Genomic DNA, 57671 nt, shown 5'->3' on the forward strand with positions numbered 1-57671 from the left:
GGCCACGAGATCGCCGAGGTCTCGCGATCGTCGATGCAGTGACGCGACGTATCGGGGTCGAGGTTGTGCGTGTGGAAGTGATGCGCCGCCCCGACGCCGCCGAGCGTGCAGATGGAGCAACCGAGGTCCATGTGATCGCGCGTCACCAGCATCGCGCCGCCGTTGCGGCGGAACTGCGAGATGCCGTCGCAGTCGGCGGCCGTCAGGCCGTTGCCGACATCCACCGCGAATAACCACAGCTGGTCGAAGTCGGTCTCGTGCAGGTGCGACAGGATCTCGTCGTCCGCCGTCACCGCCCCGCGGTTGCGCGCGGTGACGCGATAGGCGGGATCGCCGTTCTCGTCGCGGATGCCTTCCAGCAGCGCCTTGAGATGACCGAAGCGACCGATGTGCCAGTCGTCTTCGTCGTGTTCGATGGTGGTCTGAAGCAGTAGGTTCTTCATGTCGTCCGTCTCGCCTGTGTCATGATGCTAACGCCGGAACCGTGGCTGTATTGGTGCATCCTGCGAAACACGGTGGCGTGCGTGGGTCACGCGGCGGTGGTTCCCGCGCGCCGGCTGAGATCGATGAATGCCTTCAGCGCACTCGACATCCACGCGTCTTCGCGATGGACGATCAGGGTCTCGACCGGTGTGATATCCGCGGGCAGCGCGTGCGTCCGTACATCCCACCGTCCCGACGCGTCCGCGACGACGGCCGCGGGCAGCATGGTCACGCCGACGCCCGCGGCGACGCAGCTGAGGATGGCGTCGAGGGATCCGAATTCGAGTGGCCGGGCGACCACGATACCGAGCCGAGCGAGGTACGCGTCCAGTCGCTGGCGATAGGAGCAGCCCGCCCGGAAGACGATGGTGCGCAGTTCCGGAATCTGCGCGAGGTCATCCGGCGAGGCGACGTCGCGGGAGGTCACCAGCACCATCTGCTCCGTGAAAACGTGATGCTGCGCAAGCTCAGGATGATCGAGCGGGCCGGCCACGAATGCCGCGTCGACACGCCCGTCGAGCACCTCGTCGACCAGTGCGGCCGTGGTGCCGGCCGTCAGCGTGAGCCGCACGGCGGGCCACGTGCGGGCGTATTCCGTGAGCAACGGCGACAGGCGTACCGCCGTCGTGGTTTCCAGTCCCCCCACCGCCAGATGACCCGACGGAGCCCCTTCATCGCGGGCGGCGACGGTGGCATCGGCGATCAGGCGGAGCATGCGTCCGGCGTACGGCAGGAACCGCTCGCCCGCGGGTGTCAGGGCGACGCCGCGCGCGTGGCGTCGCAACAGGGGCACACCCAGTTCCTCTTCCAGCAGGCGCATGCGCGCGGTCACGTTGGATTGCACGGTATGCAGCTCGACGGCGGCGCGGCTCATGCTGCCGAGGCGTGCGACGGCGTCGAAGACGCGTAACTCGTTGATGTTCATGCCTCGCAAGGTATCATGATAAATGATGCGATGCATCCATAACGATCAGTATCGAGGATGACTACAGCAGGGTAGCCTCCGGCTATCGCGCGTTCTCAGTCTTCCAAGCCATGGCGGTCCCGCGCCGTGTCAAATGGATTCCCGGCCTCGGGTGGACATCATCGAGGCGTAGTTGCCATCGGCGCCGCGGCGCCATTCGTCCGAGAGGTCGAGTGTCATGTCATGGTCTTCCCTGCTCGCATTGGCGATGGTGGCCAGCCCGGTCGCGCCGACGTCCGCCGGCTCCGCCGCGCTTCCGTCGACCACCACCACCACCACGTATCACCGCGTGGACGTCGACGGCACGGGCGTGTTCTATCGCGAAGCCGGACCGGCCGATGCGCCGACGATCGTGCTCCTGCACGGTTACCCGTCGTCGTCGCGCATGTACGACACGCTGATCCCGTTGCTCGCGACGCGCTATCACGTGGTGGCGCCCGATTACGTGGGCTTCGGCAACAGCGATGCGCCTGCGCCGACCACGTACACCTACACCTTCGATCACCTGGCCGGGACGACCAATGCCCTGCTGGAAAAGATCAAGGTGGATCGCTACGTGCTCTACATGCAGGATTACGGTGGCCCCGTGGGCTTTCGCATCATGGTGAAGCACCCCGAGCGCATCCGCGGCATCGTCGTGCAGAACGCCAATGCGTACAAGGAAGGGCTCGGCGCGAAATGGACGAACATCGCGAAGTACTGGGCCGACCGCGACGCGCATCCGGAACAGCTCGATGCGTTCGTGGGTTTCGAGGGCACGCGCCTCCGGCACATCGCCAACAGCCCGCATCCCGAACGTTACAACCCCGACACATGGGTCGACGAGTTCGCATTCCTCTCACGCCCCGGTCAGCGTGAGATCCAGGCGGAACTGCTCTACGACTACCGTACCAACGTCGCGTCGTATGCGGCCTGGCAGCAGTGGATGCGCGAGCACAAGCCGAAGGCGCTGATCCTCTGGGGACGTTACGACCCATCGTTCATCGCGCCGGGCGGCGAAGCCTATCGGCGCGACCTGCCCGAGGCCGAGATCCACATGCTGGACGCGGGCCACTTCGCGCTCGACGAGGCGAACGACGAGATCGCGAAGCGGGTCCTCGATTTCATGCAGCGGCTGACGCCGTGAGCGACGTCAGTCCAGCGACGCCGCCGGGCCGAAGAACTCGTACTTCGCGCGCGCGTCCGGCACGCCGAGTTCGCGCAGCACGTTGCGCACCGTCTTCATGAACGGCTTCGGCCCGAGGAAGTACGCATCCATGTCGTGTGCCGCGGGGAGCCACGACGCCAGCGTATCCCGGTCGAGGAAGCCGGTCGCGTCCGGTGCGACATCGCCGTCGCGCGGGTGCTCGTAGCAATAGCGGCGCGTGAGCTGCGGGTGTTTTTCGGCCAGTGCGTCGATGGTGTCGCGGAAGGCGTGCACGCCACCGTGGCGCGCGGCGTGGATGAAGACGATCGGCCGGCCGCTCGGCAGCGCGCGTTCGAGCATCGCCAGGGTGGGCGTGATGCCGACACCGCCGCTGATCAGCACGAGCGGCCGCTCGCTCTCTTCGAGCACGAACTGACCCGATGGCGGGAACAGCTCCACCACGTCGCCCACATGCACCGCATCATGCAGATGGTTCGACACCGCGCCGCCGGGCAGGCGCTTCACGCTGATGCGATAGCCCTTGCCGTCCGCGGCCGCGGAAAGTGAATAGTTGCGCCGCGCATCCACGCCGTCGACGATCAGGCGGATGCCGATGTACTGGCCCGCCGCATGGGCGTATACGGGACCGCCATCGACCGGTTCGAAGTGGAACGACGTGATCTCGTCGCTCTCGCGCACCTTGTCCACCACGCGGAACGCCCGCCCGTCGCGCCAGCCGCCTTCGGCCCCGGCGACGGTGTCGTAGGCGGTTTTTTCCGCACCGGCGAGGATGCCGGCAAGCTGGCCATACGCCGCGCCCCAGGCGTCGATGACCTCGTCGGTGGCGATCTCGGGCCCGAGCACCTCGCGGATGGCACGCAGCAGGCAGGCGCCGACGATCGGGTAATGCTCCGCGCGGATACGCAGGGAGACGTGCTTGTTCACGATCATCTCGACCATGTTGCCCAGGGCTTCGAGGCGGTCGATGTGCTTCGCGTACATCAACACGCCATTGGCCAGCGCCCGGGGCTGGTCGCCGGTGACCTGGTTGGCCTGGTTGAAGTAGGGGCGGACTTCGGGGTGCTCGCTCAGCAGGATGCCGTAGAAGTGGGTGGTCAGGGCCTCGCCGCCGGCTTCGAGCAGCGGGACGGTGGCGCGGACGATGGCACGATGTTCGGTAGAGAGCATGGCTGGCCTTCTTTTGACGTGTGAGGAATGGCTTTCCTGATCCAAGGACCGTGCCAGCCGATGAAGTCCATGCCGATCAATCGGTTGCACCGATGCCGTGTCGATTCGACCCGCCTTGCGTCCGTGTCGTTCCGACCCGATATCGAGTCGCGATGACTACCGCGACCACGCCGCTCGATTCCCTGCTTCCCCTCGTGGACGATCTCGCGCGCGAGCTGCCCGAGAGCGAGCGCTACCGGCGCCTGCTCGGCGCCCTGCGTTCGCTGGTGCCGTGCGACGCCAGCGCATTGCTTCGCCTCGACGGGGACGAGCTCGTGCCACTGGCCGTCGACGGCCTGAGCGACGACACGCTCGGCCGGCGTTTCCGCGTGGCCGACCACCCGCGCTTCGCGGCGTTGCTGGCGCATCCGGAGCCCACGCTGTTCCCCGCCGACAGTCCGCTGCCCGATCCGTACGACGGACTGGTCGCGGCCGCGCCCCGGCTCGACGTCCACGACTGCATGGGCTGCCCGCTTCACGTGGATGGGAAGCCCTGGGGGCTGCTGACGCTGGATGCGTTGCACGCCGGCAGTTTCGAGGCTGGCGATCTCGCGACGTTGCGCGCGTTCGCCAGCCTCGCCGCGGCGACGGTCACCGCGGCGGAGCGCATGCATGGACTCGAACGCGCCGCGGAACGCGAACGCTCGCGTGCCGAGAGCTTCCGTCTGGCCGCCGGGCAGACCGCATCGCGATCGCTCGTCGGACGCAGCCCGGCGATGCGGCGGTTGCACGACGACATCGCCACGGTCGCGCACAGCGACCTCACCGTGCTGATCCGCGGCGAGACCGGCTCGGGCAAGGAGCTCGTGGCACAGGCGATCCACGCGGCGTCGGCACGAGGCGACCGTCCGTTGATCGCAGTGAACTGCGCGGCGCTTCCCGACATGCTGCTGGAGAGCGAACTCTTCGGGCACGTGCGCGGCGCGTTCTCGGGCGCCACGAGCGATCGCCGCGGCAAGTTCGAACTCGCCGACCACGGGACGCTCTTTCTCGACGAAGTCGCCGACCTTTCGCTCGCCGCGCAGGCGGCGCTGTTGCGAGTGATGCAGAGCGGCCACCTGCAACGCGTCGGCTCCGATCGCGACCATCGCGTCGACGTGCGCATCATCGCCGCGAGCAACCGCGACCTCGCCGACGAAGTGCGCGCCGGCCGCTGCCGCGCCGACTTCTACCACCGTATCAGCGTGTACCCCATCGAAGTGCCCGCCCTGCGCGATCGCGGCAATGACGTGCTGATCGTCGCCGGCACGTTCCTCGAAGAGAATCGCGCGCGCCTCGGGCTGTCCGGGCTGCGTCTGGCACCGGAAAGCCAGGCCGCGCTGCTCGCGTGGCGGTGGCCCGGCAACGTGCGCGAACTCGAGCACACGATCGGTCGCGCGGCACTGAAAGCCCTCGCGCGCAGCGGCCGGGGATCGCGTGCGCTCACCATCGAGGCGGCCGACCTCGACCTCGCCGAGGTCGCGCAGCCACAGCCCGCGACCGTCGCGCCGATGCCCGATGCGCCGGGACTGCCCCTGCGTGCCTCGGTCGATGCATACGAGCGCCGACTGATCGACGACGCGCTTCGTCGCCACCGGCAGAGTTGGGCCGCGGCGGCACGCGAGCTCGGCGTCGACCGCGCCAACCTGCGTCGCTCGGCGCTGCGACTCGGACTCATCGACGGGCCTTCGCGCGGCTGACGTCCCGCATTGGTGCGCGGGCAGCATCAATAGGGGGGTGTAAAGCCCTCGATTGGAGCGTGCCGGGCACGACCGTGCGGCATGCGGGAATCGGACTAGCAGCGCGCCCTCGCCATCGTTTAGATTGCCGTGCGGGCAGCACACACAACGCTTTGGGGGAAACATGCGAAAGGTCCTATCCACGAACGCGATGCGTCGCGTGGCACTCGTCGCCGCCGTCGCGACCGGCGCCGCGGTCTGCGCGCCGATCCACGCTCAGGCCACGGCCGGCACCATCGGCGGCCATGGTCCGGCCGGCGCGAAGGTCACGGCCGAGAGTTCCACCGGCGCGCATCGCGACGCAACGATCGACAAGAAGGGTCGTTATCGCCTCTCGGGCCTGACGATGGGCACGTACTCCGTCACGCTCGAGAAAGACGGCAAGGTCGTCGACACGCGGAAGAACATCCCGCTGCAGGTCGGCGGCAACCGCCAGGTCGACTTCGCCTGCGAAAACGACCAGTGCGAGGCGGGCGGCTGATCGCTCACGCCGCATCGATGCCCTCGGCGGCAGGATGAAATCCATCGTGTGGATGAAGGCCAGCCCATGGGCGGTAAGACGTTCGATGTCGATGTAGTCATCGTCGGTGGCGGTGCCGCTGGCGTGGGCGCCGCACGGAGCCTCTCGGGGGAGGGGCTTTCCGTGTGGTTGCTGGAAGCATCGCAACGCATCGGCGGCCGCGGATGGACGCAGTCCGTCGACGGTTTGCCGCTCGACATGGGTTGCGGTTGGTTGCACACGGCAGACCGCAACGCATGGCGCCAGATCGCCGAAGACCTGGGCTGGGACATCGATCGCCGGCCCGCGGCCTGGGACAAGCATCAGCCGCACCCATCGTTCTCCGAAGCCGAGCAGGCCGAGGCGCATGCCGCGTTCGCCGCGTGGCACGACGCGCTCATGGGTGCGCCGCCTGCATCGGATCGCGCCTCGGACGCCTTGCCGGAGGGTGGACGCTGGAACGGTTACCTGCAGGCGATGAGCGGTTACATCAGCGGCGCGCCCCTCGAACGCATCTCTGCCGCCGACTACATCGCTTACGAGCGGGCGGCGAGTCAGAACAACTGGCGGCTGCGGCGTGGCTACGGGACGCTGATCGCCGCGAACCTGCCCGTCGATACCGTCTGCCGGCTGGCGACACCCGTCGAGCGCATCGACACGGACGGGACCTCCGTAACGATCGCCACACCGTCCGGCGACCTTCGTTGTCGCGCGGCGATCGTCACCGTCTCGACCAACGTGCTCGCGAGCGACGCCATTCGCATTCCCGCCGCGCTCGACGACCACCGGCATGCGGCATCCCAGCTGCCACTCGGGTGCGACGAGAAACTCTTTTTCCGCATCGACGGCGACGTGGACCTGCCCGCGGAGCGCGCGCTGATCGCGGATCCGCACGATGCCGACAGCCCGGTGTTCTATCTGCGGCCGCTGGATCGCCCCGTCATCGAAACCTTTCTCGGTGGACGCAGTGCGTGGCGCGTCTCCGCCGAGGGCGTGGCCGTCGCGTTCGACGGATTGCTCGACGAACTGCAACGGCTCCTCGGCAGCGACGTCCGCCGACACCTGCGCCCGCTCGCCGCGTCGTCATGGAGTGCGAACACGTATGTACGTGGCTCGTACAGCCACGCGTTGCCGACGTTCGCGGCGCAACGTGGTGTGCTGGCCGCGCCGTTCGAAGAAAAGCTCTTCTTCGCCGGCGAGGCGACGCACGTCGATGCCTTCTCGACCGCGCACGGTGCGCTCGAAAGCGGGACGCGTGCCGCCGCCGAACTGCTGGCGACGTTCTCAGGGCAGCGCGGACGTCGATAAGGACGCGCTCATGGCCGAGTGCCCCGCCTGACGAGTGCCGCCGCGTTACGATAGCCGTCCGGGCCCGGCGTCATCGGCCGGGCGTGGACCTGCTTCAGACCGTCACTTCCCGATCTTGCGGTCGAGGAAGTCGCGGATCATCGGAATGACCTCGTCGCCGCGGTCCTCGAGCACGAAGTGCCCGGTCGGGATGAGGTGGAACTCCAGATCCTTCAGGTCGCGCTTGTACGGATGCGCACCATCGGCCGGGAAGATGAAGTCGCGCTCGCCCCACACGATAAGGGTCGGCGGCTGGTGTTCGCGGAAGAGGCGCTGCACTTCCGGATAGAGCGGTACGTTCTGCCGGTAGTCGTACATCACGTCCATCTGCACGTCCTCGTTGCCGGGACGATCGAGCAGCGCCTGGTCGTGGACCCAGTTGTCCGGCGAGATACGCTCCTTGTCGTCCACGCCGTCGGTGTACTGGAAGATGGTGGTCTCGAGCTTCACCAGGCCGCGGATCGCGTCGCGCTTCTCGGCGGAACCGTCGGCCCAGTAAGCCTTGATCGGATCCCAGAACGCTTTCAGCCCTTCTTCGTAGGCGTTGCCGTTCTGGATGACCAGTGCGGTCAGCTTGCCCGGGTCCTTGAGGAACAGCTGCCAGCCGACCGGCGCGCCGTAATCCATCACATACATCGCGTATGTCCGCACGTTGAGGCGTTCGAGCAGCGTGCGCACGACATTGCCGAAATTCTCGAACGTGTACGCGTATTTCGTGTGATCCGGCATATCGCTCTCGCCGTAGCCCGGATAGTCCGGTGCGATCACGTGGTAGCGATCGGCGAGCGCAGGGATCAGATGACGGAACATGTGCGACGAGGTCGGGAAACCGTGGAGCAGGAGCATGACCGGTGCATCGGCGGGGCCAGCCTCGCGGTACGCGATGCGCAGGCCGTCGATCTCCATGCTGCGGTGAAACACCGCCGGAAGGCGGGGAAGCGTGTTCTGCGAAGTCTGAGCATTCATGGCGATATCTCTCTCATACGGAAGAAGGAGGGTTGAACGGAGACGCGTCGATGTATTCCCACTCGGCTCGCCGCATCGCGTCGCGGAGGATCCATGCCTCGATGTGGAACTCCCAGTAGCGGCCCGTGCCGCCGGTTTCGATCGACGGATCGGTGCTGTCCCAGTGCACCGACACGTCGCCCGTCAGTTGCAACAACCGGCCCTGGTCGAAATCGGGGATGCACAGGCCCGCACGGGGGTCGACGATGAAATTGCCGACCGTGTTGAAAAGACTGTTGCCGTTGAAGTCGGGGATGCGCAGCGTCGATTCGTCCACCACCTGGACGAAGCCGATGTCACCGCCGCGATGAGACACGTCGGCGCCCGTGTCGGCGTTGTGGCTGGCGACGAAGATCGTGTCCGCGAGCCGGACGATGTCGCGGACGGAACCGCGCAGTGCCTTGCCGTACGCGGCTTGCGGCTGCTCGACCGGTGCATCCAGCACGTTCAGCTGGCGGCGCTGGATGTAGCGCGGGCAGTTGGGGAAGGCTTCGCGTACGGCGATCTCGAATCCACCGTCGTCGATGCGCGATACGTCGCCGTTGACGCGGTAGCGGCGACGCGCACCGAGATCGGCGAAGAGCAGGCCGACGTGCTTTCCCACCGCCAGGTTTGCCCAGAGCGGGTCGACGCGGTCGCGGGACGTGGCCGGCATGTCGATCCAGACCGTGCTGCCGTCCCCGGTGCCTGCGAACCCCGGCCTGCCGAAGAGCATCGAGGCCCAGACCCTGCCGGTGGCGTCGACACTGCCGACGACCACCATCGACTGCTTCGCGATGAAGGCCCGCATGCCACCGAACACCGAATCCGTCACGATCGCGCCATTGCGGGCGGCGATGTCGGTCTCGCCGGCGCGAACCTGCGCCATGCGTTCACCGGTATGGAATGTGCCGTGCGTGGTCATGACCGTCGTTTCGTCTGAAGTGGCGTTCAGTCTGCGGAACGGCCCCGGCATCGGGAACGGGGCGCCGGGCAATTCACCATTTCGCTGGAGAGCAATAGTCACAAGACCGGCTACCCCGGCAATCGCGGATAATCCGGACGCAACGGGCATGGCGGGGAACGGACGAGTGGACCAGCTCCATCTGATGAAGGTGTTCGTGGGGGTCGGCGAAGACGAGAGCTTCGCCGCGGCGGCGCGGCGCCTCGACCTGTCGCCGGCCGCGGTCACACGGGCGATTGCCGCCCTGGAAGAGCAGCTGGGCGTGAAGCTCCTCGCCCGCACCACGCGGAGCGTGCGCCTCACCGAGGCCGGGCGGCGTTACCTGGACGACAGCCGCCACATCCTCGCCAGCATCGTCGAAGCCAACGAGGCCGTGGCCGGCGCGAACGCCACACCCAAGGGCAATCTGGCGGTCACCGCCCCCGTGCTCTTCGGCAAGGCGTTCGTCATGCCCTGCGTGGTGCGATACCTCAAGGACTATCCGGACGTCGACGTCTCGGCGTACTTCCTCGATCGCGTGGTCAACGTGGTGGAGGAGGGCATGGACGTGGCCGTGCGCATCGGGCACCTCCCCGACTCGGGCATGCGCGCGATCCGCGTGGGCCAGTCGCGCCGGGTGCTATGCGCGTCGCCCGACTACCTCGCGCGGCGGGGCGTGCCGGAACATCCGGCCGATCTGCTGCAGCACACGATCATCGCCGCGAGCGGCATCTCGCCCCGCGTCGACTGGAAGTTCGGGGCGTCGGACGATCCGACGATGGTGCACATGAAGCCGCGGCTCATGGTGACCAGTAACGATGCCGCCATCGCCGCCGCCGTATCGGGCCTGGGTATCGCCCGCCTGCTTTCCTACCAGGTCGCCGACGAGATCGCCGAGGGGCGCCTGATGATCGTGCTCCCCGACTACGAAGAAGCACCGTGGCCGATCCACGTCCTGCATCGCGAAAGCAAGTTCGGCTCGGCGAAGGTACGCAACTTCATCGACGTGCTGACGCACTACCTGCGCAGCCATCCGCATCTGCAGTAAAGCATGGCGCAGCGCGACCGTGCGCGTCGCTCAGGTGAGCGCGACGTCGCTCACCAGCGCGTAGTTGTGCATGGGTCGCGTCGTCCCGTCGCTGGCGATGTAGGCGTCGAGATCGCCCGCCGTGTCGCGGATATTGGTGCGCGGTCCGCCATGGCGCCCGGCTACCGCGTGGGTTTCGCCGGGGTCTCCCCAGCCAAGGCTGAGTTTCTCGGCGTTGACGGGCAGGTCGGCCTTCAGGCGCAGCCGGAGGGTGTCGCTCCGGACGACGCGCACGCCCGCGATGAGGTTGTCGTCGGTCGCGTCGACCGGCACCAACGCACCTTTCGCATCGCGGATGTCGAACCCGGCGTTGCGCGTCGCGGCGACCCAGCGCGTGTCGATCGTCAGCACGCCCGCCGGTACGTTGAAGACCACGTCGATATCGCGAGGGCCGACGCGTCGCGCCGCGATCATGTCGAGCGCGGGATGCCGGAGCGGCACGCCGGCCATGCGGTCGTGGATCAGCTGAAGGATCGCGCGGGCGAAGTACCGGCCCTGCCACCGATGGCTTTCGTTGGTCAGGTGCAGCATCGGTTGACCGAGCGCCGCTTCGTCGGCGTAGTCGAAGATGTACTGCGGGTTGGCCATCCGCAGGTAGGGGCTGCCAAGGCACGCGTCGCGCTGCGCGAGTGCGATGAAGGGATTGCAGAACGCCAGGCTCGACGTGCCGTAGCTGTTGTGACTGCAGACCTGTCCCACGATCCAGAGCGGGCGCCACGACTGTTCGGGCAGCTCGACCTGGCAGATCTTCATCCAGTGGGCGCGTTCCAGCGCGACCAGCTTCGACCGGTAGCTCGACCGTGTTTCCGAGAGCCCCGTCGAATCGGTCTCCCCCTGCTGCCATGTCGTGGCGAGCCAGCCGATGCTGCCGCCGTCTCGCTGCGCTTCCTCGCGCATGAGCGCGAACATCGCGCGAAGCCGCAACTGGTTGTTCAGCCAGCCCTGGTAGCCGCCAGGATTGGCGTCGTCGAGAAAGGTGGCGAAGTACCCGATCGGTCGCCCGCCCTCCGCACCGGTGAATGCGCTGTAGCGACTGTATTGGGCGGTCCAGGGCACGCGGTCGATCGTTTCGGTATATGCCACCAGGCCGTCGGCGCAGGCATTGGTGCCCACCTCGCCGCCGGTCCCGTGACCGCCATCGGATTCCACCAGCGGCACGAGGCGCGTCATCGCCGCGGCATCGGTGCCGGGGCGGACGCCGCCGTTGAAGGTCACGTTCGCGTAGATCTGTTGCAGCGTGAGTGCAGGCCTTCCGCCGGTACCGACGGCGTTGGACTGCCCATGGAAGAGGATGAGTTCGCGCCGCGCCCGGACGATCGTCTCCGGTGGTGGCATCCCGGCCGCCCGCGCGGCAGGGCCGAAGAGCCACGGCAGTCCGAATGTTCCCGCGAGTGCCGCGCCGGCGGCGATCCGTGCGCCGTGTCGAACGAAGTCGCGGCGCGGCTCGTCGACGTCGTGTGAAGCATCGGGATGTTTTTTCATGCGCCATCAGGCCATGCCCCCGACATGACGAACGCGTGCGTTTCGACGCAACGAAAAAGATGGCCGAATTTGATTAGCGATCGTGCGGCGACCGCGTGGGAGCGGCCTTGGCTCGTGCTCGTGGCAAGCCTGCGCGAAATTGCGCTGGACCGCGCCGCAGAGCCCGCCAGCGACGACGGCACGCTGTCCGCCGCCATTCGCATGGCCAGCGCCCAGCGGTACCTCGACAGTCGCGACGCCGTGCATGCGCGCATGCGGCGCGAGGGTGTCGCCACGATGGACGTCACCTGCACCGAACTGTCGGGCGTGCTGGTCGAGCGCTACCTCGCGGTAAAGCGCGCGGGACGGCTGTAGCCGTCAGAACAGCTCGGGCTGCCGATTGAGCAGCACCGCGAGACGGGTACCGAGCGGTACGAGGATCGCATCCGCGATGGGTTCGAGCTGGCTCGACAGATAGTGCTCGTAATCGATGGCGGCGGTGAGCGCTTCGACCGGTTGCGGGCCTGCCGTCGTGATCACGTAGCGGATCCATCCACCGTTCTGATACTGCGGGGGACGACCGAGTCGCGCGTTGATCTCGTCGGCGAGGCGCGCGGCGCGCACCTGCGGCGGGCTGCTGCGCTCGTAGGAATCCAGTTTGCCGCGAAGGCGTTTGCGATAGACGAGCTGGTCGTCCAGTTCGCCCGCCTGCAACCGCCTCGCCTGCTCCACGACATAGTCGGCATATGGTTCGCGCCGGAAGACGCGTCCGTAGAGTTCGCGCTGAAAGGCCTGCGCCATGGGCGTCCAGTCGCTGCGCACGGTTTCCAGGCCGCGGAACACCAGTTCGTCGTCGCCGTCGTCGTTCACGACCAGGCCCGCGTAGCGCTTCTTGCTGCCGAGCTCGCTGCCACGGATGGTGGGCATGAAGAATCGCTTGTAATGCGTGTCGACTTCGATCTCGAGAAAGTTCTCCACGCCGGGCGACGCCGCGAGCGACGTCGTCCACCAGCCATTGATCCGCTGGAGCAACCGCTCCGCCACCGCCATGGCTTCCGCTTCGTCGTGCGGTCGGCCCAGCCAGATGAAGATGGAATCCGTATCGCCGTAGATCGCCTCGTAGCCCTCGTCTTCGACGAGCTCGCGCGTCGTGCGCATGATGTCGTGCCCGCGCAGCGTTACTGCGCCGGCGAGGCGCGGATCGAAGAAACGGCCGCCCGGTGCGCCGAGCACGCCGACGAAGGCGTTCATCAACAGCTTGAACGCCTGCGACAGCGCCTTGTTGCCGTGCTTCTTCGCCTCGTCGCGGCGCTCCCAGAGGTTCGCGATGATGCCGGGAAGACAATGCCGGGTACGGGAGAATCGCGTGCCGTTGGGACCCGGGATCGCATCGTCGCCGGCGAGCTCGCCCTCGGCCAGCCCGATCGGGTCGACGAGGAACGTGCGGATGATCGACGGATACAGGCTCTTGTAGTCGAGCACGAGCACCGAGTCGTAGATGCCCGGGCGCGACGACATCACGTACCCGCCCGGATAGGACTCGCCGCCGACCGTGCCGCCGTTTGGTGCCACGTAACCCGCGCGATGCATGCGCGGAAGGTAGTGGTGGCTGAACGCGGCGATGGAACCACCAGACTGATCCGCGGGCAGACCCGTGGCGTTCGCGCGTTCGAGCACGAAGTCCAGCAGGTCGGTCTTCGCAAAAATGCGTGTGACGAGTTCGCAGTCCACGAGGTTGTACCGTGCCAGCGCGGGTTTGTCCTCGCGGAAGCGCCGCTCGATCTCGTCCATGCGATGGTAGGGATCGTCCACGGCCTTGCCCTCGCCCAGCAGGGTCTGCGCGACCGCTTCGAGGCTGTAGGACGGGAACGACCACATCGCCGAGCGCAGGGCCTCGATGCCGTCGATCGCGAGACGACCGGGAATCGATGCGAAGACATACCCCTCGCGCCGACCGTGCATCCGCCATTCGATGGGTTTGCCGCCGCGCCCCAGCGTCAGCACCAGTCCCTGCTGGTCGGCGCACTGCTGCAGCAACCGGAGATCGAACTGCACGAGGTTCCAGCCGATGATCGCGTCAGGGTCGTGCTCGCGAAACCACGCGTTGATGGCGAGGATCATCGCCTTCCGGTCGGCGCACCAGGTCAGCACGAAATCCCGCGTCCCGGTATCGGGCGTCGCCGGTTGGCCCAGCATGAACACCTGTCGCTGGCCGCACCCCTCGAGCGCCACCGAATACAGCTCCCCCATCGCGCTCGTCTCGATGTCGAGCGACACCACGCGGAGCGTGGGCCGGTAGGCGTCGATGGGCCGGATCCTGGGATTGACCAGCACGGCATGCGCGTCGTCGCCATCGGCCTCGATCGCGACCGACGCCGTGATGAAACGCTCCATGAGGAACCGATCGGTGGGCCGCACGTCGGCTTCGAGCAGCATCACGCTCTGTTCGGCAAGGCGCTTCTCCAGCCTGAGCATGGCGCGGTAGCTTCGCGCGTATAGGCCCATCGCGGGTTCCTGCGCGAGCGTCTTCAGAGCGCGGGGCCGCAGCACGAAGGCATCGTCGTCGCGGATGACCGCCTCCACCGCGGCACGCTGCGACTCGCGAACGAAGGCGACGGCGGACTGACCGGTGACGAGCACGCTGCGCGGACCGGCGTCGGTCACGAGCCAGAACTCGAGTTCCACGCCCTCGCGTGCGTCCCGCCAGTGGCGTGTGAGGATGTAGCCACGGTGGGAGGGGGACGACATCCTCCGATTTTACCGTGCCGTGGTGAGCCTTTTCGTATGGCGATATCCGGCAAGCCACGACCGACGCACCGGGCGACTGGCCGCATCGGCAGGAGCGGCGATTGCCAGGCCCGGTTTGGCAGCCTAGACTCGCGCCGCCGACACGCCAGCCGCTGCGGACGCGTGTATGAATGACGCCCGGCATAAGGACATCACATGAACCACGCCATCCTTCTCAGCGACGCACTCTGCCCGCCGACCAGCCTCCGGGCTGGCTGGGCATGAACCTCCCGCGAAGCACCCACCCGTACTACCCAGGCATCGATGGACTCAGGGCGATCGCCGTCATGGCGGTGGTGCTCTATCACCTCGACGGCGCATGGTTGCCCGGCGGTTTCTCCGGCGTCGACGTCTTCTTCGTCATCTCCGGGTTCGTGGTGAGCGGGTCCGTCGGGTCGCGCGCGCCCGAAGGCTTGCTGACCTTTACCACCCGCTTCCTCGCGCGTCGCCTGCGCCGCATCGCGCCCGCCCTGATCGCATGCCTCGTCGTCACCGCGCTGGTCGTGGCAGTGCTCGTGCCCGACGCGTGGTTGAGCCGACGGAACCAGGTGACCGGCCGCTTTGCCTTCTTCGGCTTCAGCAACGTGGCGATGGTGCGTTTCAGCAACGACTACTTTTCACCGGTCGCCGAATTCAATCCGTACACGCATACGTGGTCGCTGGGGGTGGAAGAGCAGTTCTACCTTCTGTTCCCCCTGATCTTCTGCCTGTGGGCATGGGGTGGGCGTCGCCGGACGGTTTCGGTCGCCGCCACGGCCCTGCTGACGTTGCTGTCGTTCGGCTTCGCCTGCTGGTCCGGCGAGCACGATCCGACGCGTGCGTTCTATCTGCTTCCCACGCGCTTCTGGGAGATCGGTGCGGGCGTGTTGCTGTATCAGGTGACCCAGCTCCTGGACCAACGCGGTCGGGGTACCACCCGCATGCCGGAGCACTGGTCGTCGCGATGGGCATTCGCATCGGCGGGGCTCGTCGCATTCGGCATGCTCGCGTCGACGCCCCAGAGCTTTCCCGCGCCCGGCGCCTTGCCGTCGGTTCTCGGCACATGCGGCCTGCTTGCCTTCATGCGCCGGGCGCCTCACCAGGACGGGCTGATGGCGGCGCTTTCGAGTCGACCCCTGGTCGCGATCGGTCGTCTTTCCTACTCGCTCTACCTGTGGCACTGGCCCGTTTTCGTCGTGTTCCGCTGGACCGTCGGCCTCGAAGCCCTGCCGTTGCAACTGCTGGCGCTCGCGATGGCGATCGTCCTTGCGGTGATCTCGTACCGCTGCATCGAAACACCGATTCGCAAGTCGGCGATGCTGGGCACGTTACGTTCGGGTGTCACCGTGGCCCTGGGCGCGGCGGCGCTCGCCGCCGGGTTGTGGACGATGAAAGGGATCACCCATTCGCAAGCCGAGCTTTCGGTCTCCACGGTGACGCGAGAGGCGCGGGACTGGTATCCCGACGATGGGCGAGTCACACGCGAGACCACCCGTTGTGCGGTCATGGTGGATGAGGAGCGCCTTGCGCGAGGACTGGTGAGAACGTTCTCGTCTCGCGGCTGCGTGCCGCGTCGCGATAGCCCGGATGTTTATGTCGTCGGCGACTCCCATGCCGTCGCTCTCGGAGAAACGTTCGCGGCTTACGCGCGAGACACCGGCGCGACCGTCCGGCTTTACGACAACGACGGGTGCCCTTTCCTCAGCCTCGATCCGAGGCGCGACGATACGCCGAACTGCGCCCGGAGCAGTGCGCTCGTCATCGATCGGCTCACCGCTCGTCTTCGCGAAGGCGACGTCGTCTTCCTGCCTTCACTGCGCATGCCGCGGTACCTCGACCAATGGGCCACCGTGCCGGGCAAACCCATCGACGATGCGATATTCAGCGACGAAGGCACCCGACGCCTCGCCATGTCCGCCGCGCGCGCCGGGCCGGTACTGGATCGCATCGCGGCCACCGGGGCACGTGTCGTGATCATGGCTCCGAATCTCCTGCTGAAGCTGCCGCTTTTCCGGTGCGCCGATCCGTATGACGCGGTCAATCCGGTGTGCGCGGCTGGACCCGACGTCGACCGAGCACACTTCGAAACGCTGCGTCGTCCGATGTTCGACGCGCTGGAACGCCTTGCCGACGCGAGGCCGGGTCTGACGATCTGGGACGCATTTCCCGTCCTGTGCCCTCCCTCGGCGACGTGTCATGCGTATCGCGACGGGCATCCGCTCTTCTTCGACGGTGACCACCTCAGTGGCTATGCCAACCGGCTCCTGCTCCCATCCTTCAAGGCAGCCATGCGCAGCGCGGTGCCCGGGCGCTAGGCGATTACCGGTAACGCAAAAAGAAGGCCGCGCCATCGGCGCGGCCTTCGATCGCGTCGTTTATTTCGCGTCGGGTACCAGATTGGTGAAGCCACCCTTCTTGTCGAACTGGCACGTGAATGCCTTGTTGCCGTCGATGCCGGCATTGGCCACGCCAGCGATGGAATAACCACTCTCGTCTTCGTTCGCCTTGAGCGGCTGGAGCTGGATGTAGTCGTTCTTCACATCGAACTTCTTGGCGGCCTTGTCGAGACACTTGGTCGTGAGCTTGCCCGGATCGGGGCGGTCGGACGCGAAAGCGTTGGAGGCCAGGACGAGGCCGAGCGAAGCGGCCAGGAGGAGGGTGGAATGACGCATGGGACGATCTCCGTACGGGGCACGAGGCCGGGACACTGTTTCCGGAGTCTGCCTTTCGGTTCCTTGCGGCAGGATGAATCGCGCCGACGCCGATGCATCCCGGAATCTCAGGCTTTACGAGACATTGTTCGGGGCGGGACCGTCACGCGACCGGAAAATCCGTCGACACGATCAGGTCCCGGTACCGCTCGATCTCGTCGAGCCGCGCGTGATCCGCGTTCTTCAGGGCTGCAAGGGCGTCGCTTCCCAGCGGTAACCGTAGCGGTGGATGCTCCATCGCCGCGACCTCGATAACCGCCTGCGCGGCGCGGGCGGGGTCGCCGGGCTGGCGTCCGTTGTACTCGCGTTGCATGCGCGCGACGGCACCGACCGCGGCGTCGTATTCGGGTCGTCCTTCCGCGAGCACGGTGGAGCTTCCGGCGAAGTCCGTACGGAAGCCGCCGGGCTCCACGATCGTGACGTTCACGCCCACCAGTGCCATTTCGCGCGCAAGCACCTCGCTGAAGCCTTCGACACCCCATTTCGCGGCGGAATAGGGTGCGCGCCCCGGCGCACCGACGCGTCCACCGACCGACGAGAACTGGATGATGTGCCCATAGCCCTGTTCGCGCATCGTCGGTATGACGGCTTTCGTCATGATGATCGTGCCGAACAGGTTGGTCTCGATCTGCTGGCGGAAGTCGTCGAGCGATGTGTCCTCCACGGAATTGACGTTGCCGTAGCCCGCGTTGTTCACCAGGACGTCCAGCCCGCCAAACGCTTTCTGCGCGAAACGGATCGCCTCCGCCGCGGCGACGGGGTCGGTGACGTCGAGTGCGACGGCCGCCACGGCGTCGCCGTAGCGGCGCGCGAGATCGTCGAGCTGCGAGGGATCGCGTGCCGTGGCGACCAGGCGGTGACCCCTCGCAAGCACGGCCTCGGCCATGGCACGACCCATGCCGCGCGAGCAACCCGTAATCAACCATCGTTGAGACATGTCGTGCTCCCGTGGGTCAGAGGTGATCCGCATCCACGACGGCCTGAGCGAACGCCTGCGGTGCTTCCTGCGGCAGGTTGTGCCCGATGCCGCCGCTGATGAGGCGGTATTCGTACTTGCCCGTGAACTTGCCTCGATACGCCTCCGCCGGCGGATGCGGTGCACCGTTGGCGTCGCCCTCCATCGTGATGGTGGGCACGGCGATCGTCGGTGCTTTCGCCAGTCGCGCTTCGAGGGCGGCGTACTTCGCTTCGCCCTGCGCGAGGTCGAGCCTCCAGCGGTAATTGTGAATCGCCAGTGCGACCTGGTCCGGATTGTCCAGCGCACTCGCGCTACGCTCGAACGTCGCGTCGTCGAACTTCCACTGCGGCGAGGCGAGCTGCCAGATCAGCCTAGCGAACGCGTGCGTGTTTGCCTTGTAGCCGGCCAGGCCCCGATCCGTCGCAAAGTAGAACTGGTACCACCATTGCAACTCGGCCGCCGGCGGCAGCGGCTGCCTGCCGGCCTCCTGGCTGCCGATGAGATAGCCGCTCACCGATACCAGCGCCTTCACGCGTTCCGGCCACAGCGCCGCGACGATGTCGGCGGAACGCGCGCCCCAGTCGAACCCCGCCAGCTCCGCGCGCTTGATCTTCAGCACGTCCATGAAGTCGATCACGTCCTGCGCGAGCGCGGCGGGCTCGGCGTTGCGCTTCGTCGAGTCGGACAGGAAACGCGTACCGCCGTAGCCACGCGCATACGGCACGAGCACGCGGTAGCCCCTGGCGGCGAGTGCCGGCGCCACGTCGTTGAAGCTGTTGATGTCGTACGGCCAGCCGTGGAGCAGGATCACCACGGGTCCGTTCGAGGGACCGAGCTCGGCGTATTCCACGTCCAGCACGCCAGCCTTCACGTGCTTCAGCGGTCCCAGCGACGTGTGGCTACCGACCTCGATCGGATCGATGGTTACGCTGCCGGCCTGCGCGTGCGCCGATGTGACGGCGCCCAGCGCGGCGATCGTGCCCGCCAATAGCGAGCCAGCGACCGACCCGCGGCGGGCGAGGGACGGCAGTGCGTTGTAATTCTTTGCTTTCATGACGCGCCTCGGTGGCAGGCGAATCGCCTGCGGTCTGGTGGGTTTGTCCGGTGCGCGGTTTGCAGAAACCTGCACCGTCATGCGTATTCCGGCGAAGCGTGCACGACGTCTCGCCGCGCCTCTTCGTCGCGATCAGTATCGCGACGGTCGCGAGTGGAGCACCAGTTATCGAGTGTTAGGCGGCGTTATGCGGGTGACGCCGTCCACGGCGCCGGCAGGGTCAATCGTCCTCGGCCGCTTCGCGACCCTGCTGCCGGATCAGTGCTTCCTCGCGTGCGTCGTTGATCGACTGGCGGATGCTGTCGAGGTCGACTTCGGATTCATCGGGTTCGAACTCGCCGGTCAGTTCCGAATCCGGTCGGAGTTCGCCCGCTTCGAACATCGCCCACATCTCCTCGCCGTACCACGTGTCGAAGAGTTCGGGTGCCCAGCGCCCGAGGTGCGCGGTGAGGTTGTTGACATCGCGCAGGAGCATGGCACGCGCGGCGTTGTTGCCGCTGGCACTGACGACCTGGGGGAAGTCGATCACGATGGGGCCGTCGGGGGCGACGAGTACGTTGTAGGCGGACAGGTCGCCGTGGATCAGTCCGCTGCACAGCATGCGCACCACCTGGCGGACCAGTACGCCGTGGTATTCGCGCGCCGTGTCCGCGCTGAGTTCGACCTCGCCGAGGCGAGGTGCCGAAAGGCCCTCGGCATCGGTGACCAGTTCCATCACCAGCACGCCGTGGAAGTAGCCGTAGGGCTGCGGCACCCGGACGCCGGCTTCCAGCAACTGATAGAGCGCGTCGACCTCGGTGTTCTTCCAGGCCTGCTCCTGCTGCTTGCGCCCGTACTTCGTGGCCTTGCCCATCGCACGCGCCTCGCGGCTGCCGCGGACCTTGCGACCTTCCTGATACTGCACGCGTTGCTGGAAGCTGCGGTGCGCCGAATCCTTGTAGACCTTCGCGCAACGGATGTCGTCGCCGCTGCGGACGACGTACACCGCCGCTTCCTTGCCGCTCTTGAGCGGACGCAACACTTCGTCGATCACGCCGTCTTCGATCAGCGGCAGCAGGGCTTGAGGGGTCTTCACGGTGTCTCGGGTGGCCGTCGGCGCAGCGGTGGCTGGCAGTAACCGCCGATTCTGACACCTGCGGCCGCCGTGGGCCATCCGGACCGGGCGCTAGAAAAGCGCCGTGCAACCCGTCACATGTGTGGCGGGTGGACAGTCGCTAGTCGTGGGTACCCGTCGTGACGAGCTGACTGACGTGCCGTGCTTCCGTCAGCGTCAGGGATAACGCGAACGCCGCTTCCGGGTAATCGGGCGATGGCGGATCCTGCGGCAGCCCTAGCGAGCACACGAGCCAGCATGCCGCGTCGTGGACCTCCATGAGGCCAAGCGCGAGCGCATCGGCGGCGATGAGCCGGATGAGGAACCGTGCTTCCATCAGATCGTCCGAAATCAGTGCCTCGTTGAGTGCGATACCGTCGCACACGAGCCCCAGCGTGCCGGGATGTATGTCGTGTCCCCGTGCGCTCATGTCGGCAGGGAAGCCGGCCGTGCGCCATGGCGCATGGACGGAAGGTCGAGGGTGACGTCATGCGGCATACGATTGGCTTCCCCCTGGGGCGCGAGTGCGTGGACCTGCCGCACCTGGTGTGCCGCCCGGCACCGCATGCGAGCGGCACGCGTCCGGCCGCACGCATACCATCCGTCGCGCGACGCAGACGTTTTGCATACGTCTGCGCCATTCGTCTTCACGTAGATGAACGACGGGGATCGGATCGCGCTGCCGGTGCGCGCGATCACGCAGCGGGCAGGCATGTCTTTCCGCCGATAGAGGAAAACTTTTCCGGGCAGGCTCGCGTAGGCCTTCCATGACGCGCCCCGGGCGGCCCATTTCAACGTTTGCGCGGATGGCACGGCTTTTGATTGCACCAAGGCATGACCATCCTGCTGAACGCGTGCGAGACGCTGTATCTGCCGTTAGCGCAGCCCAACCGCATGTTTCCGTGGGAGGTGTTCCATGGCAAGAACCGGATGGGCGCCTTCGCGACCCAGGAAGAGTGTTTCCGCCATGCACTCAGGCTGGCGAACAGCCTGGGAAGCCGCGGCGGCAGCGCCGTGCGCCTGAAGATCGAGGATGAACAGGGCGGATGGACGACGGTAGACGGCTATGTCCCCGAGCCTGCCGTTCGCGAGGCCGCGCCAGTGCGGAGGGCGCTGCAGCGCGAGTGATCCCGGCGGCCACGGGTATCCCGGGCATCCTTGGTAAAGGCGTCCCGGCGCACTAAGCTCGGGTCACCCTCAAGGATCGCCTCCATGAACTCCGGTGCCGGCTCGATCGCCCTGGGCGATGCCCAGTTTCGCCGCGAGGCGGCGCACGCGCTGACCACGCCATTGGGCAGTCTGTTGCTGCAGGCGGAGCTCATCGAGCACCTCCTGCGTCACGGGGAGGTGGCGAAGGCTCAGGCCGCCGCGGGCGCACTGGTGAACGACTGCGAGGCCTTCGGCCACATGCTGCGCGACGTGTTCGCGGCGATGTCCGACATGGCTGAAGATGGCGCCGTCGATGCCGACCCACGCGCTTGTCTCGACGCCGCACTGGATGACCTCGGCGAGACGGGCGTGACGATCGGCTACCAGGGCGATGCCCCGCGGGTGGCCCTGCCTTCGCGTGCGCTGGAAGCCTTGATGCGTCGCGTGGTCGTCGAGGCGACGGCGCTGGGCGCTTCGATGCCTCGCATGATCGGTGTCGTCGCGGGAGCGACGCTTCGCCTGTCGGTGCACGAGGAGAATGCCCCGACGGCGGTCCTGCGCGATACCCCGTTCGAGGGGCCCGACGGGCTGAACCTGTGGACGGCGCGCGCGATCGCAGCGCGTCACGGCGGCACGCTCTTCGTTCCCGAGGACGGCACGGCGGTTCTGGAGATCGTCCTGCCGATCTCCGCCCGCCACCTCAGTCAGCCGGATCCGGTCGCCCCGCGGCGTCGATGAGCTTCGAAAGCGCGGACGTCAGCGAACGCATCGACACCGGCTTGCTCAGGTGGGCGTCGAAACCCGCGTCGAGGGCCTTGCGCTGATCGGCCAGACGGCCAAAACCCGTGAGCGCGATGGCCAGGATGTGAGCCGTCGCGGGATTGGCCCGGACGTTCCGTATGAGGTCGTGCCCGTCCATGCCAGGCATGCCGATGTCGGAAAGCAGCGTATCGAACGAGCCTTCGCCGATAAGCGCCAGGGCTTCCTCGCCGCTGCTTACCGCCGTCGCCGTCGCGCCTTCCGCCGTGAGCAGCTGGGAAAACGGTTGCAGCAATTCGAGTGAGTCGTCGACGATCAGAATGTGCCGACCGCGGAGCACGGTCGACGCGGCAGGGATCGTTTCGGTCTTCTCATCCTCCACGGGCGTCACGGCACGTCGCGGAATGGTCACCGTGAACAGCGAACCCTTGCCCAGTCCGTCCGAGGCGGCCTCGACGGTGCCACCGTGCATTTCCACGAGCTCCCGGACAAGGGCGAGACCGATCCCGAGGCCGCCGCTTTGTGCCCCCCGCTCACCTTGTTCGAACATGGTGAAGACGCGTCCCGCCAGCTCCGGCGACATACCGACGCCGTTGTCTCGAACCTGGAGTGTCGCGTGGTCGGGTTCGACGGAGAGCGACACCGCGATGGACCCGCCATCGCGTCCGAATTTGACGGCGTTGCTGAGCAGGTTCCAGATGACCTGCTCGACGCGGGTCGCGTCGGCGGAGATGACGAGATCGGTGCCCGGCAATCGAAGGTGCAGCTCCATGCGACGCTTCGCGAGCATGTCGCCCATGCTCGCGGCGATGCGGCGGATGCACTCGGTGACGTTTACCGGACCGATGTTCAGCGTGAGCTTTCCGGTGTTCACGCGCGACAGGTCGAGGAGGTCGTCGATGATCTGCGCCTGGCCCTCGACCGTTCGGCTGATGGCTTCGGCGGCCGTGCGCATCGTATCGTCCGCGGCCGCACCGGCGGATCGTGCGATGAGCTCCGCATTCATGAGAATCAGGTTCAATGGATGCTTCAGCTCGTGCGACATCACGGCGAGGAACTCGTCCTTGAGGTCGTTCGCGCTCTGCGCCTGCTGTCGGGACGCGGTTTCCGCACTGAGGAGATCCTCGCGCGCGTTGTCGCGATGCTTGCTCAGCGTCACGTCCCGCAGCACCTTGACGAACCCGGAGGCGTTTCCCTGCGACAGCGGCACCGTGATCCCGCTGCAGAAGATGCGCTCGCCGTTCGCGCGGAGATACCAGCAGTCTTCGGACGCGCGTCCTTCCGACAATGCGCGCTCCATCTCCCGATGGAACGCGCCCGAGGCACGATCCTCCGGTGGGAAGATGACGTCGGCGCCCCGTCCGATCGCGTCGATCGACGAGTAGCCGAAGATGCGTTCCGCGCCGCGGCTCCAGGACGTGATCATCCCTTCGGCGGTGGTCGTGATGAAGGCGTAGTCGGTCGCGCTGTCCGCCACCAGGCGCATGCGTTCTTCACTGCTACGCGCCGCTTCCTCCGCCGCCCGGCGCCGGGTGATGTCGATGAAGGTAAGCACCGCGCCTTCGATGCGATCCTCGGACGTTCGATACGGCAGGATGCGGGCGATGTACCAGCGGCCGTCGCGACCACCGATCTCACGCTCGATGGTGCGCAGGAACTGAAAGGCCTGGGTGGCGTCGCCGGCGAGATCCGGATAATCGAGGCTGTGGTTCAGGTCGAGCAGCGATCGGCCGACGTCTGCCGCGATCAGGCGGAAAATGTCGGCCGCGCGAGGCGTGAATCGCTTGATGCACATGTCCTGATCCACGAACACGGTAGCGATGTCGGTGGACGTCACCAGATTCTGCAGATCGTCGTTGACCTTCGCGGTCTCATCGACCTTTTGCTTCAGCTCGTGGTTGACCGTGATCAGCTCTTCGTTGACCGACTGCAGTTCTTCCTTGCTGGTTTCCAGCTCCTCCGTCGCGGATCTCAACTCCTCGTTGATCGACTGCAGCTCCTCGTTGGAGGCTTTCAGCTCCTCGCTCGACGTTTCCGATTCTTCGATCGTCGCCTGGAGCTGCTCCTTGGTGCGCCGGAGTTCTTCTTCCAGCTGCAGGAGCAGCGGGGTCTGTTCGTGATCGGCCGACTCGCCCGCCGGGCGTTCCGTGGGATCCCCCTCGCGGAACACGACGAGCTGATAGCCGTCGCCGGGAGGCGCCACCACGGGAATGACCTCGATGCTTACGGTGCCCGGCTGGCCGTTACGATGCCACGCCACCGCGCCCGACCGGACCGGCTCGGCGCCGTGCGACGCCCGGAACATCGCGGTGCGTAGCTCGAGGCGCAGTTCCGGGGCGATCAGGCCGGTGATCTGGTAGGACGGTGCGCCACCCGCCAGGCGGAGAAAATCGCCAGCGCGGCCGGACATGTGGGCGATGTGCCCTTCGCGATCCACGAGGATGCTCGCGGGGAACTGCTCCTCCACGGCCTTCCTGTGGATCTCGGCGAGATCCCGGTTGCTTCGGTCGGCCGCCGATTCCTGCTGCACGACGCCGGTCGGGATCGTCGAAGGCACATGCCTCGTCGGGCCCTGCAGGTAGTGACCGGAACGCGCGCCGGGCGTCGCGCGGTAGATCCGGTTCTTCTTGTCGACCGGCGAAAAGTACTTCGACGAAACTTCCGCGGATTCCGAACTACCCAGGAAGAGATAGCCGCCGGGCTTCAGTGCGAAGTGGAACATCTCGAGGACATGCGCCTGCACATCGCGGTTGAGATAGATGAGCAGGTTGCGGCAGGTAATGAGATCCAGCTTCGAAAATGGCGGATCCTGGATGACGTTGTGCCTGGCGAACATCACGCGTTCCCGCAAGGCCTTCGTGAGTCGGTAGACCTTCTCCTCGCGAACGAAGAACGCGTTGACGCGGGCCGGGATGATGTCGGTGACGACGGCCGGGGGATAGCAGGCGCGTCGGGCATAGGCGATCGCTTCTTCATCGATGTCCGTACCGAATACCTGGACACCGACGTTCTTCGGCGCGGCCGCTTCGGAAAGGAGCATCGCGATCGAATAGGCTTCCTCGCCGGTGGCGCAGCCCGCGCACCAGGCACGAACACGATCGCTTTCGTCGAGCGTCTCGAACAGCTGCGGAATGACCGTGCGCTCGAGCGCATCGAAGGCATCCCTGTCCCGGAAGAAGTTCGTCACGCTGATCAGCATGTCCTTGAGCAACGCCGGCCGTTCGTGCGAATGCTCCTTGAGATAGTCGCGATACGCACCCAGCGCGGAAAGCCCGTTGACCTGCATGCGCCGCTCGATCCGGCGCAGCACGGTGGCCCGCTTGTAAGACCGGAAGTCGTGGCCCGTCTTCGTGCGAAGGATCAGCATGATCTCGTGCAGGGCGGCCTCGTCGATCTGCGACGCCGTCGCGGCGACTGGCATTCCGTCCGCATCGGCGTCGGCGAGCGCGTCCTCCGGGATGGCAATCCTTGCCGCTTCGCTCGTCAGCGCGAGGATCCGCTCCGGAAGATCCGACAGAGGCAGCACGATGTCGACGGCGCCGGTCGCGATGGCCGACAGGGGCATCTGCGAGTACTCGGCATCGTCGGGGTGCTGTGCCAGCGTGATGCCGCCACGCTCCTTGATGCGCGCGATGCCGATGGACCCATCGGATCCCGTGCCGGTCAGGATCACCGCGATCGCGCGCTCGCGATGCACCTCGGCGAGGGTCCGGAAGAAATAGTCGATCGCGACATGCTTGCCGGCCCGCGGCGGAAGATCGGTCAGGCGCAGGTGCCCGTCGCTCATCGACAAGGCCTTGCGCGGCGAGATGACGTAGATCTCGTTCTTTCGCAGCGCCACCGCTTCGTTTACCTGCACCACGCGCATGCTGGTGGATCGCTGGAGGATGCGGTCGGCGATGCTGTCGTGCTCGGGCGACAGGTGCATCACGATGACGAACGCCATGCCGGGATTCGGCGGCATGGATTCGAAAAACTGCCCGAGCGCGGCGAGGCCGCCGGCCGACGTCCCCAATCCCACCACCGGAAAGTCCAGGGTGCTGACCTGTATGTTCGGGTCGGCTTCCGGATCGGTTGGGGGGAGGTCGGACATCGGATCGGCCTTGAGGCAGCAGGTGGCTGATTGTCGCCGATGCGCGGTCAAAAGGGGTCGAAGCGGCTAGGCGTCGGTACGACGGTAGCGTGCGAGCTTGTTGTAGATCGTTTTCGCGCTGACGCCGAGGGAACGGGCCGCGGCCGTTCGGTCGCCGCCGAATGCCGACATCGCCTTCAGAATCGCGTCCCGTTCGATGTCGTCGAGGGTTCGGAGTGCCGGCGCGGGGTGACCGGCCGTCGATGCGTACCCGCTGGGCGTCGTCAGCGTGAGCACATCGCCGCCGTGAAGCCATGCGCGCTGCACCAGCTGGCGAAGCTCGCGTACGTTGCCCTCCCAGGGCCAGTCGCCGAGGGCGTCGAACGCATGATCCGAAAAGCGCCGCCGCGTACCGTATTCCGCGTTGAGCGAGGACAGCATGGCATTGGCGATGACGTCGATATCCTCCGGTCGTTCGCGCAAGGGAGGCATCCGGATCTCGTAGCCCGCGATCCGAAAATACAGGTCGGCGCGGAGCCGTCCGCTCGCCACCGCGGCGCGCGGCTCGAGGTTCGTCGCCGCGACGACACGCACATCGGAGAGGCGGGACTCCCTCGCACCGACGGGACTGATTTCCCCGGACTCCAGAAATCGCAGCAGCGCCGCCTGCAGACCCGCCGGGGCTTCCGTGATCTCGTCGAGGAAAAGCGTCCCGCCCTCCGCCTGCTCGACGAGACCCGTCTGGTGATCGACCGCACCTGTGAAGCTCCCGCGCCGGTGGCCAAACAACTGGCTGGCCAGAAGTTCCGGTGCGAGCGCCGCACAATTGACCGTGACCAGACGGCCCGTCCGGCCACTGGTTTCGTGCAGCAAGCGGACCGCCAGTTCCTTTCCGGTGCCGCTCGCTCCGTGGATCATGACGGGGAACCGGCTCCGGGACACCGCCTGGATGTCGCGTATAACGCGCTTCATGGCATCCGAACCGCCCAGCAGGGCCGGCGTGTCCGAACCGACCGGTGCCGCGCTCTTCTCGTCGAGCAATGCGCGGAACGCCGAGAAACGAAAGGGTTTGCACAGCGACGCGTAGGCGCCGGGCAGCGCTTTGCCTGCCCAGGCCGCCAGGGCGGAATCGCCGCTCATGACGATCTTCGACGTCGTCGCCAGGCGCGCGTCGGACAGCAACTCGAGCCCGCAACCATCCGGCAGCCCGATATCGATCAGCGCATAGTCGAAACGATGCCGGCCGACGGCCGAATGCGCGTCCACCATGCTGACTGCCGCGCTGACGTCGAAACCGACCTCCCGGGCGAACGCGGCGGCTCGCTCAGAAAAGGATCGGTCATCGTCCAGAATGAGCAGCGTTCCCTTCATTGGCCCCCCAGTGAAGCACCTCGCACGGCCCGTGTCTCCCCACCGTCCTCCCGACGGTGTGAATGACCTGTGCAGGATTCGCAGAGTAGGGCCGAAGGGTTGCAGGAGTCTATACGGGTGGCTTCTACCGCGTTTGCGCGAGGCCGGCAGCTTCCATGGCACGCTGGCGACCCTGACCAGGCTGGCGGCTGCATCGGGAGGAGGCACCCGGCATCACATGGCTACCCGCACGATGCGGCGGGTGGCGTCCGAGCGATACGACTTTCAACCGAATAGCCTCCCACGTCACGGGCCCGCCATCGAAAAGCCCTTTCCAAGGGCCAGCATCGACATTCCAATTTCCGTGCCCGGTGGTGTGCGATGACGAGAAAACGATGGATTGCCGCGGTGGCTTCACTGTTGATCCCGGGATTTTCCCTGGCGGCGACAACGGGTTCGGAGCCTTTGCTCAATCAGCAGAATCGACCGTGGCGTCCCACAGCGGGTATCGAGGAAGTCCCGCTCTGGCCTGCTGGCCTACGGATCGCCGCGCCTGCCTATGCGGGCCCCGAAGCCTTCGGTGACTCGACAGGGAAGGTCGCGGGCAGATCGCTGGTCGTTGTCGAGCATGTCTGGCGTCCCACGATGAGCATCTACCCGGCAAAAGGTCACCATACGGGCGCAGCCATGCTTGTGTTCCCTGGCGGAGGGTACCGGGTGCTGGCGATCGACCTGGAGGGCACCGAGGTATGCGACTGGCTCACCGCAAGGGGCGTTACCTGTGTCGTTCTGAAATACCGTGTTCCGGGGTCCGGCCCGTACTGGAACGACGAGTGCAACTGCAGAAAGGAGCCCAAGGAGCCGATGGCTCTGCAAGATGCACAGCGCGCGATGGTTCTCGTGCGTCAACGCGCATCGTCGCTCGGCATCGATCCGCACAAGATTGGCGTTATCGGCTTCTCCGCCGGCGGACGTATGGTTGCCGATATCAGCAACCATACGAGACTCAGCTACACGCCTGTCGACGCGGCCGATACGCTCAGCACCCGACCCGACTTCGCCATTGCAGGGTACCCGGGGCACCTGTGGACCCGGCCCGGTCTCACCTTGACGCCCGACATCCGGATCGATCACAAGGGGCCACCCGCATTTATCATCCAGGCCGAGGACGACGCGACGGACGATATCCGCGAGTCGCTCACGTATTACCTTGCGCTTCAGCAGGCCGGGGTTCCGGTGGAGATGCATCTCTATGCCACGGGCGGTCATGCCTTTGGCGTCAGAAAAACGAGTCATCCCATTACCGAGTGGACGGGTCTCGCGGAACAGTGGATGCATACGATCGGTGTGCTTTGACGGGTAAACCGCGCAACGCCGTGCGACGCTGAATACGGCGGCATTGCTCCCGCCGTACGCGATCATTCCAGGTGCGTCATTGGCGCTGGTAATCGAATCGGAGAAGATGATCGCGTCGCACGCGCCCACGGGTGTTTTCTCGTGAGCAGTGGCGCCGCGAACGCACACCCGCGCATTACCCACCACTCCGGCTGGCATCGTTGTGACCGTAGCGGCTAGTGAGAGAGGCATAGGCGCTGTCATGAGCAATTGAGGCACAAGCTACCCACCTTGCATAACCAAGCCACAACTCCCTAAATTGGTGCAATGCATGCACCCGACCCGACCGAACTCCTGACCCTCCTGAGCACGGGTGTCGCCATCGTCGGCGCCGACGGTCGCGTCGTGTGGCTCAATCCGGCGCTGGGCGAGGTGCTGGATGTGGGGCCGCGGACCGCGGTCGGGCAGGCGTTGGGTACCCTGATGCGGGCGCCGGCGTTGGCGGCTCAACTCAACCGGGTGGTGGCGGAGCGCCGTGGATTCCATCTGCGGGGGCAGGCGCTCGGCGTGCGGGGGCGGGAAGTGGCCGCCGACGTCTCGTTGCAGCCGCTCGACGACGGGCGGGTGCTTGTCGAGGTCCATCCGCTGGCGCACGAGCTCGCGTCGGGTGCGACACCGTTGTCGGCGACGCTGCGTGGCTTCGCGCACGAGGTCAAGAATCCGCTGGCCGGTTTGCGGGGCGCGGCGCAGCTGCTCGAGCGCCGTGTCGGCGACGACGACTTGCGGCAACTCGCTGCGATGGTGATCGCCGAGGCCGACCGGCTGGCCGCGCTCGCGGATGGGCTGTTGCGTCATCGAGGGGCGGCGAGCGTGGGGCCCGTGAACATTCACGAGGTGCTCGACCGGCTGGACACGCTCCTCGCCGCGGAGCCCGGTGCGCCACGCATCCGGCACGATTTCGATCCCAGCCTGCCCGACACCGTCGGCGACAGCGATCGCCTGTTGCAGATCCTGCTCAATCTCGCGCGTAACGCGTCGCAGGCGGGCGCGTCCACGGTGACCCTGCGCACGCGCGTGGAGCACGGCGCGCGCATGGGCGAGCGCACCGTGCGTGCCGCTCTGCGTATCGACGTGATGGATGACGGTCGCGGCGTGCTGGACGACCTGCGCGACACCTTGTTCCAGCCCCTCGTCTCCGGGCGGCCCGACGGCACCGGGCTTGGCCTGGCGTTGTCGCGCGAGATCGCCGTGGATCACGGGGGCGACCTGCGTTACGTCAGTCACCCCGGCGAGACGATCTTTTCGCTGTACCTTCCGATGGAGCGCGCGCATGAGTGAGATATGGATCGCGGACGACGACCGCGGCGTGCGCTTCGTGCTCGCGGAAGCGTTGCGCGACGCGGGGCACGCCGTGCGCGAGTTCAGCGCCGGCGACGCGGTACGCGCCGCGCTGGAAGAGAAACGACCCGCGCTGCTGGTGACCGACGTGCGCATGCCCGGCGAAGACGGCCTGCGCCTGCTCGAAGACCTGACCCGGCGGAACATCGGTCCGGTGATTGTCATGAGTGCGTTCACCGACGTGGCGACGACGGCCGCGGCCTATCGGGCTGGCGCGGCGGACTATCTCGCGAAGCCCTTCGACCTCGATCGCGCGGTGGAGGCGGTGGAGCGCGCGCTCGCCGCTTCGCGCGAGGAAGTCGTGGTGCCGGCCACGCGGCAGGACGCCAACGCGTTGCTCGGCGAGAGCGCCGCGATGCGCGAGGTCTTTCGACTGATCGGCCGCGTGGCGGCGAGCGACCTCAACGTGCTGATCACCGGCGAGACGGGTACGGGCAAGGAGCTCGTGGCGCGTGCGCTGCACGACGAGAGCGCGCGCAGCGGCAGGCCGTACGTGGCGCTCAATACCGCGGCCATTCCGTCCGAGTTGCTGGAAAGCGAGTTGTTCGGCCACGAGGCGGGCGCGTTCACCGGGGCGACGCGTCGTCATGCCGGGCGGTTCGAACAGGCGGACGGGGGCACGTTGTTTCTCGACGAGATCGGCGACATGCCGCTCGGTCTCCAGACACGCCTGTTGCGCGTGCTCGCCGGTGGCGAGTTCTACCGCGTGGGTGGGCGCGAGCTGATGCACGGCAACGTGCGTATCGTCGCGGCCACGCATCAGGACCTCGATGCGCGCGTCGCCGCCGGTCAATTCCGTGCCGACCTGAAGCATCGACTCGACGTCGTGCGCATCGAGCTGCCTTCGTTGCGCGACCGTCGCAGCGACATCCCTCTGCTGGCGCGTCATTTTCTCGCGCAGGCCGCGACGGAGCTGAACCTCGTGCCGAAGCGCTTCTCGCGCGCCGCGATGAAGCTGGTCGAGCAGCGCGATTATCCGGGCAACGTGCGCGAGCTGGAGAATCTCTGTCGTCGCCTGGCGGTGATCGCGCCGGGCGTGGAGATCCAGGCGGGCGATCTCGGTGCGTTGCCGTCGCGCGAGCCGCGCGGCGACCAATGGACGGAAGCGTTGCGCGCGTGGGCGCAGGATGCGCTGTCGCGCGGCGACGTCGATATCCACGCACAGGCACGCGACGCGCTCGATCGCACGCTGCTTCAGGCCGCGCTGCTCGCTAACGACGGCCATCGCCAGCATGCGGCCGCCGCGTTGGGCGTGGGCCGCAACACCCTCACACGAAAACTCGGCGCCTCGCGCAAGCGGCGGCCCGCCAATGGATAAGACCATGTCCTTCGAGATACGCCGCGCCGCGCCCGACGACGCCGATGCCATCGCCCGCTGGAACATCGCGATGGCGTGGGAGACGGAGCAGAAGCGTCTCGATTCCGCCACCATCCGCCGCGGTGTCGACGCAGTATTCGACGAGCCGCGCCGCGGCTTCTATCTCGTCGCCGAACGCGATGGCGTCGCGGTGGGTTGCCTGCTCGTCACCTACGAATGGAGCGACTGGCGCTGCGGCGACTTCTGGTGGGTGCAGAGCGTGTACGTGGTGCCGGAGGCGCGGCGATCGGGCGCGTTTCGCGCGATGTATTCGCACGTGAAGGCCATGGCCGAGGGTGCGGGCGCGGTAGGTCTGCGGCTTTATGTGGAGCTGGAGAACGAACGGGCGCAGGCGACGTATGCGGGGCTGGGAATGGAGCGGTGTCATTACTTCATGTATGAGGCGCCGCTGGTTTAGGTCCGCCGCGAGCACCCATCCGCGCGCGAGCGCGTTCCCACCGGGGAGCCTGCAGCGATGTGTCTATGGCGCGACGCGCGGGTCGCCCAGGTCGATGGCCGCGATGCGTTCTTCGAACTCGCGCGACGACATGGCCTTGCCGAACAGGAAGCCCTGCATCTGGGAGCAGCCCGTCGAGGTGAGGAAGTCCGCCTGGTCCATGGTTTCGACGCCTTCGGCGAGCACGTGTTTGTTCATGCCCTTGCCCATGGCGACGATGGCGCCGACGATCGCGGCGCTGTCGGTGTCCCAGGCCACGTCGCGGATGAAGGCGCGGTCGATCTTGAGCGTGTCGATGGGGAAGTGCTTCAGGTAGGACAGGCTGCAGTAGCCGGTGCCGAAGTCGTCGAGGCTGAGCGACACGCCCAGCGACTTGATCCGGCGGAGCAGGTCCACGATGTGCTCGCCACCCTCCATCACCGTGCGCTCCGTGAGTTCGAGCTCCAGGAGCGTGGGATGCAGGCCCGTTTCCTCGAGGACCGCCTGCAGCGATTCGAAGAAGCGCGTGTGCTGGAATTGCAGTGCGGAGACGTTGACCGACACCGATAGCGGTCGATACAGGCGCGACCACCGCTCCGCCTGTCGGCATGCCTCGCGCAGCACCCATTCGCCGATGGGCACGATGAGGCCGCAGTCTTCCGCGACCGGGATGAAGTGCTCGGGCGTGTAGACGTCCTCGCCGTCGACCTGCCAGCGCAGCAGCGCTTCGGCGCCGACGATGCTGCCGATCTCGGTGTCGACCTTCGGCTGGAACTGCAGCGTGAGCTCGTTGCGCGCGAGGGCCTTGCGAAGATCCACCTCGACGCGTACGCGGGCGGTGTTGCGCTCGTTCATGGCCGGGTTGAAGAAGCGGTACCCGTTACGACCCTGCATCTTGGCTTCGTACATCGCGGTGTCGGCGTTGCGAAGCAGCGACTCGGCGTCCTGCGCATCGTCGGGAAACACGCTGATGCCGATGCTGAAACTGATGCTCAGTGCCGTGGCGTCGACACCGATCGCGGCACTGCACGCGGCCAGCACCTTGCCCGCGACGACGCTGGCGTCGGCCGCGGTGTCGATGTGCGGCAGAAGCACCACGAACTCGTCGCCACCGAGGCGGCTGACGGTGTCGTCGGCCCGCACGGCGGCGCGGATGCGTCGCGCGACTTCCTGAAGCAGGGCGTCGCCGGCGGCGTGACCCAGGCTGTCGTTGATCTGCTTGAAGTGGTCGACGTCGACGAAGAGCAGCGCGGCGCGCTGGTTGCGGCGCGCGGCGACGGAGACGGCGAACTCCATGCGGGAGGTGAGCAGGGCGCGGTTGGGCAGGCCGGTGAGCGTGTCGTGGTGCGCGAGGTGCGCCATCTTCAGCGCCAGCGCGCGCGTTTCGCTCACGTCGTGGAAGACGACCACGCCGCCCACCACGTTGCCGGCGTAATCGTGGATCGGCGCGGCGGAATCTTCGATGGGGCTGTCGAACCCGTTGCGATGCACGAGGATGGCGTCGGTCGCGAGGCCGACGATGCTGTTCTTGCCGATCGCGGCGATCAGTGGATTGGGCACCGGGCGCCGCGTGAGCGGATCGCGCAGCTGGAAGATGTCGTCCATCGGACGGCCCACGGCTTCATGGCTAGGCCAGCCCGTCATGGCTTCGGCGATGGGGTTGAGCGACGTGACGATGAGGTTCGGATCGGTGGTGATCACCGCGTCGCCGATGGATTTCAGCGTGACTTCGGCGAGCTCGCGCTCGCGGAAGAGGGCGTCCTCGAATGCCTTGCGCTCGCTGATGTCCTGCACCTGCGAGATGAAGTACAGCGGCTCGCCGCTCTCGTCGCGCACCAGCGAGGCGCTGAGCTGCGCATGCACGATGTGCCCGTCGCGATGGATGTAGCGTTTTTCCATGTGGAACGAGGGCCGCTCGCCCGAGAGGAGCTGGCCGACCAGCGCGAGATCGTCGGCCAGATCGTCGGGGTGCGTGATGTCCTGGAAGTCCAGGGACATCAGTTCGCTTTCGGTATAGCCGAGCATCGCGCAGAGCGAGTCGTTCACCTGCAGCCAGCGACCCTCGGGCAGCACCAGCGCCATGCCGATGGCCGCATAGCGGAACGCCTGCGCGAAGCGGCGCTCGCTTTCCTTCAGCTGCGTTTCGAGGGATTCGTTCGGGGATGGGGGAGAGGGGCGCAAGGGGGTCGCCGTTGAATGAAACGTCGACCCACTCTAAAGGCCCGAACGCCCCCCGTATATCGGACTATTCGTGTTTTTGCGGCTCAATGCAGCGCGGGAGCCGGCGCCGAAAGCGCGCCATCGGCATCGAGCAGGATGCGGCCAAGCGCATGCACTTCGCTGGCGGTGCCGTAGCTTCCGGCCAGCGCATCGAGCAGCGGGGCCAGCGCATCGGGGGCCAGCGGGTAGCCGTGGGCCAGCACCCGCGCCTTGCCGGGGATGGGCTGCGCCACCGTGATGGCGGCCATGCCGAGGCCGGCGGCTTCGTGGGCGTAGAGCACCGGTGCGGGCTGCGCCGGATCGGGGTCGGCGACCGGTTCCACGAGGAAGCCCACCGTGCCTGCGATGTCGCCTTCCAGGTGCAGCGGCACGTGGTGTGCCGCCAGCAAGGCCGCGTACTGGCGCAGTTCGAAGAGGGTGCCGGCAAGCTCGTGCGCCGGGTTGGTGCCCTTGTTGCCGGCACGCGCGAACCACTGTGCGATGGGCGGCACGCCGACGCGCCCTTCGAGGTAGCGCAACGGCAGGCCACGCGATCCCAGCGCGGTTTCTTCCTTGTATGGCGTGAGCAGCGCGGCCTCGAGCATCGTCCATAGCGGCGCGAGGTTCACGTGCTCGTACTGCACGCAGGTGAGGGCCATCAGGTCGTCGCGACTCAGGAAACGGGCGTGCTCCAGGCGCATGCCGAGGGTGCGCATCAGGAAATCCGCCGTCGCGGCGCCGGCTTCGCCGCGGCCCACCAGTTCCACCTCCATGCGTTCGGCCAGTTCGTCCGCCAGGTCGGCGGGGGCCAGCAGCATCCACGGGATCAGGCGCATCGGGCCGCCGGCATAGGCGGGGTCGGGCACGAGCGGCTGCGCGGGCATGCGACCCTCGTGCGTGCCGAAGGCGACGACACCGCCCGCCGTGGTGACGCGCGGAACCCGGCGGGCGAGCTCCTCGAGGGTGGCGAACACCGGGAAGCCCGGGCGCAGCAGTTCCACGCCGTCGAACAAGGCCCCCGCCACGGCGAGACGCGACGCCTCGACGCCGGGCAGCAGGGCCCGCAGATCGTCGGCGATCAGGCCCGCCAGGGTCTGCGCCTCGTCGCGGGTGAGCTCCAGCCGGTCGGGCGTCTCGCCCGCGGCCAGTTCCAGCGCCAGCACGGCGGGACGGGCGATCAGCGACTCGTTCACGGCAGGTATTTCCGAACGGCAAAGGAACGCGATTCTATCACCCGGGCACGGCGGGCTTTCGCCGGGAGGGGATGCGGGTTAGCCTTGCCGATACGCGTTCGTCGGCGATCGTCGGCGTCCGCGATGGCTTCGTCTTCGCATTTGGGCCCGCATGCGGGCAATCCTCCCGGTCTGGATCGTTCTTCAAGCATGGATAAGACGCAAAAGCGTGTGGGTGTGGTCGGCGGTGTCCGCATTCCCTTCTGCCGTAACAACAGTGCCTATGCCGACGTCGGCAATTTCGGCATGTCGGTGAAGGTACTCGGGGCCCTGGTCGAGAAATACGGTCTGCATGGCGTGGAACTGGGCGAGGTCGCCATGGGCGCCGTCATCCGCCATTCGTCCGACTGGAATCTCGCCCGCGAGGCGTTGCTGTCGTCGGGCCTCGCCCCGACCACGCCGGGCCTGACCACGGCGCGCGCCTGCGGCACCTCGCTCGACAACGCGATCCTCATCGCGAACAAGATCGCCGCGGGCCAGATCGACGCCGGCATCGCGGGCGGTTCCGATACCACCAGCGACGTGCCCATCGTCTATGGCCAGAAGCTGCGCAAGCGCCTGCTGGCGCTGAACCGCGCGAAGACGCTGAAGGAAAAATTCCAGGTCGCCACGCGCGGCTTCGCGCTCAAGGAGCTGAAGCCGTCGTTTCCCGGCGTGGCCGAGCCGCGTACGGGCAAGTCGATGGGCGATCACTGCGAGCTCATGGCGAAGGAGTGGAAGATCGGCCGCCTCGAGCAGGACGAACTCGCCCTCGCCAGCCACCGTAAGCTCGGCGCCGCGTACGAGGCCGGCTTCTTCGACGATCTCGTGGTGCCGTTCCGTGGCCTCAAGCGCGACGGCTTCCTCCGCGCCGATTCCACGATCGAAAAGCTGTCGTCGCTGAAGCCAGCGTTCGACAAGACCTCGGGGCAGGGCACGCTGACGGCCGGCAATTCCACCGGCCTTTCCGATGGCGCGGCGGCGGTGTTGCTGGCCAGCGACGAGTGGGCGGCCTCGCGCGGCCTATCCATCCAGGCGTACCTGACGCACGCGCAGGTCTCGGCGGTGGACTTCGTCCACGGCGAAGGCCTGCTGATGGCGCCCACGGTGGCGGTGCCGCGCATGCTGAAGCAGGCGGGCCTCACCCTTCAGGATTTCGACTTCTACGAGATCCACGAGGCCTTCGCCGCGCAGGTGCTCTGCACGCTGCGTGCATGGGAGAGCGACGATTATTGCCGCAACCGGCTGGGCCTCGACGGCCCGCTGGGATCGATCGATCCGGCGAAACTCAACGTCAACGGCTCCAGTCTCGCGTCGGGTCACCCGTTCGCGGCGACCGGCGCGCGCATCGTCGCCACGCTGGCGAAGATGCTCGAACAGAAGGGATCGGGCCGCGGCCTGATCTCGATCTGCACCGCAGGCGGCATGGGCGTCACGGCGATCCTCGAACGTCCCTGATTCTGATAGAGGGCGGCCTCGCCGCCGCCCGCGCAAGGCTATGCTCGCACTACGTACCAGTACCTCGCTCAGCGCCCTCGCCCTCGTGATCGGCGTCGCCGGCACCAGCTGGCTGACCGCGCTCACGTACGAGCGCGCGCCGATGACGCGGCGCCTCGCCGAGGTCACGCTGCCCACGGCCGCACCCGCCCTGGTGTCGAAAACCGTATCGCGCCTCGCGCCGTCGCCGGCCGTCGACGCGAAGGCCCCCGCGCGCGCACCGATGCGCGCCGTGCCGCGCGCCCCACGCCCCGTCGTCGCGGCCACGCCCGCGCCGGAACCGCTCGTGCCGGTGTACATGCCGTCGCCGCGCTATCCGATGTCCGCGCTGCGCGCGCGCCGCGAGGGCAAGGTGGTGCTGAGCGTCACGGTGACGCCCGGCGGCGATGTCACCAGCGTCACCGTTGGCCGCTCCAGCGGCGACGACGATCTCGATCGTGCCGCGCGCGAAGCCGTTCGGGAATGGCGTTTCGCGGCAGCCGACGATCGCCCGCAGCGATATACGGCGGATCTCCCGGTGAATTTCGAGCTGACTCAGCGTTATTGAGATCGTCGCGTTGGGAGGCGGCCTGATGGCGATGGTGCTTGTCGCGAGCACCCTTCGCCAGCAGGCTGGCTCCCACCGGAACGGCTTTACAGCAGGCTGGCTCCCATCGGAACGGCTTTACAGAATGCCTGCCGCCGACGAGCCGAAGGCCGTGATCATCCGCGTGTAGATCAGCTTCAGCGAGACATCCACCTCCGGGAAGTCGCCCACCGGCTCGTAGCATTCGAAGAAGCGCGGGTCGGTCCAGCGCATGGGGATGCAGCCGGGTTTGAGGTCGTAGCTGGTGGCGTAGCGGAACGGCCACAGGTCGAAGAACGGCAGTCGCTCGGACACGTCGCCGATGAAGTCGTTGACCGACGAGAGCACGGGAATCGTCTTCTGCCGCGGGCCGATCACCCAGGCGTTGCCCGGCTGCGTGTCCTGCATGATCGAGTCGCGCAGGCGGTCGGAGAAGCGCTTGTCGTAGACGATCACGCCCGATTCCGTGTTGTAGTGATCCGAGCGCGGATCGAAATTGTGCGTGCCGACCATCGCGAACGTGTCGTCCACGACGATGGACTTGGCGTGCAGCCCGAAGCGGACGCCGGCGGTGAGCAGAGGCGCGGGGCGACTGCGCGCGCCCCGGCCCGAACGGCTGCCGAAGCCGAGGAATCCGGTGGACTCCGACGGCGTGGCGGCCGCGGACGCGCGATTCGACCGACGCGAGCGCCCGCTGCCGCTGCCCTGGCGGATGCCATCGAGCGGCGGTGTCGCGACGGCGGCGGTCTGGCCCTCGAGCGCATCGGCATCGCCGTTGCTCGGGTGCGGCTTCATCTCGTAGATCTCGAAGCCGTAATCCATCAGGTAGCGTTTGCGATGCTTATACGACATCGCATACACCGCGAACGCGTCGGTCGAGGCGAGCGAGTTCGTCGAGACGACGACCCTCGGCGGATCCTGACGCTGGCGCAAGGTGCGGAATACCTTCTGCGCCGGTTTGCTCATCACGAGGTAAGGCGTCTGCAGCACGACCTCGGATTTCGCGTTGCGCACCAGGCCCATGATGTGGCGCGTCAGTGCGCGCACTTCGCGGCGCTTGGGCTCGTCGGTCTTGCCGGGCAGGTCCGACAGGTACTCCACGCGGTTGAGGCGCAGCGTGGCCTGCTGGAGATGCCCGGCGAGCCACGCGGGGTCGAGCGCGTCGGCGACCATGCGCTGGACGCGGTCGGGGTGCTCGTAGCGCGGCGGGTCCCAGTGCCGCGGGTCGTCGGTGTCGGCGAGCAGTTCGCGGTTGACGTCGCGCAGCTGCGTCAGCGGCACGGACCGCTTGTGGCCCCAGAACTGATTGAAACTGGCACCCATCTCCCGCGCGGCGGGGCCGCCGATCATCACGTCGCGGTCGACGTAATCGAAGGTGCCGTCCCAGTCGAAGTAGCGGTCCTCGTAGTTGCGCCCACCCGTGATGCCGATCAGGTCGTCCACCACCAGCAGCTTGTTGTGCATGCGCTGGTTGAACTTGTAGAAGCAGCAGAGGATGCCGGCCGCGAATTCCAGCGGCGGCGTCCGCGCGCTGTGGAACGTCGGGTTATAGAGGCGGATCTCCATGTGGTCGCTGGCGCGCGCGAGCCGCGCCAGCAGCCCCGGGTCGCGGAACGAAAAGAGCTGGTCGGCGAGGATGCGCACGCGCACACCGCGGCGCGCGGCGTGCACGAGTTCGTCGAGCACGAGTTTGCCGGCGTCGTCCTGCTCCCAGATGTAGGTCTGCACGTCGATCGTGCGTTGCGCCGCACGGATGAGGTTGATGCGGGCGCCCATCGCGCTCTCGCCATCTTCCAGCAGCGTGGCGACGTGGACCGGACGGGCGTCCGTAGAGGCGGCGTCGGCTTCCCGCGCGGCATCGGTGAGCACCGAGGGCGTGGCGCACCGGGTGCTATCGGACGGCGGGCAGCTGTCCTGGCGGTCGACCGTGAGCGTGACGACGGCGTCGGCCTTGCGGACCCGCTCCCGGGACAGCGAACAGCCGCCGCTGGCAAGCGTGGCGGCAAGGATGAGGAGCATGAGAAGGCGGCGCATGCCGGCGATGATAGGCGACGCACGCCAACGGCACGTGAGTCTGGGCCCCGTCAGGGATCCGTGAGCACGATCGCCATGCCAAGGCTGACGCGGTCGGCCAGCGCGCCGCGGCGGCCGCGCATCTCGAAGTCGGTGCGATCGATCATGCCGTGCAGCTGCAGGACGCACCCCGAAAGGCCATGGGTCGGGCAACGCGTCGGCTGCAGGCGGAAGCTCACGGGCTGGGTCACCCCGCGGATGGTCAGCTTGCCCGCGACGTTCCCGCCCTGGCCGAGCACTTCCAGCGCGGTGGGGTCCGACTCGAAATGGATGCGCGGATGATGCGTGACGTCGAAGAACTCGGGGGCGAGCACCCAGCGGCGCAGGCGGGCGGATTCCATGCGGATGCTGTCGGTGTCGATGTCCGCGCTGACCACCGCCGTCTGGGTCGACGGATCGATGGTCAGTTCACCGCGGATGCTCTCGAAGCTGCCGGTCACCGTGCTCACCCACAGCATGCGCACGCTGAATTCGGCGCGGGATCGCACCGGGTCGATGCGCAGGTCGGCGGCGGAGACGGGCGCCGCCGCCAGGAGCACGACGAACGCCGACAGCAGGTGGCGCATGGGGAAACTCAGTTCGGTGGCGACCAGAAGGTCTCGAGTTTGGCCGTGCCGGGTTCGAGTTTTCCCGGGAAGCTGAGTCGGGCCATGGCGCCCGGCGGCATGCCGCGGTAGTCCTCGGAGCGACCTTCGACGAGGAAGGCTACCAGTTGTTCGATGCCGGGATTGTGACCGACGAGGACGACGTTCTCGGCGTCTTCCTGCTTGTCGAGCAGGTCGAAGAGATCGCCGACCGTGGCGTCGTAGATGCTGTCGTCGTAGTTGGGTTCGACCTGCCCCAGGGCCAGGGCGGCCGTCTCGCGGGTGCGCGTGGCGGGCGAACAGAGCACGCGGTCGTAGCGGATGTGGTGCTCGGCCAGCCATTCGCCCGCGGCGCGGGCCTCGTTGCGGCCGTGTTCGGTGAGCTGTCGCTCGCGATCGTCCTTGCCTTCGTGGCCTTGCGGCGTCGCTTCCGCATGGCGCAACAGGATGAGCTCTCGCATGGGTGTCGCCCTCCTCAATGCCACCGACGTGGCGTGACTGCCGACGCGTCACCTTAGGCTCAGGTGTTGCGCTTGATCCAGCGCAGCAGTTTCGCCCAGTCGTCCTGGTGCCCGCGTACATGTTCCGAGTTGTAGTCGAAGATGCCCTTACCGAGCGCCGTGAGCAAGACGTACGCTTGCGAGTCGCGAAGTTCCGCGACCACCGGAAACGGCGCGCGCTCGCCCAGCTCCGCGATGGCGGCCTGGCTGGCGTTGGTCCAGGGCTTGAGCCGGTTGCCCACGAGGGCGACGGGGAGCTTGCCGCGTTTCACGCGACCGATGCCTTTGAGCACCGTCAGGAAGTCGAGCGTCGCGTCGAGATCGAAGTGCGACGGCAGCACGGGGACGATGACCACGTCCGCCTTTTCGAGGTAAGGCTCGAGGTCTTTTTCGTCGACCCCCGCCGGCGTGTCCACGATGACCCGCTGCACATCGCCCGGAAGGCGGTCGAAGGCGCGGCGGCTTCCCTCGACGGCGGTGATGGCGGGCGCGTTCTCCGGGCGTCGCTGCACCCAGCGGAGGCTGGAGTGCTGCCGGTCGGCATCGATGATGGCCGTGTGCTTGCCGGCATGCGCCCAATGCGTCGCCAGCTGCGTGACGACCGTCGTCTTGCCACAACCACCCTTGCTGCTTGCTACGAGCGTCGTGAGCATTCGCGAGCACCTGCCATGGGAGGCCTCCTAGCCTACACATCCCCCGGCGGTGCTCCAAGGCGTCGTCAGAAGATCTTCGTGCGGACCTTCGGCATCACGACGATGATCAGGGTGGCGATCGGCCCGAGGAAGAGCGAAAGGAACCACCAGAGCAGGCCGCTGCGGTTCTTGCCTTGGGCAAGACCGGCGTTGATCAGCGAGAGGGTGCCCCAGCCGACGAAGAAACCAGCGGAACCGCTGGAGATTTGGGCAAATTGATCCACGATAAGCTCCTGTTCTGTCGCAGGATTGAGTCATACGGTCGGTCGTGTGTCTGCCCGGTTCCCCCCGCACGGACACCGATAGTAGCAATCTGACGCAAGCGGGGCCCGGATCGGAGCAGCTTCCGTTCATGGTCTGGCCGTATCCTTGACGTTTTACTCTACGGAGATGGCCCATGCGGGGACGCCGCGTCGCGACAATGGCCTTTGCGGCCCTGCTTTCACTGCCTGCCCTTGCCGCCACGCCCTGGCCGGGCGCCGCGAAGGGCGCCGCCAAGGGGCCGGTCGCGCAGAAGGATCAGAGCAAATCGCTGCTTCAGTTCCAGAAGGACCTGGCCAGCGTGCTGGCGCTGCGCACCGAGGCGGAGCCCCTGCTCGCGGCGGCGCTGCTTGCCCGGCCCCTGTCCGGCCAGCCCGAGACGCTGACCTACCATTCGCTGCTGGAGCGCGCCTCGCGTAACGCCGACGCGGGTCCGCAGGTGGCCTGGGCGCAGCTCGCCGATTGCGACGCCAAGGCCGGCAACTGCCCGAATCCCGAGGCCGTCGCCGCCCTGCAGACGAAGGCGCCGGATAACGCCGCGGTGTGGTTGCTCAAGCTGGGTGTCGACGGGCACGCCGGTTCGCAGGACGCGGTGCGGCAGGATCTTTCGAAAGCGGCCAACGCGAAGCTCTACGACGATTACCTGGGTGCCAGCCTCAAGGCGCTCGCCAACCACGTCAGCCAGCTGCCGCCGCCGCCCGATACCTTCAACGCCCTGCAGGGATCCGGCGCGGCGGGCGTGCAGATGGTGCTGGTCTTTGGCCTTGCCAGCGCGCAGCCGATGCCGGGCTTCCAGCTCACCGCGAAGTACTGCGACGACAACAAGTCGGACGCCTCGGTCGTGGCCGACTGCCTGAAACTCGCCAAGGTGCTCGAATGGGGCAGCAGCCCGCTGGGCCGCTCGCTCGGCCTGCATCTGCGGGAGACGCTGTCGGCGGATGCGTCGGAGCAACAGGCCGCGAAGAACGCGCGGCTCAACCTGATCTGGCAGATGCAGCAGTTCGCGCGCCTGAACGTGCAGGCCCAGGGCGACAAGGCCACCGCACAGAAGCTGCTGGCTCTCGCCCGCAGCGGTGGCACCGAGATGAGCGTGATCCTCGCCTCGCTGCGGGCCTATGGTTTCCCGCCGGAGGCCCCGGCCGGCTGGGAGCCGGCGAAGGTCGAGCAATAAAATAAAAAAAAGGGGGAGCCAGCAAGCTGGCTCCCCCTTTGATTCGGGCGGCTTACTCGCCCAGCTGCTCGCGCATGAATTCCGGCTGCGCCAGCGCGCCCTTGTGCACGTCGGCGTTGTAGTACTTCGTGGCGAAGTTCTTGCTGATGGCGCCGCGCTCGCGGAAGCCCGAGAGATCGCCGTCCTTGCGTGCCATCGTGCAGCTCCACCAGCCGGTGGGGTAGCACGGCTGCGGGAACGGCAGCGTGCGCACGGCCTTGAAGCCGGAGGTGCGCATGGCCGAACGCATGGCCTTGATGAGCTCGATGTGCGCCAGCGGCGACTCCGACTGCTGCACCAGGATGCCGCCGTGACGCAGCGCCTTGTAGCAGCTGGTGTAGAACGCGGCGTTGAAGAGGCCTTCCGCCGGACCGACCGGATCGGTGGAGTCGACGATGATGAGGTCGATGGACTCCGGCTCGGCCTCGGCCATGTACTTGATGCCGTCGATGAACAGGAGCTCGGCGCGCGGGTCGTTGTTCGAATCGCACAGTTCCGGGAAGTACTGCTCGGCGAGGCGGGTGACGCGCTCGTCGATCTCGACCTGCGTGGCCTTTTCGACTTCTTCGTGCTTGAGCACTTCGCGCAGCGTGCCGCAGTCGCCGCCGCCGATGATCACCACACGCTTGGCGCGCGCATGCGTGAACAGCGCGGGGTGGGTCATCATCTCGTGGTACAGGAAGTTGTCGCGGCTGGTGAGCATGACGCAGCCGTCGATGACCATGAGGTTGCCCCAGTCGGTCGTCTGGTAGATCTCGATCGTCTGGAAGGGGGTCTTCTCGGCGTGCAACAGGCGCTCGACGCGGAAACCGATGGAAGAGCCGGAGGCCTGGTGGGCTTCGGTGAACCAGCTGAGCTGCTGCTGCGACATGGCGCTTTCCTGAAACGGGTAGGGGGCTAAACGGTAGATTGTACCGGCTCCGGGCCGGAATGCGCCCAAGTCCTTGCCCTGCCTGAGGTGCAGGCTCTTTCCTACACGGAACCCGACGTTACCCGCATGTCACGAGCCGCCGCTACAATAGGCGGTCTGCCGACCGGCGCCCCCGGTCGCAGGCATACGTCTGGTCGGCCCCGCGGCGTGCGAGGCTCCCGGCCGCCAGGCCCGCTTCAGGTCAAAGTTCGCCGCTGCGACTGTTCCGCGCCCCCGCAAGGGGACACGACACAATCCCTATGGAGATCGTCACCCCCATGACGAACTGGACCACCGATCGCGCGAAGCTCACCTACGCGATTCCCCACTGGAGCAACGGCTACGTCGACGTGGCCGGCAACGGCCATCTGACGATCCGCCCCCGCGGCAACGGCGGCCCGACCCTCGACCTGCCGACGCTGGTCGATCAGGCCACGGCCGAAGGCCTGCGCCTGCCGTTGCTCATTCGTTTTCCCGACATCCTCGCCGACCGTCTGGCCCGCCTGCAGCAGGCGTTCGCCAAGGCGATCGACGACGCCGACTACGCGGGCTCGTACACGGCGATCTACCCGATCAAGGTGAACCAGCAGCGCGGGGTCGTCAGCGAGCTGGTCGCCGCGGGCGAGCATGGCTTCGGCCTCGAGGCGGGTTCCAAGCCCGAGCTGATGGCGGTGCTGGCCCATGCGCGTCCCGGCAGCATGGTCGTGTGCAACGGCTACAAGGACCGGGAATACGTCCGCCTCGCGCTCATCGGCCTGAAGCTCGGCCTGCGCGTGCACATCGTCATCGAGAAGCTCTCCGAACTCGACCACGTGTTCGCCGAGGCGAAGGCCCTCGGCGTGGAGCCGCTGCTCGGCGTGCGCGTGCGCCTGGCCTCGATCGGCGCGGGCAAGTGGCAGAACACCGGCGGCGACAAGGGCAAGTTCGGCCTCAGCCCCGGCCAGGTGCTCGAGCTGATCGAACGTCTCGAGGGCGCCGGTCTCAAGCACACGCTGAAGCTGCAGCACTTCCACATGGGCTCGCAGATCTCCAACGTGCGCGACATCGCCGCGGGCATGCGCGAGGCCGTGCGCTACTTCATCGAACTGCATCGCCTCGGCGTGCCGATCGAGGTCGTCGACGTGGGCGGCGGTCTGGGCGTGGATTACGAAGGTACGCGCTCGCGCAGCTACAACTCGATCAACTACAGCCTGGGCCAGTACGCCGCCAGCATCGTGCAGCCGCTGGCCGAAGCCGTGGCCGAGCACGGCATGAAGGCGCCGGTCATCTTCACCGAGTCGGGCCGTGCGATGACCGCGCACCACGCGGTGATGGTCGTGAACGTGAGCGAAGTCGAGCCCGTGCCGCAGGGCGCGATCCCGGCCGAGCGCAGCGGCGAGCCCGCCGTGCTGCGCCATCTTCGCGAAACGCACGCGGAGCTCGATCACCGCCCCGCGCTGGAACTCTTCCACGAGGCCCAGCACCACTTCGCCGAAGGCCAGGCGCTGTATGCGCTGGGCCAGCTCGACCTGCGCGATCGTGCCCGTCTCGACGAGCTGTTCTACGCCATCGCCAACGCGGTGCGTCCGCGCCTGCTGCCCGCCGAGCGCGCGCATCGCCAGGCGCTCGACGATCTCGACGAGAAGCTGGTCGACAAGTACTTCGTCAACTTCTCCGTCTTCGAGTCGGTGCCCGACATCTGGGCGATCGACCAGATCTTCCCGATCGTGCCGATCTCGCGTCTGGACGAAGAACCGACCCGCCGCGGCGTCATCGCGGACCTCACCTGCGACTCCGACGGCCGCATCGACCACTACGTCGATGCCGAAGGCGTCGACGTGAGCCTGCCGCTGCACGCCCTGAAGGACGACGAGTCGTATCGCCTCGGCATCTTCATGGTCGGCGCATACCAGGAAACCCTGGGCGACATCCACAACCTGTTCGGCGACACCGACGCCGTGAACGTGCGTGCCACGGACGACGGCTACGAGTTCGCGCACATCCGTCGCGGCGACACGACGGACCTGATGCTCGATTACGTCGGCTACGACCTGAAGGCCCTGCGCCAGTCCTACGCGGATCGTCTCGACGCCGCCGGCATCGTCGGCGCGGAAGCAGAGGCGCTCGCGGCATCGCTCGACAAGGGCCTCACGGGCTACACCTACCTCGCGGAAACCGCGGGACGCTGACCGGACGGCGCGGCGCCCATCGCGCCGCGCCGCACCTTCCCCACTTTCAGGCACGACCATGACACTCAAGGCAGCATTCATCGGACTCGGCGCGATGGGCGCGCCCATGGCCGGCCATCTCCATACGAAGGGACTGCTGGCCGCCGTGGCCAACCGGTCGCAGGCCAAGGCCGACGCGCTCGCCGCCGAACTCGGCGTCGCCGCGCCGTCGCTGGCGGACATCGCCGCCTCGTGCGACGTCATCGCGCTCTGCGTCAGCGCGGACGCCGACGTCATCGGCGTGGTCGAGGCGCTCGTCCCCACGCTGAAGCAGGGCGCCATCGTCATCGACCACTCCACGGTCGCGCCCGCCACGGCGACGAAGGCGGCGCGGATGATCGCCGAAGCCGGCGGCGCGTTCCTCGACGCGCCCGTATCCGGCGGCGTCGAAGGCGCGAAGAACGGCAAGCTCTCGGTGATGGTCGGCGGCGACGCCGACGTGCTCGAGCGCGCCCGCCCGGCGCTCGAGGCGTACGGTGCACGCATCACGCACATGGGCAAGGTCGGCAGCGGTCAGGCCACGAAGGCGGTGAATCAGGTGCTGGTCGCCGGCATCGCTCACGCCGTCACGGAAGGCCTCGCGCTGGGTGAAGCGCTGGGACTCGACGCCGATCGCCTGATCCCGACGCTCGCCGCGGGCGCTGCCGGCAACTGGTTCCTGGACAAGCGCGGCGCGACGATGCTGCGCAACGAGTTCTCGGTGGGCTTCAAGCTGGCGCTGCTGCACAAGGACCTGGGCATCGTGCGCGGCATCGCGACCGAGGCCGGTACCGACCGCACGATCATCGAGCAGTCGCTCGCCGACTTCTCCGAACTGATGTCGCAGGGCTACGGCGACGACGACATCTCGGCGCTGATCCGGCTGAAGCGTCCTTCCTGATCGAAAGCCGATGGGGCCTGATCGCCTGGCCCGTCCGTCGCATCGCGGTGGATTCCGGTCCGCACCGGGTTGACGGTGAGGCGGTCATGGATGCCGACGAAAAAAAAGCCACCGCGAGGTGGCTTTTTCTTTATGTGCTGGCGAGGGAACTCAGCTGCCTTCTTTCAGCGCGATCGCGCTGATGCCCGCCGACTGCAATCGTTGCTTCGTGCTTTCGAGATCTGTGGCCGACTTGAAGGGGCCGAGGCGCACGCGGTTGTAGGTCTGTGCGCCGACCTTCACCGACTGCACGTTGGCCACGAAGCCCTGGAGGGCGAGCTTGGCTTTCAGGGCTTCGGCGTCGGCGGCGCTCGGGAAGGCGCCGACCTGCAACAGATAACCGGCGCTGCCGGACGCGGCGGCGGGCGCTGCCTGCGCGGGCGTGGCGGTGACGGTCTGCGTCGTCGCCTTCGGCAGGTTGGCCGCGGCGGCCGCGGTGGCCTGCGCCTGCTGCTGCGCGGCGGCGGCCTGCTGCTGCGCCTGTGCCTGCTGCTGCGCGGCCTGCTGTTGCTGCTGCTTCTGCTGTGCCTCGGCGCTCGCCTGCGCGCGGATCTCGGCGTCGGGGATGCGGACTTCCTTCTCCGACAGCACCGAGTAGAAATCGTACGACGGCTTCTTCGGCTTCTCGGCCTCGGCCTGCTCCACCACGCCCGGGTCGCTGCCCTTCTGCGCCGTGGCCTGCGGGTTCGGCTCGGGGCCCTGATGCTGGCGCATCATCGGCATCCAGGTACCGCGCATCGCGAAGGCCATCAGCAGGGCGCCGGCGAGGATGCCGATCAGTGCCCAGCTCCAGCCCGGCATGCCGCTCGACCCGTTGCGGACGGCCTGACGGCCCTTGCCCTTCTTGCGTGTTGCCATTTACATGCTCTCCGGGGCCGAAATGCCCAGCAGATCCAGACCGTTCTTCAGCACCTGCTGCGTGGCCGCGACCAGCGCAAGGCGGGCGTCGCGCAGATCGGCGTCGTCGACGATCCACTTATGCTCGTGATAGTAGCTGTGCAGTGCGCCCGCGAGTTCGCGCAGGTACTGGGCGATCAGGTGCGGTTCCAGATTGGCGGCGGCCGACTCCACCATTTCCGGATAGCGCGACAGCTCCACCATCAGCACCGACTCGTGCTCGGTGTCGAGACGGGCGAGGTTCGCGATGCCATTGCCGCGGTCCGTCGCCAGGCCGCGATCGGCCAGTTCGCGGAACACGCGGCAGGCGCGGGCATGGGCGTACTGGATGTAGTAAACCGGGTTGTCGTTGCTCTGCGAACGAGCGAGGTCGATGTCGAACACCAGCTGCGAATCGGCCTTGCGCGCGATGAGGAAGTAGCGCGTGGCGTCGCGGCCGGCTTCGTCGATCAGGTCGCGCAGCGTGACGTAGGAGCCCGCGCGCTTCGAGATCTTCACTTCCTCGCCGCCGCGCATCACCGTCACCATCTGGTGCAGCACGTATTCGGGCCAGTGCTTTGGAATGCCGGTGTCCAGCGCCTGCAGGCCGGCCTTCACACGGGCGAGCGAGCCGTGGTGATCGGAACCGAGCTCGGTGATCGCGCGTTCGTAGCCGCGCTGCCACTTGGTGCGGTGGTAGGCGACGTCGGGAAGGAAATACGTATAGGTGCCGTCGGACTTGCGCATCACGCGGTCCTTGTCGTCACCGAAATCCGTGGAGCGGAGCCAGAGCGCGCCGCCTTCCTCGTACGTGTGGCCGTGGGCGACCAGTTCGCGCACCGTCTCGTCCACCTTGCCTTCGCTGTAGAGCGACGATTCGAGGTAGTAGACGTCGAAGCCGACCCCGAAGGCCTTGAGGTCGAGGTCCTGCTCGTGGCGCAGCGACGCGACCGCGAAGCGGCGCACGTCGTCCAGGTTGTCGACATCGCCGCTGGCGGTGACCGTCTCGCCATCGGCCTCGACGGATTCGCGAGCCAGGAAGGCGCGCGCCACATCGGCAATGTAGTCGCCGCGGTAGCCCGACTCCGGCCAGCCGGCCTCGTCGGGCGCGATGCCGCGGGCGCGGGCCTGCGTGGAAAGCGCCAGGTTGGCGATCTGCACGCCCGCGTCGTTGTAATAGAACTCGCGGAAGACCTTCCAGCCGGCGGCGTCGAGCAGGCGCGCCAGGCTGTCGCCGATGGCGGCGGCGCGGCCGTGGCCGACGTGCAGCGGGCCCGTCGGGTTCGCCGAGACGAACTCGACGCCCGCGGTGCGGCCTGCGCCGTCGCGGTTGCGGCCGTAGCGGTCGGTCTCGGCCAGGGCGCGCTCGATTTCCGCGTGGAAGGCGGCGGGTGCGAGGAAGAAATTGATGAATCCGGGGCCGGCGATCTCGACCTTGCCCACCTGCGCGGAGACCGGCATGGCCTCGACGAGGTCAGTCGCGATGTCCCGCGGCTTACGGCCGGCGGCCTTCGCCATCATCATCGCGGCGTTGGTCGCGAAGTCGCCGTGCTCGCGGCTTCGCGTGCGCTCGATCACGAACTCGGGGGCCACGAAGTCGGACGGCAGTTTGCCGGACTCCCGCAGCGCGCCGATGGCCTGCAGGACGAGTTGTTTCAGCTCTTGTTTCACGGGATGGGCGAGGCGGATATGGAACCGGCAATCCTATCAGATGGGGCCACAGGGTCGTCCGATCGGCCCGGCCCTGCATGCCGCAGCCTGTGGATAAGTCTGTGGGCAATACCGCGCGGGGGCGGTCGGAATCGGTGGGTACGCTCCATGACACGGGGCTGCAATATCCAAAGCATAGCTAAATCAGCTACTTGCTATCGTGACCTGTGCCGGGACAACAAGTGTGACGCCCAAGTGCGAAATGGGCGTCGTGTGCATAACTCGCGCCGCGATCCCGCTTCACCTGCCGGTACGCCCGTCACGGCGCTGTCATCGCCCGTCGTCACAATTCGATCCGTGCCCGGTGTCTCCCCGGCCCAAAGGCACGACGGGTCGCCCCACCCCTCCCTCGAAAGGTGGCCCCCCAGGACGGCGCGAGCGGCACTCGCGCCGTCTTTTTTTTGGCCGAGGCCTATCGGCGCCCGGCCAGACCAAGCATGCCTCGCTCGGCCATCGAGACGGGCTCGCCCTGGCCGACCACGATGTGGTCGAGGACCCGGATGTCCATCAGCGCCAGGGCGTCGACGAGGATCTGCGTGATTTCACGATCGGCCCGGCTGGGCTCGGCGACACCCGAGGGGTGATTGTGGGCGAGGATGACGGCACTCGCATGGTGGCGCAGGCACGCCCGCACCACTTCCCGCGGGTACACGCTGGCGCCGTCGATGGTGCCGCGGAAGAGCTCCTCGTAGGCGAGCACCCGGTGGCGGGTGTCGAGGAACAGGCAGGCGAAGACCTCGTGGGGCAGGTGGCACAGGCGCGCCTTGAGGTATTGCGCGCTGTCGCGGGGACTCTGGATGCGCGGCAACTCGGCGAGCCCCTCGCCCAGCGCCCGCCGTGCCAGCTCGAGGGTGGCGATGAGGCGCGCGCGCTTCACGGGCCCCACGCCGGCGACGGGGGCGAGCTGGTCCGGGTCGGCGAGCAACCGCCCGAGGCTGCCCGCGCTCGCCAGCAGGGCGCGGCCCGTCGCCACGGCGTCGCAGCCGACGCTGCCGTTGCCGAGAAGCACCGCGAGCAGTTCGGCATCCGATAACGCGCTCGCGCCGTGCGTATAGAGGCGTTCGCGGGGCCGTTCGTTGGCCGACCACTGGCGGATCGGCGGCTGGCGGTACGTGAGGGTGGATAGGCAGGCGTCGCTCACGGTGGGCGGCGTGGTCGCGTCGGATGTCATGGGGTTTCCCTTCCTGTGAGAACCGCACGGGCATGGCGGCACGACGTACAAGGTAGGGTTGCGAAGTCCGCGTGGCGATAGAACGAATCGGAAAAATCGGTCGGACAGCGTCAGGATCGAAATCCGTTAAGCTAACGTGCCTTCCAATCGCGCCGTCACGTCATGACCCTTCGCCAGCGTCGCATCCTGATTGGCGTTACCGGGGGTATCGCCGCTTACAAGATCTGCGAGCTCGTGCGCCGCCTGCGCGATCTCGAGGCCGAGGTGCGCGTCGTGATGACCGAGGGTGCGACGCATTTCGTCACGCCCACCACGTTCCAGGCCCTGTCCGGTCAACCCGTGCGCGTCAGCCTGTGGGACGAACAGGGCGAAGCCGCGATGGGCCACATCGAGCTCGCCCGCTGGGCCGAGCGCGTGCTTGTCGCACCGGCCAGCGCCGATACCATCGCGCGGCTGGCTCACGGGCACGCCGACGATCTGCTGACCACCGTGGTGCTGGCGACCGCCGCGCCCGTGTACGTCGCTCCGGCGATGAACCAGCAGATGTGGGCGAATCTCGCGGTGCAGGCCAACGTCGGCACGCTGCGCGTGCGGGGCATCGGCGTGCTCGGGCCCGCCGACGGCGATCAGGCCTGCGGCGATATCGGCTCCGGCCGCATGCTCGAGCCGCACGAGCTGCGCGACATCCTCGTGGCTTCGTTCGGCGAGCAGCCACTGCGGGGGCGACACGTCGTCGTCAGCGCCGGCCCCACCTATGAAGATATCGACCCGGTGCGCTTTATCGGCAACCGGAGTTCCGGTCGCATGGGTTTCGCGGTGGCCGCCGCGGCGCGCGACGCGGGCGCCGCGGTGACGCTCGTCGCCGGACCGGTGTCGCTGCCGACGCCCGCGGGCATCGTTCGCGTGGACGTGCGCAGCGCGCGCCAGATGCACGACGCCGTCGTCGCCGCCTGCACGGGCGCCGACATCTATATCGGCGCCGCGGCCGTGGGCGACTACCGCCCCGTCGTGGCCGCCGATCACAAGCTCAAGAAAGCGGACGGCGCGCCGTTGCACCTCGAGCTCACGGAAAACCCCGACATCATCGCCTCGCTCGCGGCAGGCGAGACGCGCCCGTTCCTCGTGGGCTTCGCGGCGGAGACGCGCGAGCTCGCCGGCTACGCCCAGGCCAAGCTTCAGCGCAAGGGCATCGACATGATCGCGGCGAACGACGTCGCGGGGGGCAAGGGCTTCGAAGTGGCCGACAACGCGCTGCACGTGTACTGGCACGGCGGCGACGCGGCGCTGGCCGAAGCGCCCAAGACCGAGATCGCCCGTCGCCTCGTCGCGCTCGTCGCCGACCAATTCCTTTCCGGCTCCGGACACGCACCTTGATCGACATCGAACTGAAGATCCTCGACGCTCGCCTCGGCGAGTCGATCCCGCTGCCGGAGCCCGCCACGGCGGGCAGCGCGGGCATGGACCTGCGCGCGGCCGTCGAGGCCCCGGTGACGCTGGCGCCCGGCGAGAGCCTGCTGGTGCCGACGGGGCTGGCCATTCACATCGGCGATCCGGCATGGTGCGCGCTGATCGTTCCGCGGTCCGGCCTCGGCCACAAGCAGGGGCTGGTGATGGGCAACCTGGTCGGCGTCATCGACGCGGACTACCAGGGTCCGCTCATGATTTCATGCTGGAATCGCGGAAGCGCGACGATCGCCATCGCACCGGGCGACCGGATTGCGCAATTATTGCTCGTGCCCGTGGGGCGGGCGCGGCTGCGGGTGGTGGAGGGGTTCACGCCATCCCAGCGGGGAGAGGGAGGTTTCGGCTCGACGGGTGTGGGTTGATTCTGCCGGGGACGAAAAGGGGCGACATGGCAAGGAACGAGGGAGGCACGGGGCGCATGCCCCGAGTGGATCTGCGGCGATTGCTGCCCCTGGCGGGCGCGACGTTGCTACTGGTGGCCGGCGCTTTCTGCGCGTGGCAGACCTGGCTGATCGCGGACGAGGGTAGCGCCGCCGAGCGCACCCATGCCGCGCAGCGGGAAACGGTCAAGGAACTGAGCGCCCTGATCGCGGCCAAGCGCGAGGCGCTGCATCGCGTGCTCGCGGCGGGCGATCTGAACAGCTCGGTCGACGATCATGCGGCGACGGCGGCGCGTTTGCGGACGACGTTGCAGGGCGTTCGCGTGGTCGAGGTCTACAGCGGCGGCCTCGACGAGGTGGTACGCGCCAACTACCGCGAGTTCGGCTACGCCAAGGCGGCGCAGCTGCTGGCGGCCCTCGGCGGCACCGGGCTGCCGCCCGCGTCCACGTCGCTGCAAGGCGGCGAACGCCGGCTGTCGGTCGTGGAGCCCGTGATGGGCGATGGCATGGTCCGGGCATGGGTCTGGCTCGAGTACCCGTTCGACGACATCGCCGCGCGTTTCGCGGCGGCCTCGCCTGGCGGCGGCCGTCTCGAACTGCGCCAGGGCGACGGCGCGGACAGCCTGCGCCTGCTCGACAACGGGTCGCGCTCGGCCGACCTCGAGGATGAAGGCCAGCGTGTGGAAGGCACCGCGCTCTTCGTGTTCGCGGCCATGCCGAAAGCCTTCATCGTGATACCCCACTCCGAAGCACTCGGCGCGATGCTGACGCTCATCGGCCTCGCCGGTGGAGTTCTCCTCCTGTGGAGCATGCGCCGCCGGCCGGCGACGCTGGAGCCGGCGAGGGAGCCGGAAGCGGACATGCTCGTGGCGGACGTGGTGCGCAAACCGCGTCTTCCACCCGTGCCCGCGGACGAATCGTCCGCGTCGGCCGCGGCACCCGTCGTCGCACCGCCCCCGGCCGCCGCGCTCGATCCGGCGATCTTCCGGGCTTACGACATCCGTGGCGTGGCGGGCAAGACGCTCACGCGCGACGTGGCGCATCGCATCGGACAGGCGATCGGCGCACGCATGATCGAACGCGATCTCCGCGAAATCGTCGTGGGCCGCGACGGGCGACTGTCGGGCCCCGAACTCGCGGGCGCGCTCATGGACGGCCTTCGGGCCGCCGGCATCGACGTGATCGACCTGGGCATGGTGCCGACGCCGGTGGCCTATTTCGCCGCGTACCACTTCGGCACCGGTTGCGCGGTATCGGTGACGGGCAGCCACAACCCCGCCGACCACAACGGGTTCAAGATCGTGATCGGCGGCGAGACCCTGGCCGAGGACGCCATCGCGGACCTGCACCGTCGCATCGCCGAGGGCCGCCTGCCGGCCGACGGCCACGGTAGCTGGCGCGAGCAGGACGCGATCGAGGCCTACGTCTCGCGCATCGCGGGCGATGTGTCGGCGGAGCGCCGGCTCAAGGTCGTCGTGGACGCGGGCAACGGCGTCGCGGGCGCGGTGGCGCCGCGCGTGCTCGAGGACATCGGCTGCGAAGTGATCCCGCTGTATTGCGATGTGGACGGCCACTTCCCGAACCATCACCCCGATCCGTCGGACCCGCATAACCTCGCGGACCTGATCGCGGCGGTGCACACGATCGGCGCGGACCTGGGCGTCGCGTTCGACGGCGACGGCGATCGCCTCGGCGTGGTGACGCAGGCCGGCGAGATCATCTGGCCGGACCGGCTGCTGATGCTGTTCGCGCAGGACGTGCTCACGCGCAACCCGGGCGCGACGATCCTCTACGACGTCAAATGCACGGGACACCTGCGGACCGTGATCCAGCAGGCCGCGGGCGTGCCGCTCATGTGGCGCACGGGGCACTCGCTGATGAAGGGCAAGATGCGCGAAACGGGCGCGGCGCTCGCCGGCGAGATGAGCGGCCACTTCTTCTTCGCGGACAACAACCGCTGGTATGGCTTCGACGACGGCATCTACGCCGCCGCGCGTCTTCTGGAAATCGTGGCGGGCGACCTCGAAGAACGCACCGTCACCGAGCTCTTCGACAGCCTGCCGAAGAGCGTGTCGACGCCCGAGCTACGCCTGCCCATGGAAGAGGGCGCGCAGTTCCGCTTCATGGACGCGTTCCGCGCATCGGCCACCTTCGACGACGCGCGCGTGGTCACCATCGATGGCGTTCGCGTCGACTGGCCCGACGGCTTCGGCCTCGTGCGGGCATCCAATACCTCGCCCGCGCTGATCTTCCGCTTCGATGCCGACTCCGCGAAATCGCTCGAGAGGATCAAGCAGGCGTTCCGCCAGCGCTTGCTGGCGGTGGACAAGGGGCTCGTGCTTCCGTTCTGATCCTGCCCGGAGGCCGGGTCAGGGGCGACTGGCGGCGTCGGCCGCCTTCAGCTCGCGATAGTGGCGAAGCTGGCTGTCCGTGCTGGCGCGCGCGGCTTCCTTCGCGGCCATCTGGCGCTGCAGCGTCGCGCGAAGGTTGGACACCGTCGTGCGCTGCTCCGCGATACGGTCGTTGAGTGTCTTCGGCACCGGCTGCTTCGCGCGCTCCAGATCGCCGGCGCGGGCGAGCAGATCGGCCAGTGCTTTTTCCTGACCCTGCAGGTTGATCCGCGTGGTGCGCGCGGCCTGCTCGAAGTTGTCGAGCTCGGCGTTCTTGGCGGCGGAGAAGGCCGCTTCGTCCGGATAGGCGTTGAGCATCTGCGCGTCTTCGCGCTGGCGCTGCTGCTGGGCCTGCAGCGCCGCGGCCTGCTGGTCGGCCACCTTGCGCGCGGCCGCGCGCTCGTCGGCCGTGAGCTGACGCTCGACGTGCCGGACGACCATGCCCTGGGCGTTGACGACGTCGTAGCCGGCCTTCATGGCTTCCGGCGACAGGCTGTCGCTGAAGTACGAGTGCCCGGACGCGTCCCTCCAGCGGTACCGGAAGGCATTGTTATTGGTCGTGTTCTGGGCGAGCGCGACCGTGCCGATGCACAAGGCCGCCCCCGCCAGGATGTAACGCGCTGCTCGCATGGATAACCCCCTATCGTGTCCGGAGTATAGCCAGCGCGGATGGGACTGTTGCGCGCGACCGGCAAGGCGCGCCGATCGCGTGACGCAGTCGCCGTTTCAGCCCTTCACGCCGTACTGCTCGCGATAGGCGACGAGGCGGCCATGCTCGGCGGCGAGCTCCGGGCGCTCGCCCGCATAGGCGAGCACGTCGGCCAGGCTGGCGATGGCGATCACCGGAATGCCGAACTGCGCCGCGACTTCCTGCGCCGCCGACAGCTCGCCCTGGCCGCGTTCCTGCCGGTCGAGCGCGATCAGCACGCCGGCCGGTTCGGCGCCCTGGGCGCGGATGAGCTCGAGCGACTCGCGCACCGCCGTGCCGGCGGTCATCACGTCGTCGACGATCAGCACGCGGCCGCGCAGCGGAGCACCGACCAGCATGCCGCCTTCGCCGTGATCCTTGGCTTCCTTGCGGTTGTAGGCCCAGGGCACGTCACGGTCCTGCGTATCGGCCAGCGCGATCGCCGTGGCGGCCGCGAGGGCGATGCCCTTGTAGGCCGGGCCGAACAGCATGTCGAAGGGGACGCCGGAACGCACGGCCGCTTCGGCATAGGAGCGGCCAAGGCGGGCGAGGGCCGCGCCCGAGTCGATCCGGCCCATGTTGAAGAAATACGGGCTGCTGCGGCCGGACTTCAGCGTGAACTCGCCGAAGCGGAGGACGTCGCGGGCGAGCGTGAGTTCGATGAATTCGCGTTGGTAGTCGTGCACGGGCGCTGTCTCGGGAAAGGCGAATGGGGAACGCGGCGGGAGCCGCCAGCGGCCCATGGTACAGCCGTGCGCGTCGCCGGTCAGAGCCCGGGACGCGGGCGGGGTTATCATGGCCAGATTGTCGAACGCCTCATCAAAGGTCCCATGCGCATCATTTCGCTGAACGCCAACGGCATTCGTTCCGCCGCCACCAAGGGTGTGTTCGAGTGGCTTCGCAAGCAGGACGCCGACGTCGTCTGCCTGCAGGAAACCAAGGCGCAGGAGGCGCAGCTGACCGACCCGATGTTCCGTCCAGACGGTCATCACTGCTTCTATCACGATGCCCGGAGCAAGAAGGGCTACAGCGGCGTGGCGATCTACTCGAAGCGAGAACCGGACGAGGTGCGCGTGTCGCTCGGACGCGAGGACTTCGACTGCGAAGGCCGCTACATCGAGGCGCGCTACGGCAACCTCAGCGTCGTGTCGTTCTACATCCCTTCCGGTTCGTCGGGCGACGAGCGGCAGCAGTACAAGTTCCGCGTGATGGAATGGCTGACGCCGATCTTCCGCGAGTGGGCCGCCAGCGGGCGCGACTACGTGCTCTGCGGCGACTGGAACATCGTGCATACCAGGAACGACATCAAGAACTGGACGTCGAACCAGAAGAACTCGGGTTGTCTGCCCGAAGAACGCGCGTGGCTCGACCTTCTCTTCAAGGAGATCGGCTGGGTCGACAGTTTCCGTGCCCTCAGGCCCGACGCCGTCGAATACACGTGGTGGTCCAACCGCGGACAGGCGCGCGCGAACAACGTGGGTTGGCGCATCGACTACCAGATCGTGACCCCGGGCCTGCGCGATCGCCTGCGCGACTGCTCGATCTATCGCGACGAGCGGTTCTCCGACCATGCGCCGTTCACGGTCGACTATGCCGACTGATCCGGTCGCGGCGCCCCGCAAGCCATCGGTCTGGCGGGCATTCACGCAGCCGTCCGCATGGACGATGGCGTTTCTCGGGTTCTCCTCGGGCCTGCCGTTCCTGCTGGTGGCCGGCACGCTCGCGTACTGGCTGAAAGAGAACGGCATCGTGCTCAAGGAGATCACGATGATCGCCAGCGCCGGCATGACCTACGCGTTCAAGTTCGTCTGGGCGCCGCTGCTCGATCACTGGCAGCTGCCGTTGTTCCGTCGGCTGGGGCTGCGTCGCGGCTGGCTGCTCTTCTCG

General features: G+C 67.4%; 50 protein-coding genes (2 of these 50 only partly in view). 23 read left to right on the top strand and 27 right to left on the bottom strand.

The genetic code is table 11. The annotated features are described in order from the left end of the window. Positions 1-443 carry the 5' portion of a hypothetical protein gene (locus BMX32_RS08060; RefSeq protein ID WP_089976652.1) on the bottom strand. It extends 424 nt beyond the left edge of the window, so 443 of the gene's 867 nt are visible here — the first part of the coding sequence; it begins with the start codon at positions 441-443; its stop codon lies off the left edge, out of view. 86 nt (positions 444-529) lie between these two features. Continuing rightward, a complete protein-coding gene (locus BMX32_RS08065) occupies positions 530-1408 on the bottom strand; it encodes a LysR family transcriptional regulator (RefSeq protein WP_089976653.1) in 879 nt (292 codons plus the stop codon). A 217-nt stretch (positions 1409-1625) separates the two neighbouring features. Here BMX32_RS08065 and BMX32_RS08070 point away from each other — a divergent pair, with 217 nt between their 5' ends. Next, the gene (locus BMX32_RS08070; RefSeq protein WP_089976655.1) at positions 1626-2573 is read left to right on the top strand and encodes an alpha/beta fold hydrolase; all 948 of its coding nucleotides are present in this window, start codon (positions 1626-1628) and stop codon (positions 2571-2573) included. A 6-nt stretch (positions 2574-2579) separates the two neighbouring features. On the opposite strand, the gene hmpA is transcribed toward BMX32_RS08070, so the two are convergent. Further along, entirely contained in the window at positions 2580-3761 is a 1182-nt protein-coding gene (gene hmpA / locus BMX32_RS08075) for an NO-inducible flavohemoprotein (RefSeq protein WP_089976658.1), read from the bottom strand. Between the two features lie 152 nt (positions 3762-3913). Between hmpA and norR the strand changes: the two genes are divergently transcribed. From norR to BMX32_RS08090, 3 genes are all read left to right on the top strand, one after another. Then, positions 3914-5479, top strand: coding sequence for a nitric oxide reductase transcriptional regulator NorR (norR, locus tag BMX32_RS08080; RefSeq protein ID WP_089976662.1), 1566 nt, complete (start codon positions 3914-3916; stop codon positions 5477-5479). A 163-nt stretch (positions 5480-5642) separates the two neighbouring features. Continuing rightward, a complete protein-coding gene (locus BMX32_RS08085) occupies positions 5643-5999 on the top strand; it encodes a carboxypeptidase-like regulatory domain-containing protein (RefSeq protein WP_089976665.1) in 357 nt (118 codons plus the stop codon). A gap of 66 nt (positions 6000-6065) precedes the next feature. Further along, positions 6066-7325, top strand: coding sequence for a flavin monoamine oxidase family protein (locus BMX32_RS08090; RefSeq protein ID WP_089976668.1), 1260 nt, complete (start codon positions 6066-6068; stop codon positions 7323-7325). Between the two features lie 102 nt (positions 7326-7427). Here BMX32_RS08090 and BMX32_RS08095 read toward each other — a convergent pair whose 3' ends face one another. After that, on the bottom strand, positions 7428-8330 hold the full coding sequence (locus BMX32_RS08095) for an alpha/beta fold hydrolase (RefSeq protein ID WP_089976670.1): 903 nt from the start codon (positions 8328-8330) through the stop codon (positions 7428-7430). A gap of 13 nt (positions 8331-8343) precedes the next feature. Further along, on the bottom strand, positions 8344-9273 hold the full coding sequence (locus tag BMX32_RS08100; RefSeq protein ID WP_089976672.1) for a pyridoxamine 5'-phosphate oxidase family protein: 930 nt from the start codon (positions 9271-9273) through the stop codon (positions 8344-8346). Between the two features lie 166 nt (positions 9274-9439). Here BMX32_RS08100 and BMX32_RS08105 point away from each other — a divergent pair, with 166 nt between their 5' ends. Next, the gene (locus tag BMX32_RS08105; protein ID WP_089976674.1) at positions 9440-10339 is read left to right on the top strand and encodes a LysR family transcriptional regulator; all 900 of its coding nucleotides are present in this window, start codon (positions 9440-9442) and stop codon (positions 10337-10339) included. A 30-nt stretch (positions 10340-10369) separates the two neighbouring features. Here BMX32_RS08105 and BMX32_RS08110 read toward each other — a convergent pair whose 3' ends face one another. After that, positions 10370-11860: a hypothetical protein gene (locus BMX32_RS08110; RefSeq protein ID WP_089976677.1), complete on the bottom strand. Its 1491-nt coding sequence runs from the start codon at positions 11858-11860 to the stop codon at positions 10370-10372. Positions 11861-11929: 69 nt separating this feature from the next. On the opposite strand from BMX32_RS08110, the gene BMX32_RS08115 reads away from it, so the two are divergent. Then, positions 11930-12214 carry a hypothetical protein gene (locus BMX32_RS08115; protein WP_139206693.1) on the top strand — a complete coding sequence of 95 codons (285 nt, stop codon included), beginning with the start codon at positions 11930-11932 and terminating at the stop codon, positions 12212-12214. Positions 12215-12217: 3 nt separating this feature from the next. Here BMX32_RS08115 and BMX32_RS08120 read toward each other — a convergent pair whose 3' ends face one another. Then, positions 12218-14587 (bottom strand): DNA polymerase II, encoded by a 2370-nt coding sequence (locus BMX32_RS08120; protein WP_089976682.1) that lies wholly within the window; start codon positions 14585-14587, stop codon positions 12218-12220. A 260-nt stretch (positions 14588-14847) separates the two neighbouring features. On the opposite strand from BMX32_RS08120, the gene BMX32_RS08125 reads away from it, so the two are divergent. Further along, positions 14848-16920, top strand: a complete 2073-nt coding sequence (locus tag BMX32_RS08125; RefSeq protein ID WP_170843593.1) for an acyltransferase family protein — start codon at positions 14848-14850, stop codon at positions 16918-16920. A gap of 60 nt (positions 16921-16980) precedes the next feature. Here the strand turns inward: BMX32_RS08125 and BMX32_RS08130 are convergent, their stop codons facing one another. From BMX32_RS08130 to BMX32_RS08150, 5 genes are all read right to left on the bottom strand, one after another. Next, complete coding sequence (locus BMX32_RS08130; protein ID WP_029213846.1) at positions 16981-17277, bottom strand: hypothetical protein; 297 nt, start codon at positions 17275-17277, stop codon at positions 16981-16983. Positions 17278-17419: 142 nt separating this feature from the next. Continuing rightward, positions 17420-18253, bottom strand: coding sequence for an oxidoreductase (locus tag BMX32_RS08135; protein ID WP_089976688.1), 834 nt, complete (start codon positions 18251-18253; stop codon positions 17420-17422). 16 nt (positions 18254-18269) lie between these two features. Next, complete coding sequence (locus tag BMX32_RS08140) at positions 18270-19328, bottom strand: alpha/beta fold hydrolase (RefSeq protein WP_089976690.1); 1059 nt, start codon at positions 19326-19328, stop codon at positions 18270-18272. A gap of 220 nt (positions 19329-19548) precedes the next feature. Further along, entirely contained in the window at positions 19549-20403 is an 855-nt protein-coding gene (locus BMX32_RS08145; protein WP_029213849.1) for a PA4780 family RIO1-like protein kinase, read from the bottom strand. A 139-nt stretch (positions 20404-20542) separates the two neighbouring features. After that, entirely contained in the window at positions 20543-20851 is a 309-nt protein-coding gene (locus tag BMX32_RS08150; RefSeq protein WP_089976693.1) for a hypothetical protein, read from the bottom strand. Positions 20852-21255: 404 nt separating this feature from the next. Between BMX32_RS08150 and BMX32_RS08155 the strand changes: the two genes are divergently transcribed. Both BMX32_RS08155 and BMX32_RS08160 read left to right on the top strand, forming a co-directional pair. Further along, positions 21256-21549, top strand: coding sequence for a hypothetical protein (locus BMX32_RS08155; RefSeq protein WP_089976696.1), 294 nt, complete (start codon positions 21256-21258; stop codon positions 21547-21549). An 84-nt stretch (positions 21550-21633) separates the two neighbouring features. Continuing rightward, the gene (locus tag BMX32_RS08160; protein ID WP_089976699.1) at positions 21634-22308 is read left to right on the top strand and encodes a hypothetical protein; all 675 of its coding nucleotides are present in this window, start codon (positions 21634-21636) and stop codon (positions 22306-22308) included. On the opposite strand, the gene BMX32_RS08165 is transcribed toward BMX32_RS08160, so the two are convergent. Both BMX32_RS08165 and BMX32_RS08170 read right to left on the bottom strand, forming a co-directional pair. Next, complete coding sequence (locus BMX32_RS08165; RefSeq protein ID WP_089976704.1) at positions 22271-26422, bottom strand: CheR family methyltransferase; 4152 nt, start codon at positions 26420-26422, stop codon at positions 22271-22273. The genes BMX32_RS08160 and BMX32_RS08165 overlap by 38 nt on opposite strands. A gap of 66 nt (positions 26423-26488) precedes the next feature. Then, positions 26489-27934: a sigma-54-dependent transcriptional regulator gene (locus BMX32_RS08170; RefSeq protein ID WP_170843594.1), complete on the bottom strand. Its 1446-nt coding sequence runs from the start codon at positions 27932-27934 to the stop codon at positions 26489-26491. 198 nt (positions 27935-28132) lie between these two features. Between BMX32_RS08170 and BMX32_RS08175 the strand changes: the two genes are divergently transcribed. The 4 genes from BMX32_RS08175 (at position 28133) to BMX32_RS08190 (ending at position 32259) form a co-directional block, all read left to right on the top strand. After that, positions 28133-29107, top strand: coding sequence for an alpha/beta hydrolase (locus tag BMX32_RS08175; protein ID WP_089976711.1), 975 nt, complete (start codon positions 28133-28135; stop codon positions 29105-29107). A 306-nt stretch (positions 29108-29413) separates the two neighbouring features. Further along, positions 29414-30424 carry a two-component system sensor histidine kinase NtrB gene (locus tag BMX32_RS08180; protein ID WP_089976714.1) on the top strand — a complete coding sequence of 337 codons (1011 nt, stop codon included), beginning with the start codon at positions 29414-29416 and terminating at the stop codon, positions 30422-30424. Then, positions 30417-31802, top strand: coding sequence for a nitrogen regulation protein NR(I) (ntrC, locus tag BMX32_RS08185; RefSeq protein ID WP_029213337.1), 1386 nt, complete (start codon positions 30417-30419; stop codon positions 31800-31802). The genes BMX32_RS08180 and ntrC overlap by 8 nt, the downstream gene beginning before the upstream one ends. A 4-nt stretch (positions 31803-31806) precedes the next feature. Further along, positions 31807-32259: a GNAT family N-acetyltransferase gene (locus tag BMX32_RS08190; RefSeq protein ID WP_089976718.1), complete on the top strand. Its 453-nt coding sequence runs from the start codon at positions 31807-31809 to the stop codon at positions 32257-32259. A 63-nt stretch (positions 32260-32322) separates the two neighbouring features. Here BMX32_RS08190 and BMX32_RS19015 read toward each other — a convergent pair whose 3' ends face one another. Beyond that, on the bottom strand, positions 32323-34458 hold the full coding sequence (locus tag BMX32_RS19015) for a putative bifunctional diguanylate cyclase/phosphodiesterase (RefSeq protein ID WP_280140824.1): 2136 nt from the start codon (positions 34456-34458) through the stop codon (positions 32323-32325). 83 nt (positions 34459-34541) lie between these two features. Continuing rightward, a complete protein-coding gene (locus BMX32_RS08200; protein WP_089976721.1) occupies positions 34542-35669 on the bottom strand; it encodes a hypothetical protein in 1128 nt (375 codons plus the stop codon). Positions 35670-35858: 189 nt separating this feature from the next. On the opposite strand from BMX32_RS08200, the gene BMX32_RS08205 reads away from it, so the two are divergent. Both BMX32_RS08205 and BMX32_RS08210 read left to right on the top strand, forming a co-directional pair. Further along, entirely contained in the window at positions 35859-37145 is a 1287-nt protein-coding gene (locus BMX32_RS08205) for an acetyl-CoA C-acetyltransferase (RefSeq protein WP_029213340.1), read from the top strand. 40 nt (positions 37146-37185) lie between these two features. Next, positions 37186-37731, top strand: a complete 546-nt coding sequence (locus BMX32_RS08210) for an energy transducer TonB (protein WP_089976724.1) — start codon at positions 37186-37188, stop codon at positions 37729-37731. 117 nt (positions 37732-37848) lie between these two features. Here BMX32_RS08210 and BMX32_RS08215 read toward each other — a convergent pair whose 3' ends face one another. From BMX32_RS08215 to BMX32_RS08235, 5 genes are all read right to left on the bottom strand, one after another. Then, on the bottom strand, positions 37849-39783 hold the full coding sequence (locus BMX32_RS08215; RefSeq protein WP_170843595.1) for a phospholipase D-like domain-containing protein: 1935 nt from the start codon (positions 39781-39783) through the stop codon (positions 37849-37851). A 50-nt stretch (positions 39784-39833) separates the two neighbouring features. Then, positions 39834-40388 carry a YceI family protein gene (locus BMX32_RS08220; protein ID WP_029213343.1) on the bottom strand — a complete coding sequence of 185 codons (555 nt, stop codon included), beginning with the start codon at positions 40386-40388 and terminating at the stop codon, positions 39834-39836. Between the two features lie 8 nt (positions 40389-40396). Next, a complete protein-coding gene (locus BMX32_RS08225; RefSeq protein ID WP_089976726.1) occupies positions 40397-40867 on the bottom strand; it encodes a SixA phosphatase family protein in 471 nt (156 codons plus the stop codon). 59 nt (positions 40868-40926) lie between these two features. Next, positions 40927-41559 carry a ParA family protein gene (locus tag BMX32_RS08230; protein ID WP_029213345.1) on the bottom strand — a complete coding sequence of 211 codons (633 nt, stop codon included), beginning with the start codon at positions 41557-41559 and terminating at the stop codon, positions 40927-40929. A 65-nt stretch (positions 41560-41624) separates the two neighbouring features. Continuing rightward, positions 41625-41822 carry a hypothetical protein gene (locus BMX32_RS08235; RefSeq protein WP_029213346.1) on the bottom strand — a complete coding sequence of 66 codons (198 nt, stop codon included), beginning with the start codon at positions 41820-41822 and terminating at the stop codon, positions 41625-41627. A gap of 173 nt (positions 41823-41995) precedes the next feature. Between BMX32_RS08235 and BMX32_RS08240 the strand changes: the two genes are divergently transcribed. Further along, on the top strand, positions 41996-43030 hold the full coding sequence (locus BMX32_RS08240; protein ID WP_089976729.1) for a hypothetical protein: 1035 nt from the start codon (positions 41996-41998) through the stop codon (positions 43028-43030). A 52-nt stretch (positions 43031-43082) separates the two neighbouring features. Here the strand turns inward: BMX32_RS08240 and speE are convergent, their stop codons facing one another. After that, positions 43083-43940, bottom strand: a complete 858-nt coding sequence (gene speE, locus BMX32_RS08245; protein ID WP_029213348.1) for a polyamine aminopropyltransferase — start codon at positions 43938-43940, stop codon at positions 43083-43085. Positions 43941-44257: 317 nt separating this feature from the next. On the opposite strand from speE, the gene speA reads away from it, so the two are divergent. Next, entirely contained in the window at positions 44258-46147 is a 1890-nt protein-coding gene (gene speA, locus BMX32_RS08250) for an arginine decarboxylase (RefSeq protein ID WP_029213349.1), read from the top strand. Between the two features lie 58 nt (positions 46148-46205). Further along, the gene (locus tag BMX32_RS08255; RefSeq protein ID WP_089976732.1) at positions 46206-47066 is read left to right on the top strand and encodes an NAD(P)-dependent oxidoreductase; all 861 of its coding nucleotides are present in this window, start codon (positions 46206-46208) and stop codon (positions 47064-47066) included. Positions 47067-47216: 150 nt separating this feature from the next. On the opposite strand, the gene BMX32_RS08260 is transcribed toward BMX32_RS08255, so the two are convergent. From BMX32_RS08260 to radC, 3 genes are all read right to left on the bottom strand, one after another. Then, entirely contained in the window at positions 47217-47963 is a 747-nt protein-coding gene (locus BMX32_RS08260; RefSeq protein ID WP_029213352.1) for an SPOR domain-containing protein, read from the bottom strand. Next, positions 47964-49652, bottom strand: a complete 1689-nt coding sequence (gene argS, locus BMX32_RS08265; RefSeq protein WP_089976733.1) for an arginine--tRNA ligase — start codon at positions 49650-49652, stop codon at positions 47964-47966. Positions 49653-50103: 451 nt separating this feature from the next. After that, positions 50104-50862: a RadC family protein gene (radC, locus tag BMX32_RS08270; RefSeq protein WP_089976736.1), complete on the bottom strand. Its 759-nt coding sequence runs from the start codon at positions 50860-50862 to the stop codon at positions 50104-50106. Positions 50863-51024: 162 nt separating this feature from the next. On the opposite strand from radC, the gene coaBC reads away from it, so the two are divergent. Genes coaBC through BMX32_RS08285 form a run of 3 tightly spaced genes read left to right on the top strand, consistent with a single transcriptional unit; the run spans position 51025 to position 55057 of the window. Beyond that, positions 51025-52236 (top strand): bifunctional phosphopantothenoylcysteine decarboxylase/phosphopantothenate--cysteine ligase CoaBC, encoded by a 1212-nt coding sequence (coaBC, locus tag BMX32_RS08275; RefSeq protein ID WP_029213355.1) that lies wholly within the window; start codon positions 51025-51027, stop codon positions 52234-52236. Then, on the top strand, positions 52233-52688 hold the full coding sequence (gene dut / locus BMX32_RS08280; RefSeq protein WP_029213356.1) for a dUTP diphosphatase: 456 nt from the start codon (positions 52233-52235) through the stop codon (positions 52686-52688). The genes coaBC and dut overlap by 4 nt, the downstream gene beginning before the upstream one ends. 56 nt (positions 52689-52744) lie before the next feature. Continuing rightward, complete coding sequence (locus BMX32_RS08285; protein WP_244511459.1) at positions 52745-55057, top strand: phosphomannomutase/phosphoglucomutase; 2313 nt, start codon at positions 52745-52747, stop codon at positions 55055-55057. Positions 55058-55075: 18 nt separating this feature from the next. Here the strand turns inward: BMX32_RS08285 and BMX32_RS08290 are convergent, their stop codons facing one another. Together BMX32_RS08290 and pyrE are read right to left on the bottom strand one after the other, a co-directional pair. After that, positions 55076-55726, bottom strand: coding sequence for a hypothetical protein (locus BMX32_RS08290; RefSeq protein WP_029213358.1), 651 nt, complete (start codon positions 55724-55726; stop codon positions 55076-55078). 96 nt (positions 55727-55822) lie between these two features. Next, entirely contained in the window at positions 55823-56470 is a 648-nt protein-coding gene (pyrE, locus tag BMX32_RS08295; protein WP_029213359.1) for an orotate phosphoribosyltransferase, read from the bottom strand. 144 nt (positions 56471-56614) lie between these two features. On the opposite strand from pyrE, the gene BMX32_RS08300 reads away from it, so the two are divergent. Together BMX32_RS08300 and BMX32_RS08305 are read left to right on the top strand one after the other, a co-directional pair. Beyond that, positions 56615-57385 carry an exodeoxyribonuclease III gene (locus BMX32_RS08300; RefSeq protein ID WP_029213360.1) on the top strand — a complete coding sequence of 257 codons (771 nt, stop codon included), beginning with the start codon at positions 56615-56617 and terminating at the stop codon, positions 57383-57385. A gap of 64 nt (positions 57386-57449) precedes the next feature. After that, a protein-coding gene (locus BMX32_RS08305) for an AmpG family muropeptide MFS transporter (RefSeq protein ID WP_089977153.1) crosses the window boundary here: on the top strand, positions 57450-57671 show its 5' end (the start). The gene runs 1011 nt beyond the window's last position; 222 of the gene's 1233 nt are visible here — the first part of the coding sequence; its start codon is at positions 57450-57452; its stop codon lies beyond the right edge, outside the window.

Origin of the sequence: Luteibacter sp. UNCMF331Sha3.1 (assembly GCF_900109915.1) — a bacterium.
GTDB lineage: Bacteria > Pseudomonadota > Gammaproteobacteria > Xanthomonadales > Rhodanobacteraceae > Luteibacter.

What these genes read in the sequence shown, in the direction of transcription:
- BMX32_RS08130 (WP_029213846.1), bottom strand. Translation starts at nt 17,277, where the DNA reads ATGCGTCATTCCACCCTCCTCCTGGCCGCTTCGCTCGGCCTCGTCCTG.
- BMX32_RS08160 (WP_089976699.1), top strand. Translation starts at nt 21,634, where the DNA reads ATGAACTCCGGTGCCGGCTCGATCGCCCTGGGCGATGCCCAGTTTCGC.
- speE (WP_029213348.1), bottom strand. Translation starts at nt 43,940, where the DNA reads ATGTCGCAGCAGCAGCTCAGCTGGTTCACCGAAGCCCACCAGGCCTCC.
- BMX32_RS08205 (WP_029213340.1), top strand. Translation starts at nt 35,859, where the DNA reads ATGGATAAGACGCAAAAGCGTGTGGGTGTGGTCGGCGGTGTCCGCATT.
- BMX32_RS08165 (WP_089976704.1), bottom strand. Translation starts at nt 26,422, where the DNA reads ATGTCCGACCTCCCCCCAACCGATCCGGAAGCCGACCCGAACATACAG.
- BMX32_RS08070 (WP_089976655.1), top strand. Translation starts at nt 1,626, where the DNA reads ATGTCATGGTCTTCCCTGCTCGCATTGGCGATGGTGGCCAGCCCGGTC.
- ntrC (WP_029213337.1), top strand. Translation starts at nt 30,417, where the DNA reads ATGAGTGAGATATGGATCGCGGACGACGACCGCGGCGTGCGCTTCGTG.
- coaBC (WP_029213355.1), top strand. Translation starts at nt 51,025, where the DNA reads ATGACCCTTCGCCAGCGTCGCATCCTGATTGGCGTTACCGGGGGTATC.
- hmpA (WP_089976658.1), bottom strand. Translation starts at nt 3,761, where the DNA reads ATGCTCTCTACCGAACATCGTGCCATCGTCCGCGCCACCGTCCCGCTG.
- BMX32_RS08290 (WP_029213358.1), bottom strand. Translation starts at nt 55,726, where the DNA reads ATGCGAGCAGCGCGTTACATCCTGGCGGGGGCGGCCTTGTGCATCGGC.
- BMX32_RS08125 (WP_170843593.1), top strand. Translation starts at nt 14,848, where the DNA reads ATGAACCTCCCGCGAAGCACCCACCCGTACTACCCAGGCATCGATGGA.
- speA (WP_029213349.1), top strand. Translation starts at nt 44,258, where the DNA reads ATGACGAACTGGACCACCGATCGCGCGAAGCTCACCTACGCGATTCCC.
- BMX32_RS08260 (WP_029213352.1), bottom strand. Translation starts at nt 47,963, where the DNA reads ATGGCAACACGCAAGAAGGGCAAGGGCCGTCAGGCCGTCCGCAACGGG.
- BMX32_RS08090 (WP_089976668.1), top strand. Translation starts at nt 6,066, where the DNA reads ATGGGCGGTAAGACGTTCGATGTCGATGTAGTCATCGTCGGTGGCGGT.
- BMX32_RS08110 (WP_089976677.1), bottom strand. Translation starts at nt 11,860, where the DNA reads ATGAAAAAACATCCCGATGCTTCACACGACGTCGACGAGCCGCGCCGC.
- BMX32_RS08095 (WP_089976670.1), bottom strand. Translation starts at nt 8,330, where the DNA reads ATGAATGCTCAGACTTCGCAGAACACGCTTCCCCGCCTTCCGGCGGTG.
- BMX32_RS08155 (WP_089976696.1), top strand. Translation starts at nt 21,256, where the DNA reads ATGACCATCCTGCTGAACGCGTGCGAGACGCTGTATCTGCCGTTAGCG.
- BMX32_RS08230 (WP_029213345.1), bottom strand. Translation starts at nt 41,559, where the DNA reads ATGCTCACGACGCTCGTAGCAAGCAGCAAGGGTGGTTGTGGCAAGACG.
- BMX32_RS08140 (WP_089976690.1), bottom strand. Translation starts at nt 19,328, where the DNA reads ATGAAAGCAAAGAATTACAACGCACTGCCGTCCCTCGCCCGCCGCGGG.
- norR (WP_089976662.1), top strand. Translation starts at nt 3,914, where the DNA reads ATGACTACCGCGACCACGCCGCTCGATTCCCTGCTTCCCCTCGTGGAC.
- BMX32_RS08150 (WP_089976693.1), bottom strand. Translation starts at nt 20,851, where the DNA reads ATGAGCGCACGGGGACACGACATACATCCCGGCACGCTGGGGCTCGTG.
- radC (WP_089976736.1), bottom strand. Translation starts at nt 50,862, where the DNA reads ATGACATCCGACGCGACCACGCCGCCCACCGTGAGCGACGCCTGCCTA.
- BMX32_RS08210 (WP_089976724.1), top strand. Translation starts at nt 37,186, where the DNA reads ATGCTCGCACTACGTACCAGTACCTCGCTCAGCGCCCTCGCCCTCGTG.
- BMX32_RS08135 (WP_089976688.1), bottom strand. Translation starts at nt 18,253, where the DNA reads ATGTCTCAACGATGGTTGATTACGGGTTGCTCGCGCGGCATGGGTCGT.
- BMX32_RS08255 (WP_089976732.1), top strand. Translation starts at nt 46,206, where the DNA reads ATGACACTCAAGGCAGCATTCATCGGACTCGGCGCGATGGGCGCGCCC.
- BMX32_RS08180 (WP_089976714.1), top strand. Translation starts at nt 29,414, where the DNA reads ATGCATGCACCCGACCCGACCGAACTCCTGACCCTCCTGAGCACGGGT.
- BMX32_RS08300 (WP_029213360.1), top strand. Translation starts at nt 56,615, where the DNA reads ATGCGCATCATTTCGCTGAACGCCAACGGCATTCGTTCCGCCGCCACC.
- BMX32_RS08240 (WP_089976729.1), top strand. Translation starts at nt 41,996, where the DNA reads ATGCGGGGACGCCGCGTCGCGACAATGGCCTTTGCGGCCCTGCTTTCA.
- BMX32_RS08225 (WP_089976726.1), bottom strand. Translation starts at nt 40,867, where the DNA reads ATGCGAGAGCTCATCCTGTTGCGCCATGCGGAAGCGACGCCGCAAGGC.
- BMX32_RS08285 (WP_244511459.1), top strand. Translation starts at nt 52,745, where the DNA reads ATGCCCCGAGTGGATCTGCGGCGATTGCTGCCCCTGGCGGGCGCGACG.
- BMX32_RS08190 (WP_089976718.1), top strand. Translation starts at nt 31,807, where the DNA reads ATGTCCTTCGAGATACGCCGCGCCGCGCCCGACGACGCCGATGCCATC.
- BMX32_RS08085 (WP_089976665.1), top strand. Translation starts at nt 5,643, where the DNA reads ATGCGAAAGGTCCTATCCACGAACGCGATGCGTCGCGTGGCACTCGTC.
- BMX32_RS08220 (WP_029213343.1), bottom strand. Translation starts at nt 40,388, where the DNA reads ATGCGCCACCTGCTGTCGGCGTTCGTCGTGCTCCTGGCGGCGGCGCCC.
- BMX32_RS08215 (WP_170843595.1), bottom strand. Translation starts at nt 39,783, where the DNA reads ATGCGCCGCCTTCTCATGCTCCTCATCCTTGCCGCCACGCTTGCCAGC.
- BMX32_RS08100 (WP_089976672.1), bottom strand. Translation starts at nt 9,273, where the DNA reads ATGACCACGCACGGCACATTCCATACCGGTGAACGCATGGCGCAGGTT.
- BMX32_RS08065 (WP_089976653.1), bottom strand. Translation starts at nt 1,408, where the DNA reads ATGAACATCAACGAGTTACGCGTCTTCGACGCCGTCGCACGCCTCGGC.
- BMX32_RS08120 (WP_089976682.1), bottom strand. Translation starts at nt 14,587, where the DNA reads ATGTCGTCCCCCTCCCACCGTGGCTACATCCTCACACGCCACTGGCGG.
- BMX32_RS08175 (WP_089976711.1), top strand. Translation starts at nt 28,133, where the DNA reads ATGACGAGAAAACGATGGATTGCCGCGGTGGCTTCACTGTTGATCCCG.